A 56,035-nucleotide genomic window follows, 5' to 3' on the forward strand; every position below is an offset into this window, starting at 1 on the left:
TCGTGTAGTACGAGATGGCGGCGCCCATGCTCGGCGCCAGGTCGTCGACCCAGGCCATCACGGCCTTTCGGCAGAGATCGAAGAGATGACTGGGCTTCATGGCGAACGGGCGGAGTCGAGAGCGACACTGTCGCTCTCGCACGCACCATCGCCATGCGTCAAGCTTGCAAGTTGAAGTAGGCGCCGGCCCACTCCGGGCTCAGAACTTCCAGAGCAGGTTGGTCTTGATGCCGTAGTCGGTCCAAGTTCGCGGTGCGCGCGATTTCGGAAGGACTGCGCGCCTGCGGCGAATCAGGAGCCTCTGCGCGGCATCGTCGTACTTCCTTTATGCTGCGCGACGCTATGAAGATTCAAAAAGACTCCGTCGTCACCCTCCGCTACAAGGTGGCCGACGCCACCACCCAGAAGCTCATCGAAGAGAGCCGCGACCCCATGGTGTATTTGCATGGCGGCTACGACAACACCTTCCCGAAGATCGAGGCTGCGCTCGACGGCAAGGAAGCTGGTTTCCAGACCACGCTGAACCTGCAGCCGGAAGACGCCTTCGGCCCGCGCGACGAATCGCTGGTGCGCACCATCCCGAAGAGCGATTTCCCGCCCGGCGTGAAGGTGGGCGGACAGCTCGAAGGCCGCAACGACCAGGGCGAGCCGCAGGTCTTCAACGTGATGAAGATCAAGGGTCCGCAAGTGATCCTCGACGGCAACCATCCGCTGGCCGGCAAGGCGCTGAAGTTCAGCGTCACCGTGACGGGCGTGCGCGCCGCGACCGAGGAAGAGATTGCGCATCGCCACGTGCATGGCGAGCACGGTCATCATCACTGACGGGAAACGCGCCATCGTCATACGCCGCGGCGTAGGTCGACCAATCGCGTCGCACCTGCGCGGCGCATTCGATGGATGCATCGAGCATGCGCGCCTTCCACTTGTTGCGCTTGCCGAAATCGATGAGTTCGTCGGCGATGGCTGAACCTTCGCGGCCGGCGCTTCGCAGCTGCGCCCAGGCGACCAGCTTGCCCATCACGGCAATCACGCCTTCGAGATCGCTTGCGCCTTGCGCGGATCTGCCGCCCAGTGTCACGCGGTCCTCGGTCGGTTGCAGGGCGCGCAACACATAGGGTGATCCGCCCAGCATCACCGGCTGCAGGAAGGCCATCGAGACAGCCTGGAGGCGGCGCTGCAGTTCGACGACGCGATGCGCCTCCGACTTCCATTTCGGCTGCGCGACCTTCAGGTGCGGTACCAGCGACGATGGAAGCGCCTGCTTCAAGTCGAGCACATAGTTGCCGTCGAGCGAACCCTTGCCCTCGACCAGAACCACATAGCGCTCCACGCCCAGACTGCCGGTGCCGGCGATCCGCCGTGCCACGTCGAGCACTTCATAGAACTTCGGATTCGCCTGGAGCGCCGCGTACTGGCCGACGACCTCGATGACCTTCGCACGCTGTTCGTCGGACGCGAGAAGCGCCTTCTTGCCGTCCGTCCGCAGTACGCGACGACGGTCCTTGATGTCGGTGCGGCTCGCGAGGAACTGCGAACGCTGCCGCTCTCGCAGGCCGTCGAGCAACGCGCGCACCAGCCCCTGCGCGGTGTCGCGCTCGACCCAGTAGGCCTTGCCGACACACAGTGCCGACGCATAGCGCTCGATGAAGATCTCGCAGAGCTTGCGCGCTTCGCGCGAGCGCACCGAGATGCTTTCCGCGCCGACCCAGAGGCTTGTGAGAAACCGGACCAGGTCCCAGCTCGCCGGTGCCAATGCCGCCTCGTCGAAATCGTTGATGTCGAAATAGACGAGCCGGTTGTCGCCCTTGAAGCTGCCGAAGTTCTCGAGGTGCAGGTCGCCGCAGACCCAGGTCAGCGGCGCCGAGCGCGGCACGCCGACGCGATAGAGCCGGTCGTAGAACAGATGGCACGTACCGCGCAGGAAAACGAACGGGCTCGCGCGCATGTTGCGGTACTTGAGCAGCAGGCGATCGGGGTCGCGGCCCTCGTTGAAGGAACGGATCTCACGCACGACATCCATCTCGGATCTCCTTCTCTCATGCTTCTCGAACACGGTCGCAAACACGATACGCGATACCGTGCGAGGCGGCACTCTCGCCGTCAGGGAGCCATCAGCCTTGCAGATGCACAGTTCAGCCATGTCGCGCATGTCCATCAGAAGTAGGCGCTGGAAGGCCATCCGGCATGCGCGACCGCTGTCGGTCGCGCTGAGCGCTTTCGCGGCGCTGGCAGCACTGCTTGCCGCGGCGTATTCCATCAACATGTTGTTGCTTCACTGACGCGCATCGCGAGGGCGTCAGACACCGACTGTTGCGCTCGTGACGCCACTGCGTTGCGGGATCCGGCCTTCCATCGCGGTCGAATGGCCCCATATTTCCTGGATCGCCCCTGTCGTATCGAACAGGGCCTCACAGGAAAGCCAGCCATGACCACCGCCAGCCCCATCGTCCAGATCAAAGCCCTCGGGTTTCCGTGGGAAACGATCGACCCCTTCCTCTTCTGCGCCTATCACGATGACGCCTACCCGCGCGCCAATGCGCAGATGGGGCCCGACGTCCCGCTGGCGGGCCGCGACCTGGGCCAGGACTTCAGCCGCAAGGACGGCTGGAGCATGTACCACGGCAACACCGTGCCCGGTTTTCCGGGGCACCCGCACCGCGGCTTCGAGACGGTGACCATCGTGCGCAAGGGATTGATCGACCATTCCGACTCGCTCGGCGCGGCGGCGCGCTTCGGCGGCGGCGACGTGCAGTGGCTCACCGCCGGCAAGGGCATCGTGCATTCGGAGATGTTCCCGCTGATGAACACCGGCGCGCCCAACCCGCTGGAGCTGTTCCAGATCTGGCTCAACCTGCCGGCGCGCAGCAAGATGGCGGAGCCGCATTTCACGATGTTCTGGTCGGAAGACATCCCGCGCTTCACCGCGACGGACGCCGAGGGCCGCAAGACCGAGGTCGCCAGCGTCGCGGGTCGCATCGGGCCGCTGGACGGCGCGCCGGGCGAAGGCGGTCCGCTGGCGCCGCCGCCGGATTCGTGGGCCGCACAGGCCGATGCGGACGTTGCGATCTGGACCTTGCGGATGGAGCCCAACGCGCGCTGGACACTGCCCGCCGCAACGGGCGAAGGCACCCGGCGGACGCTTTATTTCTTCAAGGGCCGCACGGTGTGCGTGGCAGGCCAGGTCGTGGACGGCCGCGCGGCGATCGAGTTGCGAGCGGACGCGGTGGTGGAACTGATCAACGGCGACGACGTGAGCGAGTTCCTCGTGCTGCAGGGCCGCCCGGTCGGCGAGCCGGTGGTGCAGTACGGTCCCTTCGTGATGAACACGCAGGCCGAGATTGCGCAGACGATGGCTGACTACCGCCGCACCCAATTCGGCGGCTGGCCGTGGCCTGACGAAGCGCCGGTGCATGGCCGCGATCCCGCGCGCTTTGCAAGGCATCCGGGCGGGCGCGAAGAGCGCCCCGAAGGCGCGGTCGAACCAACCCAGGCCTGACCCGTCAACTGCAGCCGGCGGGCGCCTGCGCGAACCAGCGCCCGCCGGCGCCCTGGAACAGGCGCACCTGCGAGAAGTAGAAATCCCAGACCAGGCCGATGTCGCGCATGTCGCCGGTCGTCAGCGCGCGCAGATTGAAGAAGCCGCCCGGCACGGCGCGGCCCAGGCTGACATGCGAGCCCGGTGCGGCATTCACGGAGGTGCAAGCGGGCGGCGGTGGCGGTGGCGGCGGCGTTGTCGACATGTCCATCGCGTGGCGCGAGAAGAAGTCCCAGACGATGTCGGGGTAGCTGGGTCCCTGGCGTATCGCCCAGGGACCGTCGCGGCCGTCCTGGCCGCCGATCCAGTAGTGGCCGTGGTTGGTGTCGCTCGTGTTCGGCGTGTCGATCGGGCCATCGAAGAACACCGTTTCGACGAGCGAGCGGCTGCCCGGTTGCGCATCGCCCGTATAGAAGATCTGCTGGCATCCGAAGCCGTTGCTGAACACCGGCGCGCACGGTTGCTGCCGCGCTTGTGCATTGGCCGGCGTGTTGTGCGCGGCGTCGCCATTGAGCTGGAGCTGGGCATCGCGGATGTTGCGCCCCGCGGGCTGGATGACAGTGCAGTCCTTGTTGTTCTGCAAGACCATGAGCGGGATCGCATACGGGCTGTCGCGCTCGCTGCGCATGGCGGCGACGATCTGGCTCACCGGACGGAAGGTGGCGGAACCCGGGCAGCCCGAGAAGGACACCGAGGCCGCATCCTCGCCATACGGCAGGCCCGAGGCGCTCGCCGCCGCGGCGAAGTACTCGTTGTGGGTCACGGACAGCACCACCGCCATCGCCGCGCCCGATGACAACCCTGTCACATAGCGCCGCTTCGGGTCGATGCCGAAGCGCGATTCCACCTGCAGGCCGATCTGGTGCAGGTCCTCGGGTTCGCCGCGGCCCTGGTGGCGGTGCTGGTCGAGCCAGAAGCCCCAGCAGTTGGTATTGCGCAGGCCGTCGTAGCTGGTGATGAAGGGTGCGACGAGGATGAAGCGGTAGCGGTCGGCGGCGGCGACCATGCCCCAGTCGCGCAGCACGTCGTCATGGGTCTGCTGGCAGCCGTGCAGCACCATCACCATCGGCGCCGGTCCGCTGAGCCCGTCGGGGACGTAGACCTTGTAGAGGCGGTCCCGCGAGCCCGGGTAGCCCTGTACCGCGAGCGTGAAGGTGCTGGTCGTGCCCGCGGATGCCGGCAGCCACGAAAGCAACAGCAGGACGACGGCAACCCAGCGTGTCAGCAAGCGAACCATGGCGCACCGTCCTTGGGGATGGGGTGCGTCGACCTTAGCCCTGTGCCATCACGCTCGCAAGAGGTCGGTCGTCATACGGCGACCGGCCGACTCATTCGAGCTTGACGTTGGCCTGCTTGATCACCGCGCCCCACATCGCGCGATCGGCATTGATGAAGGCCGTGAATTCGGCCGGCGTGTTGCAGCGCAGTTCGCCGCCGTACTGGCGCCACTTCTCTTCCAGCTCCTTCGACTCGCAGGCCTTCTTCATCGCGGCGCTCAGCTTGTCGATGATCGGCTGCGGCGTGCCCGCCGGCGCCAGCAGGCCCTGCCAGGCGATGGGCGCGTAGTCGGGCAGGCCCGATTCGGCGAAGGTCGGCACGTCCGGGAAGCTCGAATGGCGCGCCTTGCCCGTGATGGCCAGCAGCTTGAGCTTGCCCGCACGGATGTTGCTGGCCGCGGCGGGCAGGCCGTCGAACATGAGCTGCACCTGGCCCGCGATGAGGTCGGTGTAGGGGCTGTTGCTGTTGTAGGGCACGAGGTTGGTCTTCACGCCCGCGGCGTTGTTGAACCAGACGCCCGACAGGTGCGAGTAGCTGCCGATGCCGGCGGTCGCGACGGTCACCGTATCCGGCTTGGCCTTGAGTTCGGCGATGAGGGCGCGCGCGTCCTTGGCAGGCACGGCGGGGTTGGCAATGAGCCCGGTGTTGAGCACGCCCATCAGGCTGATCGGGGCGAAGTCCTTCTCGGCGTTGAAGGGCAGCTTGGCATAGAGATGCGGCACGACCGACAGCGAGCTGGTGGTGCCGATGTAGAGCGAGTAGCCATCGGCCGGCGCCTTCGCGGCGGCCTCGGTGCCGATGATGTTCGATGCGCCCGGCCGGTTCTCGACGAAGAAGGACTGGCCGAGCACCTTGGTGAGCTCCGCCGCGATCTCGCGCGCATTGGCATCCGGTCCGCTGCCGGCCGGGAAGGGGGCAATGATCCGGACAGGTTTGGAAGGGTAGTCCTGCGCGTGGGCGGCGAACGCCGTCAGGACCAGCATGCAGGACGCCAGCAGGCGTGCGGAAGGGGAATGTCTCTCGTGCATCGATGTCTCCATGTGATAGCGCGTGCGATCCGCACACGCCGCGATCATACGAAAACCGCATTAATTGTCAAAATACGATAATCAAGATACTATTTCATCGACAACGAAGCGAAAATCCTTTTCTCGTTATCGAAAAGAGACACTGGCGATGACCACTTCCACCCCGACGGCAACCGATGGCCTGGCGCTGCAGTTCAGTCACTTTGGCTTCTACGTGCGCGATCTGGCACGGATGGCCGGCTTCTACAAGGACGCGCTGCGCTTCACGCAAACCGACGCGGGGGACTTGGGTACGGTGCAGCTCGTGTTCCTGAGCCGAGACCCTTCCGAGCATCACCAGATCGTGCTCGCGACCGGGCGGCCCAAGGACCTGCCCTTCAACGTCATCAACCAGATCTCGTTCCGCGTCCCCGACCTGGCGACGCTGCGGCGCTTTCATGAGCGCCTGCTGGCGCACGGCGCGCGCGAAGTGCAGCCGGTGACGCATGGCAACGCGATCTCCATCTATTGCCGCGACCCCGAGGGCAACCGGATCGAACTCTTCGTCGACACGCCCTGGTACTGCGAGCAGCCGCTGCGCGAGCCCATCGACCTGGGCCAGTCCGACGACGAGATCCTGGCCCGCGCCGAGGCCATTGCGAAGCGGCTGCCCCGGTTCATGAGCCGCGCCGAATGGCAGGCCGGCGTCGCGCGCCGCATGCAGGAAGACCAGCGTGGCTGAGCGGGAGGACACGCTGTTCGACGTCGCGATCGTCGGCTTCGGACCGACCGGCGCGACGCTCGCCAACCTGCTGGGCAGCGCGGGGCTCTCGGTGCTCGTGCTCGAAAAGGAAGCCGAGGTCTACCCGATGCCCCGCGCGATCCACTTCGACGGCGAAGTGATGCGCATCTTCCAGAGCATCGGCCTGCGCGACGAGGTGATCGCGATCTCGCGGCCGGGCACGCAGGGAATGCACTTCGTCAATGGCGCGGGCGAGCCCATGCTGATCCGTGGCGGCACGGCGGCGCTGGGGCCGCATGGTTGCGCCAACAACTATTACTTCCACCAACCCGAACTCGAAGCGCTGCTGCGACGGGGCGCCTCCCGCTTCGGGAGCGTGTCGGTCAGGTTGCGGCACGAGCTGGTCGGCCTCGCGCAGGACGATGGCGGCGTCACCCTTTCCGTGCGTGACCTCTGCGGCGACCGGCGCGATGACTTCAGGGCACGCTACGTCATCGGCTGCGATGGCGCGCGTTCGCCGGTTCGCACGAGCATGGGAACGCCGATGGTCGACCTGGGCCTGCGCCAGCCCTGGCTGGTGTTCGACGTCATGCTGCAACGGGAGGTCGACCTGCCCGATCACACCGTGCAGCATTGCGACCCGGCGCGGCCCATGACCTACTGCAACGTGATCGGTGCCCGCCGCCGCTGGGAGATCATGGTGCTGCCCGACGATGATCGCGCCGCCCTCGTCGAGCCCGACAACCTATGGCGCATGGTCTCGCGCTGGGTCCGGCCCGAGGACGCGCGGCTGGAGCGCGCGGTGATCTACACCTTCCATTCCGTCATCGCCAAAGGTTGGCGACAGGGCCGGCTGCTGCTCGCGGGCGATGCCTGCCACCAGACGCCGCCCTTCCTGGGGCAGGGCATGTGCGCCGGCATCCGCGACGCGGCCAACCTGGCATGGAAGCTCGAAGCCGTGCTGCGCGGCCGTGCGCCGGACAGCCTGCTCGATACCTACGAGAGTGAACGGGCTCCGCACGTGCGCTCGCTGATCGAGCTGGCCGTGCGGCTCGGCAACCTCATCCAGACCACCGATCCGGTGCTCGCGCGGGAGCGCGACGCGAAATTCCTCGCGGGCCAGCCCGAGATCTTCGAGCTGCCGGCGCAGTTGCTGGGGCAGGGCGCATTCGAATCGCAGCAGGGCTCGCCGGCCGGCCGGCCTTTTCCGCAGCCGCGGCTCGCGGACGGCCGCCTGCTGGACGAGCTGCTGGGCCGGCGGATGGCGGTGATCGGGCGCAATGGCACGATCTCCGGCGTGTCAGCCGCCACGGCCGAGCGCTGGCAACGCGCTGGCGCGATCGTGATCGACCGGCCCGATGCCGGACTCACCGAATGGCTGGACACCCACGACGCAGATGCGGTCGTGCTGCGCCCCGACCGATATATCGTCGGGGTCGCGCGTACGGCCGGAGACCTGGAACGCATTTCGCAGCACATGCCGGTCGCGCCATGAACTCACGAGGAAGGAATCGGCGTGCCGGAAAAATCAATGTCCAGCCTGGGGCGCATGCTGGGCGTGCTCGACCTGTTCGACGACACGCGGCTCACGCGCACGGCGGAGGACATCGCCGCGGCCATGGAGGTGTCGCTGCCCACGGGCTACCGCTACGTGCGCACGCTCCTCGAAGCGGGACTGCTGCAGCGGGTGGAGAACTCGCACTACACGCTCGGGCCGCGCATCATCCTGCTCGACCACTACATCCGCAAGGCGGATCCGGTGCTGCGCGAGGGCATTCCGGTGATGCGGGAGTTGGTCGAGAAGACGGGCTTCGATTGCGTCACCTCCGGCCTTTTCGGCACGCAGGTGCTCGACACGCATCGCGAGATGGGCGGGGCGCCGGCCACGCTGGCCTATGGGCGCGGTCGACCGCGGCCCTTGTTCCAGGGCGGCGCGCCGAAGGTGCTCCTGGCGACCTTCACGCCTGCGCAGTTGCGCAAGGTCTTCGATGCGCGGCACGAGGAGATCGTCCGCTGCGGCCTGCCGGCCGAATGGAGCGAATTCCGCAAGTACTTCGCGGCCATCCGCAAGGCGGGCCACTATGTCTCGGTGGGCGAACTGGAACCGCAACTGGCGGCCGTCGCCGCACCGATCCTGAAAGTCGACGGCAGCGCGTGGGGCGCGCTGTCGATCGTCCTCGACACCTCGCGGCTCGCGATCGTCGACACCCGAAAGCTGGTCCAGCTCGTCACCGAGGGCGCCGCCCGGATCGGCGCACGGCTGACCTGACGGCATTCTTTCCACCACTTCACTTCACAGGCACACCATGAAGCTCATCAGTTACCAGTACAACGGCCAGGACGGCTACGGCGCCGTGCAGGGCGACCGCGTCGTCGACTTGCGCACCGTCTTCAGCGCCCGCGCGCCCGACCTCAAGGCGCTGATCGCCGCCGGCCTGCTGGCCGAAGCCGCCAGCGCGGCCCAGTCCGCCAAGGCGACGCTGCCGCTGAGCGAGGTGACCCTGCTGCCCGTGATTCCGAATCCCGGAAAGATCGTCTGCGTAGGCCTCAACTACGGCGACCACGTACGCGAGACCGGCCGCGAGATCACCGAGAAGCCCACGCTCTTCCTGCGCGTCGCCGAATCGCAGGTGGCGCACGGCGACGACATCGTGCTGCCGCCGGAATCCTCGCGGCTGGACTACGAAGGCGAGATCGCCGTCGTCATCGGCAAGGGCGGCCGCCGCATTCCGGAGGCCAATGCGTGGGAGCACATCGCCGGCTACGCCTGCTACAACGACGGCAGCATCCGCGACTGGCAGAGCGCCACGCCGCAATGGACCGCCGGCAAGAACTTCTGGCGCACCGGCGGCTTCGGCCCGTGGATGGTGACGCGCGACGAGATCCGGGACGACCAGGTGATGACGCTCGTCACGCGCCTCAATGGCGAGGAAATGCAACGCACCACGACCGACAAGCTGATCCACAGCATCCCGCGCCAGATCGCGCACATTTCAGCCTTCATGCCGCTGTCGCCGGGCGACGTGATCGTGACCGGCACGCCGGGGGGCGTCGGCGCCAAGCGCACGCCGCCGGTGTGGATGAAGGCGGGCGACGTGGTGGAAGTCGAAGTGGACGCGATCGGCGTGCTGCGCAACGGCGTGCGGGCGGAATAGCGCTCCCTGCCGCTCAGCCCTCGCTGCGCTGGGCGGCCACATCCCGGATCAGGGCCCACACGCGCTGCGCCAGCGGCGACGGCGCGCGGTTGCGGCGATGCACCAGCATGATCGAGCGTTTCACCGTCGGCACCAGCGGACGCACGATCAGCGCCGGCAGGCCCATCGGCGGTATCGCGAACGCCGGCATGACGCTGATGCCCAAGCCCTGTTCGACCATGCGGAACGCTGTCGTCGGATGGCCGACCTGCTGACGGATCTCGCAGCGCGCGCCTTGCTGCTTCAGGGCCTCGTCGATCAGGCGACGGCTGCCCGACGAGTGGTCGAGCAGCACCAGCGCTTCGCCGTCGAGCGCCGGCCAGCGGACCGATCGCTTGTCCGCGAATCGATGGTCCCGCGGCATCACCAGGCAGAAGGGGTCGTCGAGGATGACCTCGCAATGCAGGTCGTCGGCGGAGGGCGGCTCGACCACCACGCCGAAATCGACCTCGCCGGCACGCACGCTGTCGAGCACGTCCTGCTGGAGGCGGTCGAGCAGCATGAAATCGACGTCCGGATGGCGCCGGGCGCACTCGGCAATGCAGGCCGGCATGAGGTTCGCCGACACCGTGGGGCTGCTGGCCACGCGCACCTTCCCACGCCGCGCGCCGGCCATCCCGTGGACTTCGGCCAGGGTCTGATCGAGGTCATCCAGCACCCGGTCGAGCCGGACCGCAAGCGACTGGCCGGCGTCGGTGAGCACGACTTCGCGGGTGGTGCGATCCAGCAGCTTCAGGCCCAATTGCGCTTCCAGTTCGACGATGGAACGGCTGACCGCCGGCTGCGTGAGCCCGATCTGGTCCCCCGCGCGACTGAAATTGCGGGTTTCGGCGACCGCCTGGAACACGCGCAGCTGCCGGAGAGTCACGTTCATGCGCTCGAATCATATATCTATCAGATAAATCCATTTCACTTTTGAATTGGGGGCGCGTCCAATTCGAACCCATGACACGCTCACGCTTCCTCCCCGACAACTTCACCCTGACGCTAGTCGCGGTGGTCACGTTCGCCAGCCTCTTGCCCGCCAGCGGCGGCATCGCCCACTTCTTCGAGCGGCTCACCACGGTCGCGATCGGCCTGCTGTTCTTCCTGCACGGCGCAAAGCTCTCGCGCGAGGCGATCATGGGCGGCATCACGCACTGGCGACTGCACCTGGTGGTGTTCGCGAGCACCTTCGTCATGTTTCCGGTGCTCGGCCTGCTGCTCAAGCCGGTGCTGACGCCGCTGGTCACGCCCGAGCTCTACACCGGCGTCCTCTTCCTGTGCGTGCTGCCGGCGACGGTGCAGTCGGCGATCGCCTTCACCTCGATCGCGCGCGGCAACATCCCGGCGGCGGTGTGCAGCGCCTCGGCATCGACGTTCCTTGGCGTCTTCGTGACGCCGCTGCTGGTCAACCTGCTGGTCGTGCAGCACGGCGCCGCGGGCGCATCGCTCGATGCGATCGGCCGCATCCTGCTGCAACTCATGGTGCCCTTCGTTGCCGGCCACCTGCTGCGTCCGTGGATCGGCGGCTGGATCAAGCGCCGCGCGGCGGTGCTCACGCTGGTCGACCGCGGCTCCATCCTGCTGGTGGTCTACACCGCCTTCAGCGCGGCGGTCATCGAAGGCCTGTGGAAGCAGGTGCCCCCCTCGGCACTGGCCGGCCTGCTCGTTGTCTGCGCCGTGCTCCTCGCGCTCGCACTCGCAGTCACCACCTGGGCCGCCCGCAGCCTCGGCTTCGACAAGGCCGACGAGATCACGATCGTCTTCTGCGGCTCCAAGAAGAGCTTGGCGAGCGGCATCCCGATGGCAAAGGTCCTGTTCGCCTCCCACGCAGTCGGCGCCATCGTGCTGCCCCTGATGCTGTTCCACCAGATGCAACTGATGGTCTGCGCCGTCCTCGCCCAGCGCTACGCCCGCCGTCAGCAAACCGCAAAGCCCCCCGCCGCAGCCCCCACCCCAGCCTGATCGGGAAATGCCGCGGAACCGGCTCCGCCGGGCCGCTGGCGTTGCCCCCGGTAGGGGGTGGGCGGCCACACGAAGTGCGCGCAGCCTGGGGGCGAGCCTATCTCGGTGCGTCCCCCTTGCGGTACTCCGCCGTCAGCTCGTCCAGGCGCTGCTTGAGCCCTGCATCCAGCTTGTACTCGGCAGCGGCGAGCGTGGCATCCAGCTGGTCCGGCCGGCTCGCACCGAGCAGCGGCGCGGTGATCAGGGGATTCGCCATCACCCACGCCACGGCCAGCGTCGCGAGCGGCACGCCGGCTTCGTCGGCCAGCTTGTGCAACTGCGCGACAGTCGCAAAGCTGCGCTCGTTCCAGTAGCGGTCCTGGTACATCGACCCCGCCGTGCCGAGCGTGAAGCGCGTGTTGTCCTCCGGCTTGGCGCCGGCCTTGTACTTGCCCGTCAGCAGCCCGCCCGCGAGCGGGTTGTACGGGATCACGCCCAATCCTTCTTCGCCCGCCAGCGGCAGCAATTCGCGCTCGATCTCGCGGAACAGCAGGCTGTAGCGCGGCTGCACCGACACGAGGCGCGTCAGCTTGTGCAACTCGGCGCGCCCGACGGCCCGCGCCAGCCGGTAGGCCAGGAAGTTCGACACGCCGATGTAACGTGCCCGGCCCGACCTGACGATGGTGTCGAGCGCTTCCAGGCTCTCGTCCAGCGGCGTCTCGCGGTCATCGCTGTGCAGCTGGTAGAGGTCGACATGGTCCGTCTGCAGCCGCTTGAGCGAAGCATCGATGGCGTCGAGCAGGTGCTTGCGCGACGCGCCCTGGTCCCAGGCGTTCTGGCCGACCTTGCCGACCGCCTTCGTCGCGAGGATGTAGCGGTTGCGCCCCTTCGCGCGCAGCCAGCGGCCGATGATCTCCTCGGTGCGGCCGGTGGTCTCGACGGTGCCGCCGAGCGGGTACACGTCGGCGGTGTCGAGGAAGTTGATGCCCCCGTCCGTGGCCTTGTCGAGGATGCTGTGCGACACCGCTTCATCGGTCTGCAGGCCGAAGGTCATGGTGCCGAGGGCAAGTCGCGACACGGTGAGGCCGGTGCGGCCGAGACGGGTGGTGGGGATGCTCATGGAAGGAACTCCGATCGCTGGGCGGAAGGTCATCATAGTCAGCGGCGCGATTTCCTTCACGGCGTGCATGGACTCCATTCGTTCGAGTTGCTCTCCCACCGGGTAAGCGCGACGATTCGGCGATTGCTGTCAGACATCACGATGACGAAGATGGTCGCCGCCCCCTCCGCCGATGTGTCGAGCGCCGCGTTCACCTCGCGCGCGGCGCTGGAACTCGCGGCCAACAAATGGGCGCTGCTGATCCTGCCGACGCTCAGGGACGGGCCGATACGCAACAACGAACTCCTGCGCCGTGTCGACGGGATCTCGCAGAAGATGCTCACGCAGACGCTGCGCGACCTGGAGCGCAACGGACTGGTCCTGCGCACGGATCGCCACAGCGTGCCGCCGCACGTGGAATACGCGCTGAGCGAAGTCGGTCGCTCGCTCGCCGGAGCCTTCGTCGCCATCAGCCTCTGGGCGGAGACGCATCACCGGGACCTGGCGGATGCGCGCGAGGCCTTCGACCTGCGGCACCGCTAGCGATACGTCGCGAGGTGGATGCTGGTTTCCGTATTGCGGATGCCCTTGAGCAGCCGGATGCGTTCGAGCACCTGCGACAGCTCCGTCATCGAGGCGGCGCGCAGTTCGGCCAGCAGGTCCCAGCGGCCATTGGTGTCGTAGAGCGCCGCCACGCCGGGCTCTCCCAGCAGGTTGGCGATGACCAGCCGGGTCTGGTTCCCGTCGACCAGGATGCCCATCCAGGCGCGGATTTCGTCGGTCCGCGCCTCGGGACGCAACTGCACCGCGTAGCCGACGATGACACCGCCGTCCTCCAGCTTGCGCAGCCGGTTCGTCACCGTGCCGCGCGAGACGCCGAGCTTCTGCGCGAGAGTCGCGGCGGGCAGGCGCGCGTCGTGGCGCAGCAAGGCGATCAGTCGATGGTCGATTTCGTCGAGTTGCATGCCGACACTGTCGGTCAGTCCCGGCGTTTTGCCAATGTCAGTCGGTGGCGCTGGCCATTTCCAGGAAGCGCAGCGACGGCTCGGAGGAGAGCGCGCGGGTCGCGGCCCTGGCCTCGTCGGGGCTCATCGGCACCAGCATCTCCACCTGTCCGGCGACGCTGGTCGCCAGCGGAAGGCCGTCGCGATAGAGCACGCGCGAGCCCGCGACGCGGGGCACCTTCGGGCCCGGCACGACCGTGCCGAGAAGGTTGGCCGGGTCCGTGGCGGCGAGACAGACCAGGGTTTCGTCCGGCGCCTGCCGCCGCACTTGCCGCATGAGACCGATGGCATCCGGCAGCGCGAACTGTTCGCCCGCCACGCCGGCGATGAAACGACCGCCACGGATTTCCCCCCGTGCTTCGAGCCGGCGGTAGGCGCGCACCAGATCGCGCCATGGCGGCAACCACGTCGGCTCACGCTCCAGGACGCGCCAACACACGACGCCGTAGCGGCGCAGCAGGATGCGCGCGACCTGCTCGATCGATTCCGGCGCGATGGCGGGGGCCGTGTCGGTGGCGCCCGGCGCACGCTGGCGGACGAGCGACCAGCGTCCCGCATCCTCGATGCCGAAAAGGGCTGTGCGACGGCGGCGGCGGGCGTGCGTCGATGAGCGCTTCGACGGCGGAATCAGCAATGCGCGCAGCCCAGCGTAGCTGTCGCAATGCGCCCGGCCGCGCACCACGAGTTCGCTCAGCGCGTCTTCGAGCTCGGTGCCCAGCAGGTGCGTTCCCTGGACGATCTCGTCGAAGAAGGAGGCGCCGTGTTCAGCCAGGAATGTGGCGACGCGCTGGGCCCGCGAACCCAGCCCTGCATCGGCGGCGGGCGGAGGGACCAGGCCGGTCCACTGGGACGCGGTCCGGCGCGGCAGGAGAAGGATGGGCGTCGTGCGCAGCGATGCGCCGCCGCCCGCCCTGGCATCGCCGGCAGCGGGCCGCAGGCGCGTCCACAGCGTGCGGCCGGCGGTGCAAAGGTCATCCAGCCACGCGGGTGCGTAGTCCTTGACCCGGGCTGGCAGCAGCTCGGCTTCCCAGGTGCCGGCCGGCGCCTCATAGCCTTCGAGTTGCATGAGGATGCCGGCAAGCGCGTCCGGGCCGCTGACCCGGCTCGCGGCGCCGACATGCTGCCACTCGAACAGGAAGCGGACGAAGTCGCGTGGCTCGACCGGTTCGATCTCGCGCCGCAGCCGCTTCAGGGTGTAGCGATGGATGCGGGCCAGCAGATGGCGCTCGCACCACTCGATCGATTCGGCGCCGGGCGTGAACCGTCCCTGCAACACGTAGCCTTCGGTCTGCAAGGCGGACAGGGCGGCGTCGATCGCGACGAGCGGCAGGCGCAACTGCGCAGCGAGGGTGTCCGCCGACAAGGGTCCGAGGCCCGTCAATCGCGAGCGCAGCAGTTCGCGCAAGGTGTCTTCCGCGGCACCCTGTGCCGCGTATTCCGCCGGTGGCTCGATGACGGGCTGCAGCGAAGCGAGGGGATAGAGCAGGGCGATCTGCGCAAGGCGCTCGGCCGGCACCCACAGGCCCGCTCCATGTGCATCGTTCGTTGCGGGCACCATCCGCGTCGCGCGGCCGGCCTGCGCGAGGGCCTTCAGCCACTGCAACCAGTCCGCGTTGTTCATTGCCTCCGCATCGGTGACGACGCCGAGCGCGTTCAGCGCCTCGTGCATTTCGTCAGGATTGCGCGCACGGGGCCATGCCTCCTGCCTCACGCTCTCGATCGCATCGGCATCGAGCCGGCCGAGATCGTCGGCGCTCTCCGGATCGATGTAGCGCCGGCTCTGCACGGCCTGGGTGCGGCGTTCTTCCAGCGGCGCGTCGTCGAGGAAGGCATAGGGACGCGCGTTCAGCGCTTCCGACGCGAGCGGCGAGGGCGCAGGCAGGTCGCGCGCCACAACCTCTAGTTCACCGGACTCCATGCGATGGAGCAAGCGCAGCCAGCCTTCCGCATCCATGGCGTCGTAGAGGCAGTCGTAGAGCGTCTGCGCGACGAGCGGGTGCTCCGGAATCTCACGCTCGCCCGCGAGGTTCTCGGCGCAGGCCACCTGGTCCGGGAAAACGGAGGCCAGCAAGTCCTCGGACTTCATGCGCTGGAGCTGTGGTGCGACCTTGCGCCCGCCGACGAAGCGCGGCAGCGCCAGCGCAGTGGTCGCGTTCCAGCGCCAGCGCGCGCCGAAGAGCGGCGCATCGAGCAGCGCCTGCACGAGCACATCGAGGGCGGTCGCCGAATGAAGGTAGCGCGCCACTTCGTCGAGCGGAAAGCTGTGGCTGGTCGACAGCGACAGGACGATCGCATCCTCGGTCGCGGCGGCCTGCAGCTCGAAATTGAACTGTCGGCAGAAACGCTTGCGCAACGCCAAGCCCCACGCGCGGTTCAGGCGGCTGCCGAACGGCGAATGGATCACCAGCTGCATGCCCCCCGATTCGTCGAAGAAGCGCTCCATCACGATGCGCTGCTGGGTCGGCAGCGTTCCAAGGGCTCGCATCGCGCGAGCGAGATGGTCGACGATCTGGCGGGCTGCCTCCGCCTCCATGCCGATGTCGCGGGCCAGCCAGTCGACCGTCGCTTGAATACCCCGTTCCGCGAGGCTCTCGGCGATCTCGCCGCGAAGGCGCGACACGCCGAAGGAAAGTTCATCGGTACGACCGGGCGCCTCACCCAGCCAGAACGGAATGTTGGGCGCGGCGCCATGCGCGTCCTCCACCCGCACGCGGCCGGGCTCGATACGCAGGATCCGGTAGCTGGTGTTGCCGAGCTGGAAGACGTCGCCCGCCAGGCTTTCGACCGCGAAATCCTCGTTGACCGTGCCGATCTTGTGCGCCTGCGGTTCGAGCATCACGGTGTAGTCGCCGGTCTCGGGAATCGTGCCGCCGGAAGTCAGGGCGGTCAGGCGCGCGCCCTTGCGCTCGCGCAACTTGTGATGCACGGCATCGCGATGCACGTAGCTCGCGCGCTGGCCCAGGCGCGTCGTGAACCCTTCGGCCAGCATGCGAACGACGGATGCGAAGCTCTCCCGGGTCAGCCCGGCATACGGCCAGGCACGCCGCACGAGGTCAAAGAGCGCATCCTCGTCCCATTCGCGCGATGCGGTCTCGGCGACGATCTGCTGTGCCAGCACATCGAGCGGCGCAGGCAGCACGTGCAGTGCGTCGAGTTCGCCACGGCGCACGCAATCGAGAAGCGCGGCGCATTCGACCAGTTCGTCACACGACTGCGGGAAGAGCCGCGCCTTCGGCACGCCGCCCACGGCATGGCCGGAGCGCCCCGCGCGCTGCAGGAAGGTGGCGATGGATCGTGGAGAGCCCAGCTGGCATACGAGATCGACATCGCCGATGTCCAGTCCCAGCTCCAGCGAGGCCGTGGCCACCAGCACCTTCAACTCGCCGCGCTTGAGGCGTTGCTCGGCATCCAGCCGCGTCTCCTTGGCAAGACTGCCGTGGTGGGCGGCGACGACTTCCTTGCCCAGGATCTCGCCGAGGTGCCGCGCGGCCCGTTCGGCCATGCGCCGCGTGTTCACGAAGACCAGCGTCGTGCGGTGCGCGTGGACCATCCCCGCGATACGTGCGTAGACCTGCTCCCATTGCTCGTTGGACATCACCGCGGCAAGCGGCGTCGGCGGCAGTTCCAGCGCGAGATCGCGCTGCTTGGCATAGCCGATGTCGACGATCTCGCAATCGGCGACGCCCTTCGCGACCGCGCCGGCGCCGACGAGAAAGCGCGCGATCTCGTCGATGGGCTTCTGCGTGGCCGACACGCCGATGCGGGTCAGCGGCTTCGCGCAGAGCGCCTGCAGCCGCTCGAGCGACAGCGCCAGATGGCTGCCGCGCTTGGTGGCGACGACCGCGTGGATCTCGTCGACGATGACCGTGCGAACGGTCGAGAGCATGCGGCGTCCCGACTCGGAGCCCAGCAGCACGTACAGCGACTCGGGCGTACTGACCAGGATGTGCGGCGGCTTGCGAAGGCTTTGCTGGCGCTCCCTGGCCGGTGTGTCGCCGGTGCGCACGGCCGTGCGGATTTCCACGTCGGGCAGCTTCAGCCTTGCGAGCTCGCGGCGGATGCCGGCCAGCGGCGCCTTCAGGTTCAGACCGATGTCGTTGGACAGGGCCTTCAACGGCGAGATGTAGAGCACCGAGGTCTCGTCGGGCAGGCCGCCGGATTCGAGGCCGTCGCGGACGAGGCGGTCGAGCGCGGCCAGGAAGGCCGTCAGCGTCTTGCCCGAACCGGTGGGCGCCGCGACCAGCGTGTGCCGGCCCGCGGCGATGACCGGCCAGGCGGCGGCCTGGGCCTCCGTGGGACTCGGGAAGGTGGCGTTGAACCAGTTGCCGACGGCGGGGTGAAAGTCTTGGAGCACGGCAGGTGCGGTCTTGCTGCGCAGCGTGGCGCAAGGGAATGAAATCAGGTCGGCCGTGCGGATGTCAAGGCGCAGGCCCGCCGGCGGTGTATCCATTCATGACGCGCCCACATCCACGAGCACGCGTCCGCGCACCTGCCCGGCGAGCAGTCGGGGTGCGAGATCCGCGACGGCGGCCAACCCGATGGTCTCGGTGTTGGCATCGAGCAGATCGCGCGGCAGTTCGTCGGCCAGGCGCTGCCATGCGGCGAGGCGCCGCGTCTGCGGGGCATAGACGCTGTCGATGCCCGCCAGTGTGATGCCGCGCAGGATGAAAGGCGCCACGCTGGCGGGAAAGTCCATGCCCTGCGCAAGGCCGCAGGCGGCGACGGTACCGCCGTATTTCAGGCTCGCACAGACGTTCGCCAGCGTGTGGCTGCCCACGCTGTCCACCGCTGCGGCCCAGCGTTCCTTCTGCAAGGGCTTGCCGGGCTCGCCGAGCGTGGCGCGGTCGATGATTTCCGTGGCGCCCAATCGCTGCAGGTGAGCCGTTTCGCTGGTCCGGCCGGTCGATGCGTGCACTTCGAAACCGAGCTTCGCAAGCAGCGCGATGGCGATGCTGCCCACGCCGCCGTTTGCGCCGGTGACCAGCACAGGCCCGGCGGCCGGTGTCGCGCCGTGGTGCTGCAGCGCCATCACGCACAGCATCGCGGTGTAGCCCGCGGTGCCGATCGCCATGGCTTGACGCGCGTCGATGCCCTTGGGCATCGGCACCAGCCAGTCGGCCTTCACGCGCGCCTTGCGCGCGAGGCCACCCCAGTGGGTTTCGCCGACGCCCCAGCCGTTGAGCAGCACGGCGTCGCCGGACTTGAAGCGCGCGTCGGTGCTCTGTGCCACGGTGCCCGCCAGATCGATGCCGGGCACCATGGGGAACTTGCGCACGACCGGCGACTTGCCGGTGATCGCGAGTGCATCCTTGTAGTTGACGGTGGAACAGGCGACATCGACGAGCACCTCGCCCTCGGGCAACTGGGCCTCATCGACGGAAGTGACGGCGGCCTGGGTCGTGCCGTCGTCGGCCTTGGTGAGCAGCAGGGCGTCGAACATGCGCGGGTTCCTTCTCTTGTCGGTTCAATCGTTGCGGGCGACGAAGGCGCGAACCTCGCCGGGCTTCCTCAGCATCTTGTCGACGTCGGCCGCATGAAGCTCCTCCGCCTGGATCATCTGCCGCGCGAATTCCTCCAGCGCCACCGACTGTCCTTCGACCAGACGCAGGAGGTCGCGGTACAGGTCCAGCGCCTTGCCTTCCGTCGCCAGCGACTCCTGGAGGATCGCCGACATGTCGTGCTTGTGCGAATCGAGCAGTTCGCCGATGCCCAGCGACGGATAGGCACCCAGCGTGGTGATCCATTCCCCGACCTGTTGCGCGTGCAGCAATGATTCGTCGGCCTGCTCGCGCAGCCAAGACACGATCGGGATTCGCGAGAAGCCGAACACGAGGAAGGAGTAGTGCGTGTACCGCACCACGCCGGCCAGCTCGGCCTCGAGCAGGCGGTTCAGGACATCGACGACCTGGGCCTTGTCGAGTTGGGACATGGAAGCACCTCCGCGATCGAACTTGACGCCACCAGTGGCGCCGCGCAAAGGCTCGCACGATCGCAGCGCTTGCGCAAGCGGCGAACGGCGTTTGACGCGGGCGGATGATGGGCGTACGGTTGCCGCCCGGCTGCACGGAGTGCGCCGGTGTCGACAACGAAGGAGACATGAGATGACGGATCTGTCCACTCATCCGACGCAGATCGCCAGCGCCTGGCTGGCCGATTTCACCTATGCGCTGGAACGGCAAGACATCGATGCGGCGGTCGCGCTCTTCGAGCCCGACTGTTACTGGCGCGACCTGGTCGCTTTCACCTGGAACATCCGGACACAGGAGGGCCCCGAGGCCATCCGGAAGATGCTGGAGGCGCGACTGGCCGACACGAAGCCGACTGCGTTCGCGGTCGAAGGCGAGGCGACCGAGGCCGGCGGCGTGGTCGAGGCGTGGTTCACTTTCGAGACGGCGGTCGCGCGCGGACGCGGCCACCTGCGCCTGCGCAACGGCAAGGCCTGGACGCTGCTCACGACCATGACCGAGCTCAAGGGCTTCGAGGAGCGCAAGGGCGAGCGGCGCATCAAGGGTGCGGAGCACGGCGCGAATCCCGATCGCAAGACCTGGCTGGAAAAGCGCGACGAGGAAGCGAAGACGCTGGGCTTCACCGAGCAGCCCTATGTCGTGATCGTCGGCGGCGGGCAGGGCGGCATCGTGCTCGGCGCCCGGCTGCGCAAGCTGGGCGTGCCGACGATCATCGTCGAGAAGAACGCCCGGCCCGGCGACTCCTGGCGCAGGCGCTACAAGAGCCTGTGCCTGCACGACCCGGTCTGGTATGACCATCTGCCCTACCTGCCCTTCCCGGAGGACTGGCCCGTGTTCTCGCCCAAGGACAAGATCGGCGACTGGCTGGAGATGTACACCAAGGTGATGGAGCTCAACTACTGGGGTTCCACGATTGCGAAGAAGGCGCGCTACGACGAAGCGAAGAAGGAGTGGGAACTCACCGTCGAGCGCGACGGCAGGGAGATCACGCTGCGGCCGAAGCAACTGGTGTTCGCGCTCGGCGTTTCGGGCTATCCGAACGTGCCGAAGATTCCCGGTGCCGAGACCTTCGAGGGCGAACAGCATCACTCCAGCGCGCATCCCGGGCCCGAAGCCTGGCGCGGCAAGAAGTGCGTGGTGCTCGGCTCCAACAATTCGGCGCACGACATCTGCGCGGCCCTGTGGGAGAACGGCGCCGACGTCACCATGATCCAGCGCAGCTCGACGCACATCGCGCCCTCGGATTCGCTCATGGAACTGGCGCTCGGCGGCCTGTATTCCGAGTCCGCGGTCAAGGCCGGCGTGACCACCGACAAGGCGGACCTGATCTTCGCCTCGGTGCCCTACAAGATCATGGCGCCGATGCAGGTGCCGGTGTATGACGAGATGAAGAAGCGCGACGCCGACCTGTATGCGCGCCTGGAGAAGGCTGGCTTCCTGCTGGACTTCGGTGTCGACGGTTCGGGCCTCTTCATGAAGTACCTGCGGCGCGGCTCGGGCTATTACATCGACGTGGGTGCCTCGGAGCTGGTGGCCAACGGCAGCATCAAGCTGCGCAGCGGCGTGACCATCGAACGCATCAACCCGCGCTCGGTGACGCTCAGCGACGGCAGCGAGCTGCCGGCCGACCTCATCGTCTACGCCACCGGCTACGGCTCGATGAACGGCTGGCTGGCCGACCTGGTTTCACCGGACTTGGCCGACAAGGTCGGCAAGGTGTGGGGACTGGGCTCCGACACGCCCAAGGATCCTGGGCCGTGGGAAGGCGAGCTGCGCAACATGTGGAAGCCTACGCAGGTGCCGCAGCTTTGGGTCCACGGCGGCAACCTGCACCAGTCGCGCCATTACTCGCAGTTCCTGTCGCTGCAGTTGAAGGCGCGCATGGAGGGCCTCGCGACGCCGGTGTACGAGTTGGCGCCGACGTACCACAAGCGGTGATTCAAGCGGTCGCGAGTCCTGTCGGCCAGCGCAGCTCGTGACCGGTGCGCTCCGTGAAGTGGACAAGATCCTCGGGCGTGTCGATGTCGACCCGGTAGCGGCTGTTGTCGCTGTCGAGCCAGCGCACACGCTCGGGATGGCCATCGCGCCAGCGCCGGCAGGCTGCATTCGCATCGCCGGCCAGCCATTCGTCGCGCAGGGCGGATTCGAAGATCACCGGGTTGCCAGGCTCTCCGGCCACGCGGGGTACGACCTTTGGGCTGCGAGCGTTCCGGGTGGAAGGACAGCACCATCTTCTCGAAGGGCTCCTTGTCTTGCACCGGCAGCACCCGACGCGCGAAGCTGTTCATGGCCACCACCTGCAGGTCGGGGTCGAGCTGGACCACGCCGACATCCGAGCGCTCGAGCAGATACAGGGGGCTGCGGCTTTGCATTCGTGTCTCCATCGTCCGGCCGTGGGGTCCGGAAGGACAAGTGAATCACTGTTTGCGCGGCGCTGCCCAGGGGGGCCGACCCTTGTCGTGCCGGCCCGTCTACAGTCCCTTTTCCACCATGTCGAGGACTCGCTGACCCAGCGCATCGGTCTGCGCACGCGGCAGACCGCGCAGAGGTCCGTCGATGATGAGCAGCGCCAGGCCATGCACGGCCGACCATGCGAGGAACTCGGCACCGGGGCGTCGCCCGGGCGGCATCACGCCTGCCTCGACGAGGCGGTCAAGCGCCGCACCGAGCAGCTCGAACGGATTCATGCCGCTGTGGCCACTCTTGGTCTCGGCCGGCGCATCCTGCACATCCACCGTTGTCGCAAAGGCGGTGCGGAAGAGGCCCGTCTCGGCCTGGGCGAATCGCAGGTAGCCGGTGCCGACCGCACGCACACTCGCACGCGCAAAGTCGGCCGGTTTGCGCGAAGGGCGCAGCGTGGCGAGTTCGGCCTCCATCGCGACGGCGACTGCCGACAACGCGGCGGCACGCACTGCCTGCAGCAACGCCTGCCGGCTCGCGAAATGGCGGTACGCGGCGTTGGGGACCACGCCCGCACGCCGCGTGGCCTCGCGCAGCACGACCGCATCGGGACCGCCCGCGCGGGCGAGCTCGACGCCCGCATGGAGCAGGGCACGTCGCAGGTCACCATGCCGGTAGGTGCTGCGAGCGGGCGGGCTGGCGGCGACGGAAGAAGCGTGCATCGGCTTTTTCATGTGGACAGCGTCCATTGTCTCTGCTATTGTCTTGTGGACGTTGTACACAACGCGACACAGCTTCCCTCAGCGGCATGACTCGGCAAGACTGAACCACTGCCGTCCCCTCCCATCCACAGCAAGGAGTACCCCATGGAAGTCCAGACCTATCTTTTCTTCGACGGCCGCTGCGACGAGGCGCTCGAGTTCTATCGCAAGACCATCGGCGCCGAGGTCACCATGCTGATGCGCTACAAGGAGAACCCCGAGCCTGCCCCCACCGAGGGATGCGCCGGCCCCGACGGAACGGGCGCACCGGACGGAGAAAAAGTGATGCATGCGGCCTTCACCGTCGGCGGCACGACGCTGATGGCTTCCGACGGGCGCAACACCGGCAAGCCCGTCTTCCAGGGCTTCTCGCTCTCGCTGATAGCCAAGGACGAGGCCGAAGCCCAGCGCCTCTACGCCGCACTGGGCGAGGGCGGGCAGGTGCAGATGCCGATGACCAAGACCTTCTTCTCGCCGGCCTTCGGCATGGTCGCGGATCGCTTCGGCGTGTCGTGGATGGTGATCGTCATGCATTGAGCCGGTTCATTCCCGCCGGTTCGGGCCGGCGCGGGTGATCCGGAGCACGTGGCCGATCACCTCGCTGGCCTTGTCCAGGCCCAGCGGCGCGTAGAGCCGGGTCAACAGGTTCTTGCGAATGGCTGATTCGATGCTCTGCGGATTCAGCGAGTGCTCGGCCATCGCGCGCTGCACCATCTGGCTGATGGCCAGGGCGTGATCGGCGAAGCTGCCGCGATCCGCGGCGTCGAGGGCCGAGGCGGCTTCTTCTCCCAGCGCCATCAGGATCGCGCCGAAGTACGCCCTGGCTTGCGGGTTGTTCGCCAGGACGTCCGGCATGCCCGGGGTCGCGCGCGCCTCCACGCGCCGTTCGAATTCGCGCAGCAGGGCGTACTGCCTGCGGGGATGGTCGAACATGGCCTCGGCCTCCACGATGGCGTTCGCCAACAGCCCGGAGAAGATCTTCTGCGCATAGGGATCGTCGGCCAGATCCAGTTGGATGGTCTTGCGCAGGCGTGTCGTCATGAGCGCTGCCTCGTTACGCGCCTTGTCGTCCGACCAGGCATCGTCCGTTCCGGCATGGGCCAGTTCGTGGACGAAATAGCTGCCGCCGACCTCCCGCACTTCCGTGCCGGTCACGTGTTGGTCGACCAGCCTCCGAAGCTGCTCTTCGTACGTGCTGACGTCGACAGTTTCCATGGCATCGGTGCGCACTGCCCGCCGCACCTCGCCGAGAACGCGAAGGTCCTGCTTGTAGCGCGCGATCAGGACTTCGGAAATGTCCGGATCCTCGAAGAACGTCCGGGATGACAACGCGGTCCGCAGGCACAGGCCGAACGCTGTGAGCGCCGCGGAGAAGTCATCGCGCAGTTGCTGCCGCTCGTCGTATTCGATGCCGCGACCCGCGCGGACGAGTCGAGGGCTCAAGGCCTGGCGCAGTTGCTCGGGATCGTCGCGATCCGCCACGTCCTTGAAGAAGGTCCACATTGCCCGATGCAGCGAGGGGAGCCGCTTGTACTCGGTAGCGATCTGCGCATAGAGGCCCGCGAGGTCGGCCGCATCGAAGCCGCCCTGCGTGCGTGTTCGCAGGTCCTGGTAGGCGCGAATCGCCGTGTCCAGGTCCGCGAGGATGCCGCGGTAGTCCACCAGCAAGCCATGGCGCTTGGCGGCATGCAGACGGTTCACCCGGGCCACGGCCTGGATCAGGTTGTGACCCTGGAGCGGCTTGTCGATGTAGAGCACGGCATTGCGTGGTTCGTCAAAGCCGGTGAGCAGGCGATCGACCACGATGAGCAGGTCGGGGCCGCCATCCGTGGCGAAGGCGCGCAGCGCCTGCCTCTCGTACTGCACGGCGTCATGGCCGTCGGCGAGCACGTTCTGGCGCCACCAGTTCCGGACTTCGTCCGTGATCGATTCGTCGCCGTCGTCATCCCCTTCGCGCATGTCGGGCGGCGAGATCACGACCACGCTCGTGACCAGCCCCGTGTCGTCGAGCGCCCTCTTGTAGCGGATCGCGTCGCGCTTGCACGCGGTCGCGACCTGACCCTTCAGTCCCGGCGCGATCTGCCTGAAGTTCTCGCTGAAGTGGGTGGCGATGTCCCACGCGATCAGCTCGATGCGTTGGAGCGCGCCGTAGATGGCGCCACGGCGCGCGTACTTCTTCTTGAGGTCGGCACGCTGTGCGTCGCCGAGGCCGACGGTGATCCGGTCGAACCAGCGGTCCACGGCTTGAGCATCGATCGTCAGGCCGGGCACGCGCTCCTCGTAGAGCAGCGGCGTTACAGCGCGATCTTCCACCGCGTCTTGCATCGTGTAGGCGTGGATGACGGGACCGAACTTGTTCGTCGTCTTCTCGTCCTTCAGGAGCGGCGTTCCGGTGAACGCGACACAGGCCGCGTGCGGCAGCGCCTTCTTCATCCGCTCGTGCATCTCGCCGCCATGGCTGCGATGGCCTTCGTCGACCAGCACGATCATGTCGCGCGATTCGTTGCGGCATTCCGGGAGTCGCGAGGCGGTGTTGAACTTCTGGACCAGCGCGAAGGTGATTTGCTCCGTGCCGCTGCCGATGCGCCCGGCCAGGTCCCGGCCCGTCACGGCCCTGCTGCGCTCGCCTTCCTTCTGCGTGGCGACGGAAGAGCCGAAGGCGCCGCCGGACATGAAGCTGCGGGCCAACTGGCGTTCGAGGTCCACCCGGTCGGTGACCACGACCACGCGACACGACTTCAGCGCCCCGCACAACAGCAAGGCCTTGGTGAGGAACACCATCGTGAAGCTCTTGCCCGAGCCGGTGGTGTGCCAGACCACGCCACCCTCGCGCGAACCATCGGGCCTCAGCACAACGAGGCGCTTCAGCAATGCGCGCACGCCGAAGAACTGCTGGTGTCGCGCGATGATCTTGCCTGCCCTGCGGTCGAAGAGGATGAAGCCGCGGATCAACTCGAGCAGCCTGGGCGGCGTCAGCAGGCTCTTCAACAGACGATCCTGCGCGTTGGATGGTGACGGCTGGGAGCCGAGGCCGCACTCTTCTTCCCTGTTCCACTGTGCCCAGAATCCGATCGGCGTGCGCGTGGTGCCGTAGCGCGCATCGGTCTCGCCGAGTGACAGCAGAAGCTGCGCGTACGCGTAGAGCTGTGGCACCTCGTCCTCGCGCTGGTTGCGCAAGTGGCGGGAGATGCCTTCGCGCACCATCGCATCGCCACGGCGCCTTGGCGGCGCTTCCGGCGAACTCGCCTCGATGACGACAAGCGGCAGGCCGTTGACATAGCCCACGATGTCCGGCGCACGATCGTGCGTTCCCTGACTGGAGAGCACGCGCAGTTCCCCGGTCACTTCGAAGCGATTCGCGGCAGTGTCGTCCCAGTCGATGAGGGCGATCGTCGGCTGGTGCTTCTTGCCGTCGGGCATGAACTCGGTGACGGTGATGCCGTAGGCCAGCTTGGCGTAGAGGCGTTCGTTGGCGGCAAGCAGGCCGTCGCCCAGTCCGAGAATCGTGAGTTCGCGCAGTACCTGCTCGATCGCATTGGAAGACAGCGCGCAGGGCGTGCCCTTGTAGTCGAACCGGCGCGTCCGCAGGTACTCGACGAGCCGTGGCCTGAGGATCACCTCGCGGGTCCCGCCTCGAAGCTCAAGGCAGTCGGAAGTGCCCAGACGGTGCCAGCCGAGCTTGCTGAGCACGCGCAGAACGGCTTCCAACGCAGGCGAGGGCGGAGCGTCACTCATAGCCCAGCTCTTTCAGGTAGCCCGCCATCTCCTCCTCGATCCCGATGCATTCCTTCCGGATCTCGTGGCGCTCTCGCCGGAGCTCCGCGATGTCGATGTCCTGCGCGCTCCGGGTGGTGTCGACGTAGCGGGCAATGTTGAGGTTGTGATCCTGCGCCGCGATGTCTTCGAGCGAGACGAGCCTGGCGTACTTCTCGACGGAAACTCGCGCTGCGCAGGCCGCCAGCATCCGGTCCATACCGGCCTCGCGCAGCGTGTTCTGGTTCCGGCCGGGCTGGAAGTCGCGGCTGCCGTCGATGAAGAGCACCTTGTCATCGGCCTTGCGCATGCGAAAGAGCAGCACGGCCGCCGGAATGCCAGTGCCGTAGAAAAGCTTTTCGGGGATGCCGATAACGGCATCGAGCAGGTTGTCCTCGATGAGCTTCCGGCGAATCCGCCCTTCTGCGCCGCCACGGAACAGGATGCCGTGCGGCACGACGACCGCCATTCGGCCGGTGCCGGGCTTCATCGTCTCGACCATGTGCAGGATGAAAGCGAAGTCGGCCTTGGTGCGCGGCGGCACACCGCGGCGGAAGCGATCGAACCTGTCGTTCTCCGCACTCTCGTGGCCCCAGTTCTCCAGGCTGAAGGGCGGATTCGCGACGACGACATCGAAGCGCCGCAGACTGGTGTCGTTCGCCATCAGCTTCGGGTTGCGAAGGGTGTCACCCCATTCGATGCGGTGGTTGTCCTCGCCGTGGAGGAACATGTTCATCTTGGCCAGCGCCCAGGTGCTGCCGATGGCCTCCTGCGCGTAGAGCGCGTAGCGGCGCGATCCCGTGCGCGCGCGGATCAGGCGGCCGCACTGCAGAAGCAGCGAGCCGGAGCCACAGGCCGGATCGCAGATGTCCTCGCCTTCGAGCGGGTCCATCAGGCGGGCCATGAGTGTCGACACTTCAGGCGGCGTGTAGAACTCGCCGGCTTTCTTCCCGCTGGTCGAGGCGAAGCTCTTGATCAGGTGCTCGTAGGCATTGCCGACGACATCGGGCGAGCCCACGCGGCTGGGCCTCAAGTCGAGTTCGGGCCTGGCGAAGACTTCGAGCAGGTGCCGCAGGAGCTCGTTCTTCTGCTGCCCGTCGCCGAGCTTGCTGGCGTTGAAGCTGATGTCCTGGAAGACGTCGCGCAGCTTCGCCATGTTGGCGTCCTCGATGGCGTGCAAGGCCCTGTCGATGCGCTCGCCATTGCCGGGCTCGAAGCGCGCCGCATGCAGTGCGTGGAAACCGGCGCCGGGCGGGAGGACGAAGCGCTCGGTCTTCAACAGTTCCTCGATGAGGCGCGGCTCGGCGTGGGCGTATTCCTTCGTGTAACGGTCGCACTGATCCTGCCAGACATCGGAGACGTACTTGAGGAAGAGCATCGTGAGGACGTAGTCCTTGTAGATGCCCGGGTCGACGATGCCGCGAAAGGTCTCGCAGGCGCTCAAGACAGCGGCGTTGATGCTGTCCTGGCTGATGGTGGCCTGGATCATTTTTTTCTCCCTGCTGTTTTTCTCATGTGTCGTCGCCCGCTCCGGTGAGCGATTCGGCGATCGATTCGAAGAGCCGTTCGCGATTTCGGATGAGCCGCTCGTGCAACTGTCGCTCGCGCCGCGCCAGCCGGGCCAATTGGACGATGCGGCGCTGGTCGGTCGGTGGCGGAATGCCGATCGGCAAGGCCTCCAGCACCGGTCGCCGGACGCTCAATTGGCTCGATCCTTCGGCCGCGCGTTGCAACGCGCGCTGGAAGGGCGGCTGGTTGATCTGCCATGCCAGGAAAGCAGGGATCAGATCGCTGCCCGGCTTGATGCGCAGGTGGAAGAGGTGCGGGCCGCAAACCGCAGGGCCGGGCGTTGCATCGATGCAGACCGCGTAGAACCTCGAGCCGCGCGAGACGAACAGCACGTCGTCGGGCGAAAGCCAGTCGGCCCGGCGGCGCCCGGCGAGTTCGGTGCGAATGACCGAACCCCAGCGGATGCCTTCGACAGGGTCCATGTCCTTCATCTGGATCGCGCGCACGGACCCGTCCGGCACATCATCGATCGAGCCGCGAAAGGGATAGCCGGCCCTGACGCCGACGGCCTCTGCCAGCCCGACTCGAATTGCATGAATTGACATGATGCAAATATTTGCTTGCAGCTTGGGAGTGACTTGATTAACTTCTTCTCCCACAAGTCAATGCATCAAGGCAAGTGATGCAAATTGACGATCAGGGAGTGTTGAATGGGATACGAAGTCGATTTCCTGCCGGTCAGGGCAGGCGGCGCAGCCATCTGCGCGCGCTGGGGAACGCCAGGTAACTACAAGGTTCTGGTCTACGACGGCGGCACGGCCGTTTCGGGCGAGCGCCTGGTGGCGCATGTTGAGCAGCTATACATGACCTCCCGCGTCGACTACGTGGTGAGCTCGCATCCGGCGTGCGACCACGCGGCCGGACTGGCGGTGGTCCTGCGCAAGCTGAAGGTCGGCGAACTCTGGATGCAGAGGCCGTGGGCCTATTCGGACGGGCTGCGCACGGAGTTGCCGGTGGCGCGTGCCTTGAAACAGCTTGCCGATGCGAAGCGCATTCCGGTGCGCGAACCCTTCGCGGGTGCGGAAATCGGGCCGTTCACCGTGTTGTCGCCCGAGCGCGACTGGTACATGAACTCCCTGCTCCCGGATTTCGGCCGTTCGGCCACGCGGCCGGGTCACGGGCTTGCGGCGCTCATTCGTCACTGGACTCGCAGGCGCCTGTCGAACCATGCGGCCACCACGGCGGAGAACGAATCGAGCGCCGTTCTCTATGCCGAGTTCGACGGCCGCGGCGTGCTGCTGACCGGGCGGGCGGGCGTTCGGACGCTCGACGCGGCGGCGACCTTCGCGGAGCAACTCGGTATGGACCTGCCGGCCAGACTGCGGCTTCTGCAGGCGCCCAACGGGGGGAGCGCCGACCATTTGTCGCCAACGGTCCTGAATCGCATCGTCGGCCCCTGCACGCCGCGAGACGGCCGCAGCCACACGAAATCGGCTTTCATTTCGGTCAGCCTCGAAGGCGGGCAACGCGCGAGCCGCGCCGTGACCAAGGCGCTCGACCGGCGCGGCGTCCTCAGTTTCGTGACGCAGGGCGTGAGCCTCCACCATTGGCACCGGATGCCCGACCGCGGGTGGTATCGGGCCCGGCCAGCCTGCATGGAAGCCTGACCCCCCGCTTCGGCCTCCGACGCGACAGTTCAAGACGCCCCGTTCCCCGTAAATTCGACGCTCCAATCCACAGGAGCATCCGCACATGATTCACGTCGTCGCCGTCATCACCGCCAAGCCGGGTCAACGCGACCTGATCCTCGAGGCCTACCGCGCCAACCGCCCGGCCGTGCTCGCCGAGGAAGGCTGCATCGAATACATCGCCACCATCGACGCCGCGGGCATGCCGGCCTCGCGTGGCACCTTCGGGCCGGACACCTTCGTGGTGGTCGAGAAGTGGGAAACGCTGGCCGCGCTGCAGGCCCACGCGGCGGCGCCCCATATGGCCGCCTATGGCGCGAAGGTCAAGGATTGGACCGAGAGCCGGGTGATCCATGTGCTGGAGCCGGTGTGAGATCGCTCGAGCGTTGACCGCGCTCTTCTGGTTCTTTCGATCCGTGTCATGAAAAAACGCGCCCTTGGGCGCGTTTCTCTCTTCTGGGACGAAGCCGGTTACTTCGCAATCACGCGAACCATCTCCAGGCATTTGTTCGAGTAGCCCCACTCGTTGTCGTACCAGCTCACGAGCTTGACGAAGGTGCCATCCAGCGCGATGCCGGCTTCGGCGTCGAAGATCGAGGTGCGCGGGTCGCCGCGGAAGTCGGTGGCGACGACCTTGTCTTCCGTGTAGCCGAGCACGCCCTTGAGCGCGCCTTCGCTCTGCGCCTTCATCTCGGCGCAGATTTCGGCATACGTCGCTTCCTTGACCAGTTCGACCGTGAGGTCGACCACCGACACGTCGGAGGTCGGCACACGGAAGCTCATGCCCGTCAGCTTCTTGTTCAGTTCGGGGATGACCACTCCCACCGCCTTGGCAGCACCCGTGCTCGACGGGATGATGTTTTCCAGGATGCCGCGGCCGCCGCGCCAGTCCTTGTTGCTCGGGCCGTCGACGGTCTTTTGGGTGGCGGTGGTGGCGTGCACGGTGGTCATCAGGCCGCGCTTGATGCCCCACTTGTCGTTCAGCACCTTGGCCAGGGGCGCCAGGCAATTGGTGGTGCAGCTGGCGTTGCTGATGATGGCTTCGCCGGCGTACTTCTTGTCGTTCACGCCATAGACGAACATGGGGGTGTCGTCCTTGCTGGGCGCGGACAGGATGACCTTCTTCGCGCCCGCATCGATGTGCTTCTGCGCCGTTTCCTTGGTCAGGAAGAGCCCGGTGGATTCGAGCACGATGTCGGCACCGACGTCGCTCCACTTCAGTTGCGCGGGATCGCGCTCCTGCGTGAGGCGGATCTTCTTGCCGCTGACGATGAGGGTGTTGCCTTCGACATTGACCTCGCCCTGGAAGCGGCCGTGCACCGAGTCGTACTGCAGCATGTACGCCAGGTATTCGGGTTCGAGCAGGTCGTTGATCGCGACGATCTCGATGTCGTTCTTGAAGTTCTGCACCGCCGCGCGAAGCACGTTGCGACCGATGCGACCGAAGCCGTTGATGCCGAGTTTGATAGCCATGTCATTTGCTCCTGGATGGTTGAAAACTGGGGGCGATCGACTTCAGCGCTTGAGCGCCGCTTCGACCGTGGCAGCGACGTTCTCTGCCGTGAATCCGAAATGCTTGAACAGCACGCCCGCCGGCGCCGATTCGCCATACGTGTCGATGCCGACGACGGCCGCGACGCCGTACTTCCACCAGCCGTCGGTGGCGCCCATTTCGACCGCGATGCGCGGCGTGCCCTTGGGCAGCACGCTCTTCTTGTAGGCCACGTCCTGGCGATCGAAGGTGGTGGTGGAAGGCATGGAGACGACGCGCACCGCGATCTTCTTCGCGGCCAGCAGCTCTTGTGCCTTGAGGGCCAGCTGCACTTCGGACCCGGTTGCGATGATGACGGCCTTGACGTTCTTGTTCTTCAGGCCGACCGCTTCGGGCTCGGACAGCACGTAGGCGCCCTTGCTGATGTCGCTCAGGTCCTTCTTGGGCGAGTAGGGCAGGTTCTGGCGCGACAGCAGCAGCGCCGTCGGGCGGCTGGCGTTCTGCAGCGCGACCGCCCAGGCGACGGCGGTTTCCGCGGTATCGCCCGGACGCCAGACGTCGAGGTTCGGGATCAGGCGCAACGAGGCGGCGTGCTCGATCGACTGGTGCGTGGGGCCGTCCTCGCCGAGGCCGATGGAGTCGTGCGTGAATACGTGGATCACGCGCTGCTTCATCAGCGCCGCCATGCGGATGGCATTGCGGCTGTAATCGCTGAAGGTCAGGAAGGTGCCGCCGTAGGGGATGTAGCCACCATGCAGCGCGACGCCGTTCATGACGGCCGCCATGCCGAACTCGCGCACGCCGTAGTTGATGTGCCGGCCCGGCAGGCCGTCGGGGAACTGCTCGTTACCTTCGCTGCGGACCACGTTGCCATGGCTGTCGAAGCGCAGGCTGGGCGTGCTCTTGGTGTTGGTGAGGTTGGAGCCGGTCAGGTCGGCGCTGCCGCCGAGCAGCTCGGGCAACGCCGCCGTGAAAGCTTCGAGCGCGAGCTGCGAGGCCTTGCGCGAGGCGACGGTCTCGCCCTTGGTGTGGGCTGCGACGACCGTGTCGAATGCGGTCTGGTGGAAGTTCTTCGGCAGCTCGCCCTTCATGCGGCGGGTGAACTCCTCGGCCAGGTCCGGGAAGGCTTGCGCATAAGCGGCGAATTTGTCGTTCCATGCGGCTTCGGCCTTGGCACCGGCGGCCTTGGCGTCCCACTCCTCGTACACCGCAGCCGGCAGTTCGAAGGGCGGGTGGGCCCATTGCAGCGCGCTGCGCGTGAGTCCGATCTCGTCGGCGCCCAGCGGCTCGCCGTGGGCCTTGGCGGTGTTCGCGCGGTTCGGGCTGCCCTTGCCGATCTGCGTCTTGCAGATGATGAGCGTGGGCTTGTCGCGATGGTTCTTCGCCTTTTCGATGGCCTTGGACACGTCCTTCACGTCATGCCCGTCGATGGGGCCGATCACGTGCCAGCCGTAGGCCTTGAAGCGCTCTTCGGTGTTGTCGACGAACCAGGGCTTGACCGGGCCGTCGATCGAAATGCCGTTGTCGTCGTAGAGCGCGATCAGCTTGCCGAGCTTCCAGGCGCCGGCAAGTGCCGCCGCTTCGTGGCTGATGCCTTCCATCAGGCAACCGTCGCCGAGGAAGGCGTAGGTGTGATGGTCGACGATGTCGTGGCCCTTGCGATTGAATTCGGACGCCAGCAGCTTTTCGGCGAGAGCGAAGCCGACCGCGTTCGTGATGCCCTGCCCGAGCGGACCGGTGGTGGTTTCGACGCCGGGGGTGATGCCGGTTTCGGGATGGCCCGCCGTCTTGCTGTGCAATTGACGGAAGTGCTTGAGTTCCTCGATGGGCAGCGCATAGCCCGTGAGATGCAGCACCGAGTAGATGAGCATCGACGCATGGCCGTTCGACAGCACGAAGCGGTCGCGGTCGAACCAGTGCGGATTGGCCGGGTTGTGCTTGAGATGCTCGCCCCACAGCGCGACAGCCATGTCGGCCATGCCCATCGGTGCGCCAGGATGCCCCGAGTTTGCGAGTTGAACGGCATCCATTGCCAGCGCGCGAATCGCGTTGGCCATCAAGGCTTGGTTGGCCATCTGTGGCTTCCTGGGAGCAAGTTAGGGGGAACCCGGCATTTTAGCGGTCACGTTGCCAGGCCTCTCGAACGGGGCCCAAAGGGGCTGCTAGAGTGCCGCCCATGCATGGTCTTCACCTCACCGCCGATCTTCACGATTGCCGCTGCGCGACGCAGTGGCTGGTGGACGCGCAAGCCCTGGGCGCCGCCTGCGTGAGCGTGGCGGAAGCGGTGGGGCTGCAGGTCGTGGGCAAGCTCGTTCATGCGTTTCCCCGCACTGCCCAGGGGCCAGGCGGCGTGACGGCCACGGTTCTGCTTGCAGAGTCCCATTTGTGTGTCCACACCTGGCCCGAGCAGGGCGGTGTGACGCTCGACGTCTACGTCTGCAATTTCGGCGGCGACCATTCGGCGAAGGCGAGGGCGGTGATGGATGCGCTGGAGGCGCTCTTCCTGCCGGTCTACGCGGAACGGAACGCGCTGCAGCGCGGCGAGATGAGGGCTGAGGCAGCGTGAGCATCAAGGCCATGATCCTGGCCGCGGGACGCGGCGAACGCATGCGGCCATTGACGGATGCGACTCCCAAGCCCCTGCTCGAGGTGCAGGGCAAGGCGCTGATGCAGTGGCCGATAGAAGCGCTGGCTTCGGGCGGCTTCACCGAACTCGTGGTCAACATCGCTTGGTTGGGCGAGCAGATCCCCGGGCGTTTTGGCGCCAGTTTTCAGGGCTCGACCCTCTCCTATTCGCACGAAGGGCGCGACTTCGGCGGTGCGCTCGAAACGGCAGGCGGCATCGTCCGGGCGCTACCCCTGCTGGGCGAGATGTTCTGGGTCGTGGCGGGCGATGTGTTCGCGCCGGACTTCGCGTTCACGCAGGCGTCGGTCGACCGCTTCGCGACAAGCGGGCGGCTGGCGCATCTCTGGCTGGTTCCCAATCCTGCGCACAACCTGAAAGGCGACTTCGGCATCGACGCCGATGGCTCGGCCATGAACCATGCGGCGCCGAAGTACACCTTTTCGACCATCGCCCTGTATCGCGCCGAGCTGTTTTCCGCTCCCTATTGCAGTATTCCGCCCGGCAACGCCGAGGGCGTGAAGGCGGCACTGGCGCCGGTGCTGCGTACCGCCATGGACGCGGGACGCGTCAGCGCCGAGATGTATGCGGGTCTGTGGGCCGATGTCGGCACGCCAGAACGCCTGCGCGAACTGAACGAAAAAAAACGGCCCGCATGAAGCAGGCCGTCCGTATGGTCGAGTGACGACCTGGGCTCAGGGCACGTTGGCCGTCGTGATCTGGAACGGCTTGCCAGGCAGCGCCAGGCTGCCGCCGTATTCGATCTGCACCCCGCCGGTCGGCGTCACCGGGCAACCGTTCGGCTTCGGGCAGGCGCCGCCTTCGGAGAAGCTCACCGGACCGTAGCGGAAGTTCTTGATCGACTTGTCCGCGTAGTCCGCGACGCTCAGCACATAGCCTGCGTTGGCGAAGTTGTCGGAATCCTCGATCGCCACCGGGTCCTTCAGGCGCTGGTCCTGCAGGGTCCGGACGATGCTGCCGCTGTTGCCGTCCGCAGCGAAGCGCACCCAGGAGATTTTCCGGTCGCCGCGCGACGCCACGATGACCTGCTGGTTGATGGCCTCGATGCTGGCGTTGGGCTCGCCCTTGGACGTCGCGAGCGAGGTCGGGTTGCGGCCGATGCCGCCCACGGTGCCGACTTCGGCAATGGCGCTCGCCGCCGGCGATGCGACCGCGCCGCCCGGCGCGTACCCGCCCAGGCTGTAGATGCGCAGCGTGCCGTCCTGCGTCGCGATCCACGCGCGCTGGGTGTTGCCCGACACCGTGGCCTTGACCGCCGTCGGCTTCGCCGGGAGCGCAACGGTCTTGATGACCGTCGGCGCCTGCGAAGGCTGCTGCGCGAAAGTGTACGGCCACTGGTTGTCGGCCTGGCCCAGGTTGCTGGTGTTGCCGACGTTCGAGCTGAAGTACATGCCGTTGAAGTAGCTGAAGAGCGGCTTCAGGTCGATGAAGGCGGCCTTCTGTTCCGACTTGGAAGTCACGATTGCCACGCCACCCTTGGCATAGCGGCTGTAGTTCTCGCCGCCGCTGGCGAACTTCTGCCAGTTGCTCGCGAGCGGGCTGTTGTCCAGGCCCATGAAGTTGCCGCCCACCTGGATGGTTCCGAACTGGTCCATGCCCGTCGTGACGGCGATGTCGGTCGGTGCCGCGATGCCGGGCAGGTCGACGTAGCCGAGGATCTTCATGAAAGCGATGTTGCCCATGTTCGGCAGGCCCGGGTAGGCGCCCATCCATTCATGCCACCAGTCGTAGTAGGCGCGTTTGCCGTTGGTGCCGTTGTTGTACGGATCGCAGCCATCGCACAGGCCGGCCAGCGCGATCACGGCGACCTGACCCTTCGACGCGGTGGTGTCCCAGACCGTGACCAGGGCGAATTCGCTGTCGTTCGTCATGGCGATGCCAGTCGGCACCTTGTTGGCGGGCAGTTTGACGGTCGTGTCGTTGCTTGCCGTGTTGCTGCCGACGGTGCCGATCACGCCGTTCTGGAACGCAACCAGCGCCTCTGCACAGAAGCCCGGTCGGCCGGCGCAGCGCGCCATCGCGATCGGATCGCTGCTGACCGTGCCCGCAGCCTTGTAGGCCATGGCGTTGAGGCTGTCGAGTCCGCCGCCGTTCGCCGCCGTCACCGTCCAGCTCAGCTGGGGCGATTGCGCGAAGACGTTGTACATGTAGCCGGTGACCTGGAAGTCGGTGACACCGATACCGCCCTTGCCGGCTGCCGCGGCCGGATTGTCCGGCACGAACAGCGCGTTGGCCTGGTTGGTCGAATAGGCGCCGGCGTTGCCGGAAGGTGGGCCACCGACCTGCCAGAAGAACTGGTAGTCGGGCGATGTCAGTCTCGCGTCGCCGCGCTTGTACAGCAGCGGCAACCCGGCGTCGGCGACGCCATAGGCCGCGGCGCTCGGGCCGAAGCGATAGTCGATGCCTGCATCCTTGCTCAACTGGGCGGCCATGTTCGTCACGGCGCCCGGTACGACGTTATGGGAGCCGTCGACGATGTCTGCGGTGGTTGGGGTCCCCGTACTCGGGGCGGCCGAGCCGCTGCCGGTCGACGGAGTAGTGCCGTTGCCTGTCGACGCGCCAGTGCCGTTGGCTGTAGCCGCGGCCGCAGTTGCGGCGGCAAGGGCCGCTGCCGGGTCTGCGCTCGCGGCGGCACCGAAGCCTCCTCCACCACCACCGCCGCCGCCGCAACCTGCGAGCACAGCAGCCCCGACTCCGAGCAGAATTGCGCTCTTATGAAGAACTTTCAACAAAAAACACCTCCAAAATAACAAGTTGTCGGTTTGTACGTGGGATAGGTCCTACGCGGCAAACCTTCTTGCAAATCTTTTCCTTGTGTTTTTTGTCGCCCATGGGATCAATTACAAAGGTATCGAATAGTGACGTTATGACCGCAAATCATCAAGCCCCCCGTCGATTACATCTTTCTACTTATTTAGGCGCTGATGGCATCGCCATCATCCCGACCGCTCCGGAGCGCCAGCGCAACCGGGACAGCGACTTTCTCTATCGCCACGACAGCTACTTCTATTACCTGACTGGCTTCGCCGAACCGAATGCCTGGCTGGTGTTGTCGGGTGACGGCCGTTCGACGTTGTTCTGCGCGCCCAAGGATCTGGAGCGCGAGATCTGGGACGGCTACCGGCTCGGACCCGAGGCGGCGCCGGCAGCCTTGGGCGTCGACGAGGCCTATTCGATCGACGAACTCGACACCCGCCTTCCGCGACTGCTCGAGAACAAGTCCGTCGTCTGGTACCCGTTCGCGACGCACAAGGGACTGGAGACGCGGGTGGACGGCTGGCTTTCTGCCGTGCGTGCGCGGGTGCGCTATGGCGCCCTGTGCCCCGAGGAGCAGCGCGACCTCTGCGGTCCGCTCGACGAGATGCGGCTCGTCAAGGACGCCTACGAACAAGACGTGATGCGCCGCGCCGCGCAAATCAGTGCCCGGGCCCACGTTCGTGCGATGCAGTTGTCCGCACGCATGCTGCGCGAGGGCAAGGACGTGCGCGAGTTCCACCTCGACGCCGAGCTGCTGCACGAATTTCGCCTTGGCGGCTCGCAATATCCGGCCTACGGCTCGATCGTGGCTGCAGGCGCCAATGCCTGCGTGCTGCACTACCGCGCCGACACGGCGCCTGTGCGCGACGGCGAGCTGGTCCTGATCGACGCAGGCTGCGAACTGGACGGCTACGCGAGCGACATCACGCGGACCTTTCCCGCCAACGGCAAGTTCACCGGGCCGCAGCGCGCCTTGTACGACCTCGTCCTGGCCAGCCAGGAAGCTGCGGTCGCGGCAACGCGCGCAGGGCAGCGCTTCAACGATCCGCACGAGGCGACGGTCAAGGTCCTGTCGCAGGGCATGCTGGACCTGGGATTGCTCGACGCCAACAAGGTGGGCAGCGTGGAAGACGTCATCGAGAAGCGTGCGTACTTCCCTTTCTATATGCACCGCACCGGCCACTGGCTGGGCATGGACGTGCACGACTGCGGGAGCTATGTCGAGCCCACGCAGGTCGGTGAAGTGAGCGAACGCAGGGATCCGCTTTCCAACGAGGTGATCAAGAACAGGCCCAGCCGTATCCTCCATCCCGGTATGGTGCTGACCATCGAGCCGGGCATATATGTGCGCCCTGGCGAGGGCGTGCCGGAACAGTTCCACAACATCGGTATCCGCATCGAGGACGACGCCATCGTCACCGAGGGCGGCTGCGAACTCATCTCACGCGGCGTGCCGGTCCACGGAGACGAAATCGAAGCGCTGATGCGGAACTGAGTTCGCGATCGGCGCCGGCTCAACTCACGGCGGACGCGGCCAGATGGCCGCGCGTGAAGGCTTCCTCGAAGATCGAGTAGCCGGACCAGTCGCTGTGCGCGAAGGCCAGGCGCGCCGTACCTGCCCGTCCGCCCGTCGATAGCGGGCCGAGCAGGCGCAGCAAGCCGGGTTCGGGAATCGCCATCGCATGGCCGTAGCGGGTGATGTCGATACGGGTCGCCGCGGCCGGGAGGTCCGGATGCGGCACCGACAGTTCGGCCAGCAGGTCATCTCGCCAGGCATTCCAAGGGCGATCGAGCAACCGGCGACGACCGTCCGCTTCGTCGAACGCGCTCGGCCCGAGGGGCCGATACCACGTCAGCACCGTGGCACGAGGCGTCGGGTCGAGCGTCTGGTGACGGGCATCGACATAGCCGAGGCCGCGCGTGCCGTAGAGCACGTTATCCCAGCTTGGTGGGGCACCGGGACGATCGATGAGCGGGGAGCGCACGTGGATGTTGGCGACGAGCCAGGGAGCGTGGCGCAGGTGCGTCGCAGCCTGGCGCAGCAACCCGGGCGGGTTCTCGACGACGCGTGCGGCAATGAAGACCGGCAGCGCGACGATGCAATGTGACGCCTCCCAGCGCACGCGCGACCGGGTTGCGAAGTCGTAGGCATCGACCTCGACACCGCCGCGCGTTTCGGCAATGCGCGTCACCGCCTGGCCCGACTTCAAGCGTTCACCCAAAGGATCGGCCAGTCGGCGCGTCAGCCATCCGTTTCCTTCGGGCCAGGTCAGTACGGCGTCGCGTTCGACGTTGTCATCCCCCGGCGCGTGAAAGCCGTGCCGGCTGGCGAAGTAATGAATGCCGGCCCATGCCGACACGTGCGCCATGCCGGCGCCATAGTCGTCACGGCAGCAGTAGTCGAGATACCAGCGCAGGTGCGGATCGGTGAAGCCCTCGTGGTCGAGCCAGGCGTGGAATGACGAAGCGTCCAGCGCCATGGAGAGGGGTGCAGGGCCGGCCCTGAACGCCGGAATGGAAAAACGTGCTTCGCGCAATGCTTCGACGCGCTGCGAGAACCGGCGGTATTGCGCGAGGGTCGCATCATCCACGCCCTGCACCGGCAGCAAGCCATCCTGCCAGGCGCCACGAAAGAACAGTCGCTCCTGCGGACTGTGGCAGAGATAGCGTTCGTCGTACCCCCACCGGCCCGCCACGCGCTGCCTCAGGCCCAGTTCCTCGAGCAGGTCCTGGACTTCGTGCGCATCGTCGCCAGGCACGGGCAGGTAGTGCGCACCGAGCGGACAGGCGACGCCGCCGACCATGCCGCCGCGGCTGTTGCCGCCGGCGACGTCTTCCAGTTCGATCAGCACGAAGTCTTCGATGCCCGCGAGCCGCAAGGCACGCGCAGCCGCGAGCCCTGCGACGCCGCCGCCGGCGATCACGACGCGCGCACGTCGCGTGACGTCCGGCGCGACGCCGGCGCGCAGACTGCCATCGCGCAATGCGTGGCCACGCGTCACGTCGATGCCCGTGAATCCGCCGTCGATGTCGTGTCGGGTCTCGCAACCCGCCAAGGCGGCGGTACCTGTCATGGCGGCACCCAGGAACGCGCGACGTTTCATCCTAGTGTCCGACGACCTTGCCCCATTCCTGCTCATAGGTCGTGACGAGCACCTGGTTCGACAGCCGGTTGATTTCGGCCGGCACCCGTGCCATGTCGCGCGGAAAGTCGAACAGCAAGGGCAAGCTGTCCGTCGAGAGGAAGCGCAACCCTTCAGGCAGCGCATCAGGCTGCCGGTAGGGCCGGCGGCTCGCAATGATGTAGCCCCACTCGCCGAAGCTCGGCACGTGCGCGTGGTACGGCGTGGCCAGCAGCCCTACCGACTCGATGGTCGCCGCCACAGTCCAGAAACTCTGGCGCGCAACCAGCGGCGATGTGGTCTGGATCACTGCGTAGCCGCTCGCAGCCAGTCGCTTGTCGAGCAATGCGTAAAAGGAGTTGGTGTAGAGCTTGCCGATCGCGAAGTTGGTCGGGTCGGGAAAGTCGACCACGATCACGTCGAACATGTCGCCCGGTTGCTGGAGCCACTGGAATGCATCGGTGTTGACGATCCGCACCTTCGGGGATTTCAGCGATCTGCCGTTGAGCGCCGCCAGCGTATCGTGCTCGGTGAACAGCCGCGTCATGTTCGGATCGAGTTCGACCAGCGTGATGCTCTCGACGGAGGGGTACTTGAGTATCTCCCGCACCGCCATGCCGTCACCGCCGCCGAGCACGGCCACTTTCTTCGGCGCACCGTGCGCCGCCATCACAGGGTGTACCAATGCTTCGTGGTAGCGGTATTCGTCGCGCTCGGCGAACTGCAGGTTGCCGTTGAGGAACAACCGATGACCTGCGCTGCCGCGCGTGACCACGATGCGCTGGTAGGGCGAGGTCTCGCTGAAGACGATGCGGTCCTGGTAGAACTTGTCCTCCGCCAGCGTCGTGATGTGCTCCGCGAAGACGAAGGCACCGAGCAATGCAAGAAGCGCCAGTCCGCACGCGAGCGCGTGTGCACCGAGGCGCCGCAACTCGTGTCGAAACAGCCAGAGCGCCCATACCGCGACCGCCGCGTTCATGAGCCCGAAGAGGAGTCCTGTGCGGATCATTCCGAGCTGCGGCACGAGCAGGAGCGGGAACGCGATCGACACCGCGAGCGCGCCGAGGTAATCGAAGGTCAGCACCTGCGAGACCAGGTCCTTCAGCCCGATGTTGCGCCGGAGGATGCGCATGACGAGCGGGATCTCGAGACCCACCAGCGTGCCCACGACCAGCACCATTCCATACAGCAACAGACGGAAAGCCCCCGGTACGTACGCATTGGCGATGAAGAGGGCGGCTGGCAGCATGCCGCCGATCAACGCCACCATGAGTTCGATGCGCAGGAAGTGCGCGGGCAACTGGCGCTCGAAGTAGCGCGAGAGCCAGGAACCAACACCCATCGCGAACAGGTAGGTGCCGATGATGGTGCTGAACTGCAGCACCGAATCGCCGAGCAGGTAGGAGCTCAGCGCGGCTGCGCTCAGCTCGTAGACCAGCCCGCAGGCTGCAACCACGAACACGCTCGCGAGCAGTGCGATCTCCACGGGCTGCGGGCCGCTGCGTGCGGCCGGAATCGCGGACAAGGCCGCCTCCCTCAATGGATCGCGGCCGCGACGATGATGCAGATGCCCAGGCTCATCGCGGCGACGACCACACTCAGAGCCAGGTTCTGCTTTTCGACGATCTCCTGCCACAGGTCATAGGGGGTGACCTTGTCGATGATGAGAAAGCACAACAGGAAAACCGCTACCCCGATCAGCGCGTAGACGATCGACCCGAGGATGACGGCCGGCTTCAACCATTCAATGCCCATGATGAGGACCTCCGGAAAAAAAATTACTTGTGGCCACCGCCACTGGAATAGCCACCATACGACCCGCCTGAACCGCGCGAGCCGCCCGAACTGCTGCTGCAGGTGCTGAGGATGATCAGCAGGATGATGATGATCACGACGATCAGGATGATGGTGCCGCAGCCCAGGCTCGACGCCGCGCTCACCGGCAGCGCATCGTTGCGCTTGAACATGTCCTTCTTGCCGCCGAGCTTGAAAGCCGCCGCCACCGCCGCGCTGTCGATCCTGCTGCCGGACGACCAGGTCAGCTCGTTGGCCGAACGCTCCATCGAAAGCAGCGCGGCGCCGTTGGCGAAGTCGCGGTTGAAGGTCTTCTGGCCACGTTGCACCTGCCAGTAGAACTCGCCCGCGACGTAGCTGGTCTCGGCGTTGTAGGCGTACTGCTGCTGATAGACCTTGCCCAAGTAGGTCGCCCTGGCGCCGCTCTCGGCCATCGTCGGTGCCCCAGTGGTGGGCTTCACCATGCTCCAGCCGTCTTCCGCGTCGACCAGGAAGCTGAAGCCGCGCTTCTTGTTGTAGAGCAGGTATTCGCTCCAGCCGAAATGCTCGTCGTCGCCGGGCGCGACGCCCATGCGGTGCTGGAAACCGACCACCTGCCAATCCACGCCTTGCAGTTGACCGACGGCCCCGATGGCTATCAGCGGATCGACCGGCTCGTCCTGCATCGCATGCCGAAGTTCACCGCCGATACCCTGCGAGAGATCGATGATGCTCTTGCATGCGGGGCAGGTGACGCTCTTGCTGTCGACCAGGTTGACGGTGACCGGCGAGCCGCAATTCGGGCAATTGAAGCTGCGGCCTTTTTCTTCCTTGGCCGATTCGTCGCGCAAGCCGGTGAGTTGCAGGTCTTCGAGACGAACCGAACGGCCCAGGTATGCGCCTGGCGGCTCCGTGTCGTAGTCGAGGCTGAGCACCTCCCCCTTGTCGCTGCGCAGTTCGACCACCGGAAACCGGCGTCCAAGTTCGGGCAGGCGGGGGAGTTCGCCCTGTGCGGAGACCAGCGCGACCTGCTCGTTCGAGGCCACGGTGTAGTTCTGGCCGTTGAAGGCCGAGGTGGCGCCGACGCGCAGTTCGGCAGCCGGCGGCGCCGCGCGCTGCAACTGGAACGGCAGCGCGAAGACAAAGGCACCGTTGTCTTCGCTCAGGATGCCGGTGCGATCGCCGTCGAGCGACGCGATCCATTCGGTCCAGCGACCGCCGTCGTAGCTGTACTGCAGCCGGCCGATCAGCGTGAAGGGCTTGTTCTCGATGCGCCCCGCTGCGAACAATTGCAGCGGGCTGAAGTCGTCGAACAACTCCGCCATCTTGCCGGTGCGCGCAAGCGCATCGCCCTGCCGCACCACGGTGCTCTGGCAGTACGGGCAGACGGCATGCGTCGATTGCGCCGAGCGGAATTCAACCGGCGCCCCGCAGCCGGGGCAGGGCGCCCGGTAGAAGCGCTGCTGAGGGGACTCGGTGGCCAACGGGAGCGGGTCAGACCAGCTTCTTCAGAAGCTCCGCCTTCTTGGCGTCGAATTCTTCCTGGGTAAGGATGCCCTTGGTCTTGAGTTCGCCGAGCTTTTCCAGCGTGGTCATCACATCGGCCGGATTGACGACCGCCATGACGGGCTGCTGCGCCGGCACAGCGTTACCCTGGTTCAGGCCCTGGGCCAGATTCTGCGCGAGTACCTGGCCCAGTGCGACACCCGCACCCAGCCCCATCGCATCGCCCGCGATGCCGCCGCCGCTGCCGGCGCCTTCCGCAAACTTCGGAATGGCCTGCGCCGTCTGGTACTGCATGAACTTGCCCATGTCGTTGCCGACCATGCCCATGCCGATCTTCTGGTCGAGGATCTTCTGCAACTCTTCCGGCAGGGAGACGTTCTGGACCGTGATGTTCTCGAGCTTGATGCCGATCTTTGCGAACGCGGGCACGAGCTGCGTCGCCAGCGCCTCCGCAAACTGGATCTGGTTGGCGGCCAGATCGAGAAAGGGCACGCCGCTCGAGGCGATCGCATTGCTGATGTTCTGCAGCACGAGTCCGCGCAGCTGACCGTCGAGATCGGCCACCGTGTAGATGTCCCGGGTGCCCGAGATTTCCGTGTGGAACAGCTTGGCGTCGCCGATGCGGAAGCTGTAGTTGCCGAAGGCCCGGAGCCGCACGGCGCCGAAGTCCGTGTCGCGGATGGTGATCGGCTGGGGCGTGCCCCATTTCTGGTCCACCTGCTGGCGGGTACTGAAGAAATAGACGTCGCTCTTGAAGGGTGACTCGAAGAGCTTGTCCCAGTTCTTGAGATACGTGAGGACGGGCAGCGTCTGAGTCGTCAGCTTGTACATGCCGGGGCCGAACACATCCGCCACCTGGCCTTCATTGACGAACACGGCGATCTGCGACTCGCGCACGGTGAGGGAGCCGCCGTTCTGGATCTCCATGTCGGCCATCGGGAAGCGCCAGGCCAGCGTGCCATCGCCGGTCTCGGTCCACTGAATGATGTCGATGAACTGCTTCTTGATGAAATCCATCAGCGCCATGGTCGCTCCTCGTTGCAGGTTGCTGTGGCGGGCATATTGCCACAGCGCCTCAAGGACAACCCTGGGGATAGTTCCGGCACAACGACGTACTTGTCCACAGGCCCGCCGCGTTCTCCGAAGTTGTTCGCCTCGGCGCGACAGCACGGAAGCGATGCTGCGCACAGCTGTCGGGCGACGGCAAGCCCTTGTCGGCAAACAGGAAAGTGACCCTGTCCACAGCACAGGGCGTCCCTTACTACTACTACTAATCTAAATAGGAAGACTAAGTAGAAGAGATAGGAACAGCCGCCTTTCGCCACATTTCGGAGGTCGGCGCCATGCGCCCGCGTCGCGCTGGATCGAGGTCTACAATCGGCGCCCTTCACAAGAAGCGCCCCAGGAGGCACGGCCCAATGTCCGATTCGACTTCGCAGATCCCCACGCCCGAAGACAAGCGTGCCGAACTTCGCCGCGCGGCGCTCGAGTACCACGAGCATCCGGTTCCCGGAAAGATCTCGATCGCGGCGACCAAGCAGATGGTCAACCAGCGCGATCTGGCACTTGCCTACTCGCCGGGTGTCGCGGCGCCGTGCGAGGAAATCGTCAAGGACCCGGTCAATGCCTTCAAGTACACAGCGCGCGGGAATCTCGTGGCGGTCATCACCAACGGCACGGCCGTCCTGGGCCTCGGCGACATCGGGCCGCTGGCTTCGAAGCCGGTGATGGAAGGCAAGGGCGTGCTGTTCAAGAAGTTCGCCGGCGTCGACGTGTTCGACATCGAGATCGACGAGAAGGATCCGGCGAAGCTGGTCGACGTCATCGCCGCGCTGGAGCCGACTTTCGGCGCGATCAATCTCGAGGACATCAAGGCGCCCGATTGCTTCTATGTCGAGCGCGAGCTGCGCAAGCGCATGAAGATCCCGGTCTTCCACGATGACCAGCACGGCACGGCCATCACCGTCGCTGCTGCGATGCTGAACGGCTTGAAGGTGGTGGGCAAGGACATCTCGAAGGTCAAGCTGGTCACGTCCGGCGCGGGCGCGGCGGCGCTGGCTTGTCTCAACCTGCTGCTCAAGGTCGGGTTGAAGCGCGAGAACGTCTACGTGACCGACCTGGCAGGCGTGGTCTACGAAGGCCGCACCGAGTTGATGGACGACGACAAGCGCCAGTACATGCAGAAGACCGAGGCACGCAAGCTGGCAGAGGTGATCGAAGGGGCCGATGTGTTCCTCGGACTGTCGGCCGGCGGCGTCCTCAAGCCGGCGATGGTGGCCAAGATGGCGGCCAAGCCGGTGATCTTTGCATTGGCCAATCCGAATCCGGAGATCTCGCCGGAGGACGCGCACGCGGTGCGCGACGACGTTGTGATGGCGACTGGCCGGACGGACTACCCGAACCAGGTCAACAACGTCCTCTGCTTCCCGTACATCTTCCGTGGCGCGCTGGATTGCGGCGCGACCACCATCACCGACGAGATGGAAGTCGCGGCTGTCCATGCGATCGCCGAACTCGCACAGGCCGAGCAGAGCGAGCGCGTGGCGGCCGCCTATGCGGGAGAGAAGCTGAGCTTCGGCCCCGAGTACCTGATACCGAAGCCTTTCGATCCGCGGTTGATGATGAAGATCGCGCCCGCGGTCGCCAAGGCTGCGGCCGAAAGCGGTGTCGCGCTGCGTCCGATCACCGACCTCGACGCCTATCGCGACAAGCTCCAGACCTTCGTCTACACCTCCGGCAGCATGATGAAACCCATCTTCGATGCCGCCAAGCGCGCGCCGAAAAAGCGGGTTGCCTACTGCGAGGGTGAAGAAGAACGCGTGCTGCGCGCCGCGCAGATCGTGGTGGACGAAGGCATCGCTCGCCCGACCCTGATCGGCCGTCCCGCGATCATTGCGCAGCGCATCGAGAAGTTTGGTCTTCGGCTCAAGGAAGATCTCGATTACGACATCGTCAATGTCGAGCAGGATCGCCGCTATCGGGACTTCTGGCAGACGTACCACCGGATGACCGAACGCAAGGGCACGACGGTGCAGACGGCCAAGATCGAGATGCGTCGCCGTCTCACGCTGATCGGCGCCATGCTGCTGCACAAAGGTGACGTCGACGGAATGATCTGCGGCACGTGGGGCACCACCGCCATCCATCTGCACTACATCGACCAGGTGATCGGCAAGCGCCCTGGCGGCTGCGCGAGCACCCCTCAGAACGTGCCGATCTATGCCTGCATGAACGGCCTGCTGCTGCCGGAGCGCCAGGTGTTCCTGGTCGACACCCACGTCAACTACGACCCGACGCCGGAGGAACTCGCCGAGATCACGACGATGGCGGCGGAAGAAATGATGCGCTTCGGGCTGAAGCCGAAGGCGGCTCTGCTGTCGCATTCGAACTTCGGAAGCAGCAACCTGCCCACGGCTGTGAAGATGCGGCAGACGCTCGATCTTCTTCGCGTGCAAGCGCCCTGGCTTGAGGTCGACGGGGAAATGCACGGAGACGTTGCATTGGACGGCAAGCAGCGTGCGGCCGTCATGCCTCACAGCGCACTGGCAGGCAATGCCAATCTGCTCGTGTTTCCGAATATTGATTCGGCCAATATTTCCTACAACCTGCTCAAGACGGCGGCTGGCGGAAATATTGCTATTGGCCCGGTTCTGCTCGGTGCGGCCAAACCTGTGCACATCCTCACCGCCAGCGCGACGGTGCGCCGGATCGTGAATATGACGGCTCTCACTGTTGCGGACGCCAACGCCGAGCGATAGGCGTATCAGCGACAGTGGTCGCTAACTTCACCGGCGTTCGGAAAGCCCCGCGCCTGCTCAAAGATTGGGCAGGCGCTTGCTATTTGCGTGCCTCTGGTGCACACTTGCGGGCTTGAATTTGCGGGTTAACCCCAAGGTTAAACCCCCAATTCGGTCCCCGCCCCCCTTTTCCTTTTGATGCCTCATGGCGGCTTACGCCTCGATCACGTCCCCGGTTTCCAAGTTTGCGCTCACTAGCTTATTGCTGGTCGGCCTCGTGACTGGAATCCAGGCGCGCGAATGGTTCGGCAGCAGCGCCGGACAGCCGGCAAAGGAAACGATCGCGTTGACCGAATTGCCGGTGCAGGGCCAACGTACTTATGGGGCCATATTGAGCGGTGGTCCCTTCCGATACGAAAAAGACGGTGGGGTGTTCGGCAATCGCGAACGCCTGTTGCCGCAGGAACGGCGAGGCCACTACCGAGAGTACACGGTCGAAACGCCCGGTTCGCGTGACCGTGGTGCACGGCGCATCGTCTGCGGAGGCGAGCGTACGGCGCCATCAGGCTGCTGGTACACGGCAGATCACTATGCGAGCTTCAGGCGGATCGTGCCATGAGCGATGAACTGAATTGGAGCGGCGCGCCAAAGCGCCCCGAAGTAATGATGACGACAACCATGGAAAGACCTGCGGAGATGACCTTATCCCTTCGTGCCGTACGACCCAACATCGTGCAGTCGATTCGCGCATTTCGCGTGAACGACCTGCAGGAAGCGGCGCATGCGGCCGGTCAGCACTTTCTCTATGCCAACCTGGGCAATGCCCAGACCAAGCAGGACGTGCTGGACCTGATCGCACAGCAATTCACGTTCCCGCAGCACTTCGGCAAGAACTTCGACGCACTGTACGATTGCATGACCGATCCCTTGCACAAATCGGGCCCGCAGCCGGGTTTCGTGATCGTGCTCGAGCAGATCCCGGCCAATGCCAAGTTTGACAAGGAGGCGCGCGAGCAGTTGCTCGACATCTTCCGCGACGCCGCTGACTACTGGGGAGACCGGAAGATACCGTTCAGGTGCTTCTATTCTTTTCTGTAGCCCGTTCTGCACACACCAGCCAAGCAGAACGGGCGAACGAGGCTCAGCAAAACGGTGCGGACCCGGCACCCGACGCCGAAATCCAGAACGCAGACCCGTCGGCAGAAAAGATGCCGACCGACAAGTTGGTCGATGTGTCCCCGCTCGCGCTGCGCATGAGCAGCCCGTTCAATGCGGGGTACTGGTTGGCTGCAGCTTGACTGTTGCTCGCCCCCAGGCTGCGCGCACTTCGTGTCGCTTCGCCTACCCCCCACCGGGGGCAACACCAGCGGACCGGCGGAGCCGGATCCGCGGTGTTTCACGATCTCAGCCCGTCGATGACGGGCTTTTTTCATGGGGCTACTTGTTGGGTCAGGGCTACGTATTCGTGGACCGGGACTTCCTCGGCGCGGCGCTGGGTGTCGAAGGTGCCGGCGAAGCCATGTTGATCGAGCCACTTGCCCAGGGTGTGGCGCAAAAGCTTTCGACGTTGGCTGAACGCCACCTGGACGATTTCTCCCAGCCGGGCGGGATCGACCTCCGGCGGCTCGGCGAAGGGCACCATGCGCACGACGGCGCTGTCGACGCGCGGGGGTGGATCGAAGCTCTCCGGTGGCACGAACAGCACGTTGTCCATCGCGTAGCGCCATTGCAGCATGACGCTCAGGCGGCTGTAGTCGGAGGTCGCAGGGCTGGCCACCATGCGGTCGATCACTTCCTTCTGCAGCATGAAGTGCTGGTCGGCGATCAGGTGCGCGAAGCTCAGAAGATGGAACAGGATGGGCGTGGAGATGTTGTAGGGCAGGTTGCCGACAACGCGCAGAGCCTTTCCCGGTGACGTGACCAAGGTCGAGGCCAAGTCGGCGAAATCGACTTTCAATACGTCGGACTCGATCACGTTGAGCTGGCCATGGCCGCGCAAGCGTTGCGCAAGGTCACGGTCCAGCTCGATGACCGTCAGGCGGCCCAGCCGTTCGACCAGGGGCTGCGTGAGCGCCGCGAGACCCGGACCGATCTCGACCATCGCATCGCTCGGCTGCGGAGCGATCTCGCGCACTATTGCATCGATGATCCCGCCATCGGACAGGAAGTGCTGACCGAAGCGCTTGCGAGGAATGTGCTGCATCAAACCCAGGCGTTGCCTGTCACGATTGCGGAGGCTCGCGGTACTCGACGTAAGCCCGCGCGCGCACTTCCTGAGCCCAGGTTTCGGTGCTTTCCGCAATCCTCTTCTGGCGCAGCACGGCTCTCGCGGCTTCGCGTTGCTCGGCCTGGCTCAACTTGGCGTCGCGACGCGCGGTCACCTGAATCAGGTGCACGCCAAAGCGTGACACCACCGGATCGCTGATCTGGCCCGGTGCCAGCCGGTTCATGGCTTCTTCGAACTCGGGCACGAACTGGCCAGGCCGCGCCCAGCCCAGGTCGCCGCCATCCTTGGCGCTGGCGTCCTGCGAGTTGTCGCGCGCGAGGACGGCGAAATCGGCCGTACCTTTTTGCAGCTGCTGCTTGAACTCGTTCAGTTTCGCGACGGAATCGGCTGTGGGGTGCTTCGCGTCGGCAAGCAAAATGATATGGCGAACTTGTGTCTGGGTTACCACGGCGTCGCTGGCGCCGGGCTGGGACTTGGCCAGCAACTTCAGCACGTGAAAGCCGGTACTCGAACGCACAGGCCCAATGATGCCGCCGATCGGGGTGGACTGGGTGGCCTCGACCAGCAGGGGCGGATAACGATCGGCGCTGCGCATGCCGATGGCGCCGCCGGAAGCACGGTCGGGTGAGTCGGAGAATTCCTGAACGAGCTTCGCGAAGTCTTCGCCGGCACGCGCCCTCTGGGCAAGGCCCTGCGCACGTTGCTGCAGCTTCGCCACATCGGCTTCGCTGGCGGACTCGGGCACGGCGACCAGCAGTTGGGCGATATTGATGTTCGGGGGAATTGCCGCGTTCGTGCCGCTGCGCTGTTCCCGGATGTACTGGTCGACCTCCACATCGCTGATCTTGACCTTGCCTTCGATTTCACGGTCGCGCAGGCGAATCAGCATGAGTTGCTCGCGAAGTTCGCGGCGGAACTGCTCCTGCGAGAGGCCTTCTTCCGTGACACGTCGACGCAACTCGGCCACGCTGATCTGGTTTTGCCGGGCGACGGTCTGCTCGGCCTGGTCGACCGCGACATCGTCGATCTTGATGCCTTGTTCCTTCGCCACCTGCATCTGGGCGCGCTCGCCGATGAGGCGCTCCAGCACCAGGCGCATCAGTTCCGGCCGCGGATAGCGCTCCGCTTCGGGGTTTTCTCGGAGGATGCGGACCGCACGCGCCTGGACCTCGTTGTTGGTGATGGGTTCGGAATTGACCAGCGCCACGATGTACTCGGCCGAGCGCTGGACATTCGGTGCCGGGGCGCGTGGCGCGGCCGGTGCGGGTGCGAGTCGCGGACCGGCGCGCATGATGTCAGTGATGCCGCCTTGCGCACCGGCGGCAGTTGCCAGCGTGGCGAGGCAAGCCAGGGTCAGGATGGAGCGAAAGTGATTCATGGCAGTGCTCGGTCTCAGTCGTAATTGGTGAAGCGGCTCGGTCCCGCGATCGGCTGGCGCAGGGGGGTGTACCGCTGGATGTTCTGCGTCAATGTGCGTCTCGGGCTCGATCCCACGCTGGCAAAGCCGACAAACTCAAGCTGGAACATGATCCGCGTATTCGCGGTCACCTGCCCGGTCGTGACGCGCTCCAGCACCACGCGTCCGATCCAGCAGCAACCGTCGTATTCGAAGCCGAGTACGCCATCGGTCAGCTTGCTGTCCTGCAGGCTGTAGTTGAGCCGACCCACTGCGTACCAGCGCCCGCCACCCTGACCACGGCCTGCGCCCAGCTCCTTGCCCGTGTCGCCCCACAGGTCGTTGATCGGCCACTGCCAGCTCACGTCGATCGACTTGTTTCCGTCCTCGGAAGTAGGCGTGCTGTTGGCCTGATAGCGATAAGCGGCGCTGATCGAGCGGTAGGGTCCGGGGTTGTAACGCGCGCTGATGGCCGTGCGCGTCGACGTTTGCGTATCCGGATTGTATTGGACCGTGCCGTCTACGCTCCATTTGGGGGTCCAATTGATCTGGGCGCCCAGCAGGATGTCGCTCAGGCGATCGGTCACGGGAGGAACGCCGGGCAAAGTGACGAGCTGGTCTTCGAAGCGCAGGCGCTGCGCGATGCCGAAACGGGCGGCTTCCGCGCCGGTGTCGGGGTCGATGAAGCGGGTGCTGACGCCGAGGGTCAGCAGGTTGCTGTCGGAGATGCGATCGTTGCCCGAAAAGGCGTTCTCGGTGTAGATCGTCGCGAAGTTGAAATCGTTCTGCGCCGAATCGTAGTTCGGCAAGTAGTTCTGGTTTCGAAACGGCGTGTACACGTAGTAGGCACGGGGCTCCAGCGTTTGCTGGAAGGCACGTCCGAACAAGCTGGTGTCACGCTCGAAGACCAGCCCGCTGTCGAGGCTGAACGTGGGGACCGTGCGGGTCGCGCTTCTGGTCACTTCAAAGACCTGGGTGTTGCCGATGTCGAAGGTGTTTTTCAGTATCGGAGCATCGAACTGGTAGGCCGTGGCGTTCAGCATGACCTTCGGGATGATGAAGGTGCCGGGCGTCAGGAAGGGCCGGCTCAGGCTTGCGATGCCGAAAACGCGTTCGCCATTGGGCTGGCACGCCACGGACGAATTGGACGGAATCGAGCCGAGACACTGTTCGATCGGGTTCGTCTCGAACCGTGAGTAGTCGGTATTCAGCGAAAAATCGAAGCCGTTCCAGTCGTACTTGTTGTAGTTCGCCGTGATCTGCGGCATCCGGTCGTAGGGCGGAACGATCGGCGCGGGCGCGTACTGCAGCGTCTGGTAACTCAAGGCACGCGCCATCCCGCTCCAGTCGCCCTTGCTCCAGTTGAGCGTGCCGTCGTTCGACAGGAGGCGCTGCGTGAGCGACGGCGTGCGCGTGAAGTCGCGCCAGTAGTCGTTGTCGCTCACCCGATTGATGTTGAGCGTGCCGACCAGCGAATCGAGGCCGAAATACGGGCCGTCGAATCGTTGCTCGTGGTGCGTCCAGATGCCCCAGCGATCGGTGTCGCGCAGACGGTCGTAGGGCATGTAGTCGGCCCGGATCTCGCCGCTGTAGCTGTTTTCGAGGTACCGGAACTCGGTCCCGATGTTGATGCCGCGCTTCGACATCAACTCGGGATAGATCGTCGCGTCACGATTGGGCGCGATGTTCCAGTAGTACGGCACGGTGATGTCGATGCCGTTCACGCTGTCGATACCGATGACCGGCGGCAGGAGGCCACTCTTGCGATCGTTGCTGAGCGGAAAGCTCACGGATGGGAACGGAGGTGTGCTCACGCCCATGAACGTGACTCGCGCGTTGGTGGCAACGCCGACGTTTTCCTCGGTGTCGGTGGTGAGTGTTGCGGCGCTCAGCAGCCATGCGGGCATCCAGCCTGGGTAGTCTTCGGGCCGGCACGTGGTGTACGTCGCGGTGCGGGCCACCGACACATTGCTGTCCACGAAATCGATGCGCTCAGCCGTGCCATGCGCCCCGTTGACCAGGAAGCGGTAGCGAACGTTGTTGAAGAAGCCCTCGAAAGTCTCGATACGGAGCTGAAGCTCGGGCCCTTCGTAGACGTTGCCGGCCTGGTTCACATGAACGTTGCCGGTCGCCTTGGCGAGATCCTCGGGTTGGTAGTACTCCAGCCGGTCGGCGGTGACCATGGTGTCGCCGCGACGCAGCGACGCATTGCCTTCGACCACTGTCTCGAGGTCGGGACGTCCGGAAATGCGGTCGCCATTGACGAAGGTCGGCAATTGGCCGCGCTGCTGGGGAGTGATGGTTTCGGTGAGTTGCGGCGTGCGCTTGAGAACCATCGGCGCGTCGAGACCGGCATCCTGTGCATGCGCGCCATGCGCATGCAGCAGGGCAAGAGACAGCACCGCCAGCGGCAAGGGCGGGCGGGACCGGCGCCAGGCGGCTCGGTTCAGGTCAGGCATCGGTACGGAACAAATATCGTCTGGAGGGGGATGACGGCGCCAGGAGACCGGCGGGTTGCGAAGCTCCGCGCCAGGCGGATTTGTAGAATTGATTATCCATGACAGCCTCCCCGCCACCGGCCAACGGCGCCGCGACACCTTTCGATCCACCCGCCTGGAGCGACCCGATCCGCGCCCAGGCCTTCAGCCAGTGGATGGAGCGCATCGCCGCAGCGCACCGACTCCTGCCGTCCACGGTGCGTCTTGCTTCGGCAGATGCAAGCTTCAGGCGCTATTTCCGGGTCGACGCGAGCGACGGCGGCCCGACCCGCATCGTGATGGACGCCCCGCCGGCCCAGGAGAACAGCGCGCCTTTCGTGCAGGTCGCGAAGCTGATGACCGAAGCCGGCGTGACTGCTCCCCAGGTGCTCGAATGGGACGAAGTCAACGGTTTTCTGTTGCTGGACGACCTGGGCGCGCAGACGATGCTCGATGTGATCGATCCGTCCCGTCCGGATGCGGCACGCCCGCTCTACGCGAAGGCGATCGATGCGCTGATCCTCTGGCAGAAGGCCTCCCGCCCCGGCGTCCTTCCGCCCTACGATCAGGCGCTGCTGGAGCGCGAACTCTCACTTTTTCCGCAGTGGTACATCATGCAGCACCGCGGATTGCCCGTGGAAGGCAAGCTGAAGGAGCGACTCGAACGCAGCTTCAGGCTGATCGTCGAGAGCAACCTGGCGGCACCGCGCGTCTACGTGCATCGCGATTTCATGCCACGCAACCTGATGGTCAACGGCGGCCCTTCGCTCGGGGTGCTGGACTTCCAGGACGCCGTCCATGGCCCGATCACCTATGACGTCGCCAGCCTGATGCGCGACGCCTTCCTGAGCTGGGACGAGGAATTCGTGCTGGACGTGACGGTGCGCTACTGGGAACAGGCCCGCAAGGCCGGCTTGCCGGTGGACGAGGATTTCGGCGCTTTCTATCGTGCGGTCGAGTGGATGGGTCTGCAAAGGCATCTGAAGGTCGCCGGTATCTTTGCGCGGCTCACGCTGCGCGACGGCAAGCCCAAGTACCTCGCCGACACGCCGCGCTTCATCGCCTACATCCGGGCCACGGCAAGCCGCTACACCGAACTCACGCCCTTGCTTCGCGTCATCGACGAAGTCGAAAGCACCACGGCCGTGAGCGGCTTCGCCTACGGACGGGTGTGACGGCGCGCTTTCACTGCGCGACGGCGCTGACCGCGAACAGCGCGCTGACGCTGCCGCCCGGTGCCGCGCGCCACGTGCAGGTGCTGCGGATGCAGCCAGGCGATGCGTTGACCCTGTTCGACGGCAGCGGGGGTGAATACGCGGCAACGGTCGAGCGGATGGGCCGCAGCGAAGTCTCGGTCCAGGTCGGCGCGCATACCGCGATCGAACGCGAGGCACCGCGCGCCCTGCATCTGGCGGTCGGCATGCCGGCCAACGAGCGCATGGACTGGCTGGTCGAGAAGGCCACCGAACTGGGCGTGGCGAGCATCCAGCCGCTCATGACCGCGCACGGTGTGCTGCGGCTGTCGGGCGAGCGAGCGGACAAGAAGCGCGGGCATTGGGAGGCCATCGCCATCGCGGCCTGCGAGCAATGCGGCCGCAACCGGGTGCCCCTGATTCATCCGGTCCAATCGTTGGCCGGCTGGCTGGCCAAGCCTGTCGCAGATGCCGACAGATTCATCCTGAGCCTCGCTGACGGGACGCAAGCGATATCCGCTGTCCGCGACGGTGCTTCCAGCCATCTTCGCGACGCGTGGGTTCTGAGCGGGCCGGAAGGCGGTCTCAGTGCCGTCGAGGAACAGGACGCGATTGCGCTCGGCTTTGCCCCCCTCACGCTCGGCCCCCGCGTTTTGCGCGCTGAAACCGCAGCACTGGCGGCACTGGCGTTGCTTTGCACTTAACCCTTCAATCTCATGCCATCTCGTTCCGTCCCCATGCGCCTTGCACCCATCCTGCTCGCGGCACTGTGTGCTGCGGGTGCCGCTCATGCACAGGGATCTGCCGTGGCGCCGACGCCATCGCAGGTGAAGCCAGCGGTTGATCAGGCCTATACCCAGCTTCTCGCCGCACCGTCCATCACGCAACTGCTCGACGCGGTGAAAGCCGATCACGAGCGTTCCGTCGAAGATCTGAAGACGCTCACCGAAATCGAGGCACCGCCCTTCAAGGAACAGAAGCGTGCCGAGGCTTTTCTCGCCCGCCTGAAGGCGCTGGGGTTGACCGATGCGCACATCGACGGCGAAGGCAACGTGATCGGCGTGCGCAAGGGCACCGGCAACGGTCCGAGGCTGCTGATCTCGGCGCACCTGGACACGGTCTTCCCGGCCGGCACCGACGTCAAGGTGAAGGAGCGCGACGGCAAGCTCTACGCGCCGGGAATCTCCGATGACACGCGCGGGCTCGCGGTGTTGCTGTCATGGCTCAAGGTGCTGAACGAGAACAAGATCCAGACGGTGGGCGACCTCATGTTCGTCGGCAACGTCGGCGAGGAAGAACTGGGCAACCTGCGAGGCATGAAGGCGATCTTCCGCGATCATCTCGACATCGACGGCATGGTGGGCGTCGAGCCGGCGCCCGACGGCAACGTGCTGCTGCTCGGCACCGCCAGCCATCGCTACGAGGTGAGCTTCAAGGGACCGGGCGGCCACAGCTATGCTGCCTTCGGCCAGGTGCCCAGTGCAATCCACGGCATGGGCCGTGCAATCGCCAAGATCGCCGACATCAAGACGCCGAGCTTTCCGAAGACCACGTTCACGGTCGGCACGGTGGGCGGGGGCACGTCGGTCAACACCATCGCGCCGGATGCGCGCATGGCGGTCGACATTCGCTCGGACGACATGGCTGCGCTGCTCGACACCGAGAAGAAGGTGCTGGCCGCGATCGACGAGGCCGTGGCCGAAGAAAACAAGCGCTGGAATGTCACGACGCTGAGTGCCTCCAGCAAGCTGATAGGCGACCGGCCCGGCGGACGCACCGCATCGGACTCGGTGATCGTCGAAGCGGCCGTGCGATCGAACGCCGCTTTCGGCCACAAGACGCTGCTGAC

The 56,035-nt window shown here is 65.9% G+C and carries 49 protein-coding genes (2 of these 49 only partly in view); 23 read left to right on the forward strand and 26 right to left on the reverse strand.

The features are described 5' to 3' along the window. A protein-coding gene (locus AC1D3B_RS13835; RefSeq protein WP_478191241.1) for a YihY/virulence factor BrkB family protein crosses the window boundary here: on the reverse strand, positions 1-100 show its beginning. The gene continues 854 nt to the left of window position 1, outside the view; only the first 100 of its 954 coding nucleotides appear in the window; its start codon is at positions 98-100; its stop codon lies off the left edge, out of view. Between the two features lie 242 nt (positions 101-342). On the opposite strand from AC1D3B_RS13835, the gene AC1D3B_RS13840 reads away from it, so the two are divergent. Beyond that, complete coding sequence (locus AC1D3B_RS13840; RefSeq protein WP_478191242.1) at positions 343-822, forward strand: FKBP-type peptidyl-prolyl cis-trans isomerase; 480 nt, start codon at positions 343-345, stop codon at positions 820-822. On the opposite strand, the gene AC1D3B_RS13845 is transcribed toward AC1D3B_RS13840, so the two are convergent. Then, positions 740-2,020, reverse strand: a complete 1,281-nt coding sequence (locus tag AC1D3B_RS13845) for a DUF2252 domain-containing protein (RefSeq protein ID WP_478191243.1) — start codon at positions 2,018-2,020, stop codon at positions 740-742. The genes AC1D3B_RS13840 and AC1D3B_RS13845 overlap by 83 nt on opposite strands. 127 nt (positions 2,021-2,147) lie before the next feature. On the opposite strand from AC1D3B_RS13845, the gene AC1D3B_RS13850 reads away from it, so the two are divergent. Together AC1D3B_RS13850 and AC1D3B_RS13855 are read left to right on the forward strand one after the other, a co-directional pair. After that, positions 2,148-2,279: a hypothetical protein gene (locus AC1D3B_RS13850; RefSeq protein ID WP_478191244.1), complete on the forward strand. Its 132-nt coding sequence runs from the start codon at positions 2,148-2,150 to the stop codon at positions 2,277-2,279. A gap of 146 nt (positions 2,280-2,425) precedes the next feature. Further along, on the forward strand, positions 2,426-3,496 hold the full coding sequence (locus AC1D3B_RS13855; RefSeq protein ID WP_478191245.1) for a pirin family protein: 1,071 nt from the start codon (positions 2,426-2,428) through the stop codon (positions 3,494-3,496). Between the two features lie 4 nt (positions 3,497-3,500). Here the strand turns inward: AC1D3B_RS13855 and AC1D3B_RS13860 are convergent, their stop codons facing one another. Further along, on the reverse strand, positions 3,501-4,772 hold the full coding sequence (locus AC1D3B_RS13860) for an extracellular catalytic domain type 1 short-chain-length polyhydroxyalkanoate depolymerase (protein ID WP_478191246.1): 1,272 nt from the start codon (positions 4,770-4,772) through the stop codon (positions 3,501-3,503). A 91-nt stretch (positions 4,773-4,863) separates the two neighbouring features. Further along, positions 4,864-5,841: a Bug family tripartite tricarboxylate transporter substrate binding protein gene (locus AC1D3B_RS13865; protein ID WP_478191247.1), complete on the reverse strand. Its 978-nt coding sequence runs from the start codon at positions 5,839-5,841 to the stop codon at positions 4,864-4,866. 148 nt (positions 5,842-5,989) lie between these two features. Here AC1D3B_RS13865 and AC1D3B_RS13870 point away from each other — a divergent pair, with 148 nt between their 5' ends. Genes AC1D3B_RS13870 through AC1D3B_RS13885 form a run of 4 tightly spaced genes read left to right on the forward strand, consistent with a single transcriptional unit; the run spans position 5,990 to position 9,717 of the window. Beyond that, positions 5,990-6,562 carry a VOC family protein gene (locus AC1D3B_RS13870; protein ID WP_478191248.1) on the forward strand — a complete coding sequence of 191 codons (573 nt, stop codon included), beginning with the start codon at positions 5,990-5,992 and terminating at the stop codon, positions 6,560-6,562. Then, a complete protein-coding gene (gene mhpA / locus AC1D3B_RS13875) occupies positions 6,555-8,057 on the forward strand; it encodes a bifunctional 3-(3-hydroxy-phenyl)propionate/3-hydroxycinnamic acid hydroxylase MhpA (protein ID WP_478191249.1) in 1,503 nt (500 codons plus the stop codon). Before AC1D3B_RS13870 ends, mhpA begins: the two co-directional genes overlap by 8 nt. 36 nt (positions 8,058-8,093) lie before the next feature. After that, the gene (locus tag AC1D3B_RS13880; protein WP_478191250.1) at positions 8,094-8,831 is read left to right on the forward strand and encodes an IclR family transcriptional regulator; all 738 of its coding nucleotides are present in this window, start codon (positions 8,094-8,096) and stop codon (positions 8,829-8,831) included. 37 nt (positions 8,832-8,868) lie between these two features. Then, complete coding sequence (locus AC1D3B_RS13885) at positions 8,869-9,717, forward strand: fumarylacetoacetate hydrolase family protein (RefSeq protein ID WP_478191251.1); 849 nt, start codon at positions 8,869-8,871, stop codon at positions 9,715-9,717. Positions 9,718-9,730: 13 nt separating this feature from the next. Here the strand turns inward: AC1D3B_RS13885 and AC1D3B_RS13890 are convergent, their stop codons facing one another. Continuing rightward, positions 9,731-10,630 carry a LysR family transcriptional regulator gene (locus tag AC1D3B_RS13890; protein ID WP_478191252.1) on the reverse strand — a complete coding sequence of 300 codons (900 nt, stop codon included), beginning with the start codon at positions 10,628-10,630 and terminating at the stop codon, positions 9,731-9,733. 71 nt (positions 10,631-10,701) lie between these two features. On the opposite strand from AC1D3B_RS13890, the gene AC1D3B_RS13895 reads away from it, so the two are divergent. Further along, positions 10,702-11,703: a bile acid:sodium symporter family protein gene (locus AC1D3B_RS13895; RefSeq protein WP_478191253.1), complete on the forward strand. Its 1,002-nt coding sequence runs from the start codon at positions 10,702-10,704 to the stop codon at positions 11,701-11,703. Between the two features lie 97 nt (positions 11,704-11,800). Here the strand turns inward: AC1D3B_RS13895 and AC1D3B_RS13900 are convergent, their stop codons facing one another. Further along, complete coding sequence (locus tag AC1D3B_RS13900; protein WP_478191254.1) at positions 11,801-12,802, reverse strand: aldo/keto reductase; 1,002 nt, start codon at positions 12,800-12,802, stop codon at positions 11,801-11,803. Between the two features lie 141 nt (positions 12,803-12,943). On the opposite strand from AC1D3B_RS13900, the gene AC1D3B_RS13905 reads away from it, so the two are divergent. Continuing rightward, the gene (locus AC1D3B_RS13905; protein ID WP_478191255.1) at positions 12,944-13,324 is read left to right on the forward strand and encodes a winged helix-turn-helix transcriptional regulator; all 381 of its coding nucleotides are present in this window, start codon (positions 12,944-12,946) and stop codon (positions 13,322-13,324) included. Here the strand turns inward: AC1D3B_RS13905 and AC1D3B_RS13910 are convergent. Genes AC1D3B_RS13910 through AC1D3B_RS13925 form a run of 4 tightly spaced genes read right to left on the reverse strand, consistent with a single transcriptional unit; the run spans position 13,321 to position 19,714 of the window. Next, complete coding sequence (locus AC1D3B_RS13910) at positions 13,321-13,746, reverse strand: Lrp/AsnC family transcriptional regulator (RefSeq protein ID WP_478191256.1); 426 nt, start codon at positions 13,744-13,746, stop codon at positions 13,321-13,323. The two genes, AC1D3B_RS13905 and AC1D3B_RS13910, sit on opposite strands and share 4 nt — an antisense overlap. Before the next feature lie 37 nt (positions 13,747-13,783). Continuing rightward, positions 13,784-18,235, reverse strand: a complete 4,452-nt coding sequence (locus AC1D3B_RS13915; RefSeq protein ID WP_478191257.1) for a DEAD/DEAH box helicase — start codon at positions 18,233-18,235, stop codon at positions 13,784-13,786. Further along, a complete protein-coding gene (acuI, locus tag AC1D3B_RS13920) occupies positions 18,236-19,225 on the reverse strand; it encodes an acrylyl-CoA reductase (NADPH) (RefSeq protein WP_478191258.1) in 990 nt (329 codons plus the stop codon). 24 nt (positions 19,226-19,249) lie between these two features. Continuing rightward, a complete protein-coding gene (locus AC1D3B_RS13925) occupies positions 19,250-19,714 on the reverse strand; it encodes a ferritin-like domain-containing protein (protein WP_478191259.1) in 465 nt (154 codons plus the stop codon). A gap of 172 nt (positions 19,715-19,886) precedes the next feature. Between AC1D3B_RS13925 and AC1D3B_RS13930 the strand changes: the two genes are divergently transcribed. Continuing rightward, complete coding sequence (locus AC1D3B_RS13930) at positions 19,887-21,689, forward strand: NAD(P)-binding domain-containing protein (RefSeq protein ID WP_478191260.1); 1,803 nt, start codon at positions 19,887-19,889, stop codon at positions 21,687-21,689. Between the two features lies 1 nt (position 21,690). On the opposite strand, the gene AC1D3B_RS13935 is transcribed toward AC1D3B_RS13930, so the two are convergent. Together AC1D3B_RS13935 and AC1D3B_RS13940 are read right to left on the reverse strand one after the other, a co-directional pair. Further along, a complete protein-coding gene (locus AC1D3B_RS13935) occupies positions 21,691-21,906 on the reverse strand; it encodes a hypothetical protein (RefSeq protein WP_478191261.1) in 216 nt (71 codons plus the stop codon). 316 nt (positions 21,907-22,222) lie between these two features. Then, the gene (locus AC1D3B_RS13940; protein ID WP_478191262.1) at positions 22,223-22,873 is read right to left on the reverse strand and encodes a TetR/AcrR family transcriptional regulator; all 651 of its coding nucleotides are present in this window, start codon (positions 22,871-22,873) and stop codon (positions 22,223-22,225) included. Between the two features lie 144 nt (positions 22,874-23,017). On the opposite strand from AC1D3B_RS13940, the gene AC1D3B_RS13945 reads away from it, so the two are divergent. Next, entirely contained in the window at positions 23,018-23,449 is a 432-nt protein-coding gene (locus tag AC1D3B_RS13945) for a VOC family protein (RefSeq protein ID WP_478191263.1), read from the forward strand. 6 nt (positions 23,450-23,455) lie between these two features. Here AC1D3B_RS13945 and AC1D3B_RS13950 read toward each other — a convergent pair whose 3' ends face one another. From AC1D3B_RS13950 to AC1D3B_RS13960, 3 genes are read right to left on the reverse strand one after another with little or no spacing between them, the layout of a single operon-like run. Further along, a complete protein-coding gene (locus tag AC1D3B_RS13950) occupies positions 23,456-26,647 on the reverse strand; it encodes a type I restriction endonuclease subunit R (protein ID WP_478191264.1) in 3,192 nt (1,063 codons plus the stop codon). Then, positions 26,640-28,154, reverse strand: a complete 1,515-nt coding sequence (locus AC1D3B_RS13955; RefSeq protein ID WP_478191265.1) for a type I restriction-modification system subunit M — start codon at positions 28,152-28,154, stop codon at positions 26,640-26,642. The genes AC1D3B_RS13950 and AC1D3B_RS13955 overlap by 8 nt, the downstream gene beginning before the upstream one ends. A gap of 22 nt (positions 28,155-28,176) precedes the next feature. After that, positions 28,177-28,779: a restriction endonuclease subunit S gene (locus tag AC1D3B_RS13960; protein ID WP_478191266.1), complete on the reverse strand. Its 603-nt coding sequence runs from the start codon at positions 28,777-28,779 to the stop codon at positions 28,177-28,179. Between the two features lie 105 nt (positions 28,780-28,884). On the opposite strand from AC1D3B_RS13960, the gene AC1D3B_RS13965 reads away from it, so the two are divergent. Both AC1D3B_RS13965 and AC1D3B_RS13970 read left to right on the forward strand, forming a co-directional pair. After that, complete coding sequence (locus AC1D3B_RS13965) at positions 28,885-29,841, forward strand: ComEC/Rec2 family competence protein (protein WP_478191267.1); 957 nt, start codon at positions 28,885-28,887, stop codon at positions 29,839-29,841. An 85-nt stretch (positions 29,842-29,926) separates the two neighbouring features. Continuing rightward, positions 29,927-30,235, forward strand: a complete 309-nt coding sequence (locus AC1D3B_RS13970; RefSeq protein WP_478191268.1) for a putative quinol monooxygenase — start codon at positions 29,927-29,929, stop codon at positions 30,233-30,235. Positions 30,236-30,333: 98 nt separating this feature from the next. Here AC1D3B_RS13970 and gap read toward each other — a convergent pair whose 3' ends face one another. Both gap and tkt read right to left on the reverse strand, forming a co-directional pair. After that, positions 30,334-31,335, reverse strand: coding sequence for a type I glyceraldehyde-3-phosphate dehydrogenase (gap, locus tag AC1D3B_RS13975; RefSeq protein ID WP_478191269.1), 1,002 nt, complete (start codon positions 31,333-31,335; stop codon positions 30,334-30,336). A 42-nt stretch (positions 31,336-31,377) separates the two neighbouring features. Further along, on the reverse strand, positions 31,378-33,429 hold the full coding sequence (tkt, locus tag AC1D3B_RS13980; protein WP_478191270.1) for a transketolase: 2,052 nt from the start codon (positions 33,427-33,429) through the stop codon (positions 31,378-31,380). Between the two features lie 101 nt (positions 33,430-33,530). Here tkt and AC1D3B_RS13985 point away from each other — a divergent pair, with 101 nt between their 5' ends. Together AC1D3B_RS13985 and AC1D3B_RS13990 are read left to right on the forward strand one after the other, a co-directional pair. Further along, positions 33,531-33,920, forward strand: a complete 390-nt coding sequence (locus AC1D3B_RS13985) for an S-adenosylmethionine decarboxylase family protein (protein ID WP_478191271.1) — start codon at positions 33,531-33,533, stop codon at positions 33,918-33,920. Positions 33,921-33,931: 11 nt separating this feature from the next. Continuing rightward, positions 33,932-34,636: a nucleotidyltransferase family protein gene (locus AC1D3B_RS13990; protein WP_478191593.1), complete on the forward strand. Its 705-nt coding sequence runs from the start codon at positions 33,932-33,934 to the stop codon at positions 34,634-34,636. Between the two features lie 36 nt (positions 34,637-34,672). Here the strand turns inward: AC1D3B_RS13990 and AC1D3B_RS13995 are convergent, their stop codons facing one another. Then, the gene (locus tag AC1D3B_RS13995; protein WP_478191272.1) at positions 34,673-36,727 is read right to left on the reverse strand and encodes a hypothetical protein; all 2,055 of its coding nucleotides are present in this window, start codon (positions 36,725-36,727) and stop codon (positions 34,673-34,675) included. A gap of 137 nt (positions 36,728-36,864) precedes the next feature. Here AC1D3B_RS13995 and AC1D3B_RS14000 point away from each other — a divergent pair, with 137 nt between their 5' ends. Further along, the gene (locus AC1D3B_RS14000; protein WP_478191273.1) at positions 36,865-38,250 is read left to right on the forward strand and encodes an aminopeptidase P N-terminal domain-containing protein; all 1,386 of its coding nucleotides are present in this window, start codon (positions 36,865-36,867) and stop codon (positions 38,248-38,250) included. 19 nt (positions 38,251-38,269) lie between these two features. Here the strand turns inward: AC1D3B_RS14000 and AC1D3B_RS14005 are convergent, their stop codons facing one another. Genes AC1D3B_RS14005 through AC1D3B_RS14025 form a run of 5 tightly spaced genes read right to left on the reverse strand, consistent with a single transcriptional unit; the run spans position 38,270 to position 44,182 of the window. Beyond that, complete coding sequence (locus AC1D3B_RS14005) at positions 38,270-39,859, reverse strand: FAD-dependent oxidoreductase (protein WP_478191274.1); 1,590 nt, start codon at positions 39,857-39,859, stop codon at positions 38,270-38,272. A gap of 1 nt (position 39,860) precedes the next feature. Next, a complete protein-coding gene (locus tag AC1D3B_RS14010) occupies positions 39,861-41,402 on the reverse strand; it encodes a polyamine aminopropyltransferase (RefSeq protein WP_478191275.1) in 1,542 nt (513 codons plus the stop codon). 11 nt (positions 41,403-41,413) lie between these two features. Then, a complete protein-coding gene (locus AC1D3B_RS14015) occupies positions 41,414-41,632 on the reverse strand; it encodes a DUF350 domain-containing protein (RefSeq protein WP_028249881.1) in 219 nt (72 codons plus the stop codon). A 23-nt stretch (positions 41,633-41,655) separates the two neighbouring features. Next, positions 41,656-43,134 carry a DUF4178 domain-containing protein gene (locus AC1D3B_RS14020; RefSeq protein ID WP_478191276.1) on the reverse strand — a complete coding sequence of 493 codons (1,479 nt, stop codon included), beginning with the start codon at positions 43,132-43,134 and terminating at the stop codon, positions 41,656-41,658. Between the two features lie 10 nt (positions 43,135-43,144). Beyond that, on the reverse strand, positions 43,145-44,182 hold the full coding sequence (locus tag AC1D3B_RS14025) for an SPFH domain-containing protein (protein ID WP_478191277.1): 1,038 nt from the start codon (positions 44,180-44,182) through the stop codon (positions 43,145-43,147). Positions 44,183-44,574: 392 nt separating this feature from the next. Between AC1D3B_RS14025 and AC1D3B_RS14030 the strand changes: the two genes are divergently transcribed. From AC1D3B_RS14030 to AC1D3B_RS14045, 4 genes are all read left to right on the forward strand, one after another. After that, positions 44,575-46,914, forward strand: a complete 2,340-nt coding sequence (locus AC1D3B_RS14030; RefSeq protein WP_478191278.1) for an NADP-dependent malic enzyme — start codon at positions 44,575-44,577, stop codon at positions 46,912-46,914. Positions 46,915-47,098: 184 nt separating this feature from the next. Beyond that, a complete protein-coding gene (locus tag AC1D3B_RS14035) occupies positions 47,099-47,512 on the forward strand; it encodes a guanyl-specific ribonuclease (RefSeq protein WP_478191279.1) in 414 nt (137 codons plus the stop codon). Between the two features lie 47 nt (positions 47,513-47,559). Next, on the forward strand, positions 47,560-47,991 hold the full coding sequence (locus AC1D3B_RS14040; protein ID WP_435517379.1) for a barstar family protein: 432 nt from the start codon (positions 47,560-47,562) through the stop codon (positions 47,989-47,991). Continuing rightward, positions 47,970-48,191 carry a hypothetical protein gene (locus AC1D3B_RS14045; RefSeq protein ID WP_478191280.1) on the forward strand — a complete coding sequence of 74 codons (222 nt, stop codon included), beginning with the start codon at positions 47,970-47,972 and terminating at the stop codon, positions 48,189-48,191. The genes AC1D3B_RS14040 and AC1D3B_RS14045 overlap by 22 nt, the downstream gene beginning before the upstream one ends. A gap of 131 nt (positions 48,192-48,322) precedes the next feature. Here the strand turns inward: AC1D3B_RS14045 and rsmA are convergent, their stop codons facing one another. Genes rsmA through AC1D3B_RS14060 form a run of 3 tightly spaced genes read right to left on the reverse strand, consistent with a single transcriptional unit; the run spans position 48,323 to position 52,975 of the window. Next, positions 48,323-49,096 (reverse strand): 16S rRNA (adenine(1518)-N(6)/adenine(1519)-N(6))-dimethyltransferase RsmA, encoded by a 774-nt coding sequence (gene rsmA / locus AC1D3B_RS14050; RefSeq protein WP_478191281.1) that lies wholly within the window; start codon positions 49,094-49,096, stop codon positions 48,323-48,325. 19 nt (positions 49,097-49,115) lie between these two features. Then, positions 49,116-50,498 (reverse strand): peptidylprolyl isomerase, encoded by a 1,383-nt coding sequence (locus tag AC1D3B_RS14055; protein ID WP_478191282.1) that lies wholly within the window; start codon positions 50,496-50,498, stop codon positions 49,116-49,118. Between the two features lie 14 nt (positions 50,499-50,512). Beyond that, the gene (locus AC1D3B_RS14060) at positions 50,513-52,975 is read right to left on the reverse strand and encodes an LPS-assembly protein LptD (RefSeq protein ID WP_478191283.1); all 2,463 of its coding nucleotides are present in this window, start codon (positions 52,973-52,975) and stop codon (positions 50,513-50,515) included. Positions 52,976-53,073: 98 nt separating this feature from the next. On the opposite strand from AC1D3B_RS14060, the gene AC1D3B_RS14065 reads away from it, so the two are divergent. The 3 genes in view from AC1D3B_RS14065 to AC1D3B_RS14075 are tightly spaced (at most 33 nt apart) and all read left to right on the forward strand, a layout consistent with a single transcriptional unit that may run on beyond the window. After that, a complete protein-coding gene (locus tag AC1D3B_RS14065) occupies positions 53,074-54,168 on the forward strand; it encodes an aminoglycoside phosphotransferase family protein (protein ID WP_478191284.1) in 1,095 nt (364 codons plus the stop codon). Then, positions 54,165-54,890, forward strand: a complete 726-nt coding sequence (locus AC1D3B_RS14070; protein ID WP_478191285.1) for a 16S rRNA (uracil(1498)-N(3))-methyltransferase — start codon at positions 54,165-54,167, stop codon at positions 54,888-54,890. The genes AC1D3B_RS14065 and AC1D3B_RS14070 overlap by 4 nt, the downstream gene beginning before the upstream one ends. 33 nt (positions 54,891-54,923) lie before the next feature. Next, positions 54,924-56,035, forward strand: the 5' portion of a protein-coding gene (locus tag AC1D3B_RS14075) for a M20/M25/M40 family metallo-hydrolase (RefSeq protein WP_478191286.1). It continues 223 nt past the right edge of the window; only the first 1,112 of its 1,335 coding nucleotides appear in the window; it begins with the start codon at positions 54,924-54,926; its stop codon lies off the right edge, out of view.

The organism is Variovorax sp. P5_A3, from assembly GCF_056400665.1.

Excerpts from the sequence above, each read along its gene's own strand:
- AC1D3B_RS13840 (WP_478191242.1), top strand. The coding sequence starts at position 343 with ATGAAGATTCAAAAAGACTCCGTCGTCACCCTCCGCTACAAGGTGGCC.
- AC1D3B_RS13845 (WP_478191243.1), bottom strand. The coding sequence starts at position 2,020 with ATGGATGTCGTGCGTGAGATCCGTTCCTTCAACGAGGGCCGCGACCCC.
- AC1D3B_RS13850 (WP_478191244.1), top strand. The coding sequence starts at position 2,148 with ATGTCCATCAGAAGTAGGCGCTGGAAGGCCATCCGGCATGCGCGACCG.
- AC1D3B_RS13855 (WP_478191245.1), top strand. The coding sequence starts at position 2,426 with ATGACCACCGCCAGCCCCATCGTCCAGATCAAAGCCCTCGGGTTTCCG.
- AC1D3B_RS13860 (WP_478191246.1), bottom strand. The coding sequence starts at position 4,772 with ATGGTTCGCTTGCTGACACGCTGGGTTGCCGTCGTCCTGCTGTTGCTT.
- AC1D3B_RS13865 (WP_478191247.1), bottom strand. The coding sequence starts at position 5,841 with ATGCACGAGAGACATTCCCCTTCCGCACGCCTGCTGGCGTCCTGCATG.
- AC1D3B_RS13870 (WP_478191248.1), top strand. The coding sequence starts at position 5,990 with ATGACCACTTCCACCCCGACGGCAACCGATGGCCTGGCGCTGCAGTTC.
- AC1D3B_RS13880 (WP_478191250.1), top strand. The coding sequence starts at position 8,094 with ATGTCCAGCCTGGGGCGCATGCTGGGCGTGCTCGACCTGTTCGACGAC.
- AC1D3B_RS13885 (WP_478191251.1), top strand. The coding sequence starts at position 8,869 with ATGAAGCTCATCAGTTACCAGTACAACGGCCAGGACGGCTACGGCGCC.
- AC1D3B_RS13890 (WP_478191252.1), bottom strand. The coding sequence starts at position 10,630 with ATGAACGTGACTCTCCGGCAGCTGCGCGTGTTCCAGGCGGTCGCCGAA.
- AC1D3B_RS13895 (WP_478191253.1), top strand. The coding sequence starts at position 10,702 with ATGACACGCTCACGCTTCCTCCCCGACAACTTCACCCTGACGCTAGTC.
- AC1D3B_RS13900 (WP_478191254.1), bottom strand. The coding sequence starts at position 12,802 with ATGAGCATCCCCACCACCCGTCTCGGCCGCACCGGCCTCACCGTGTCG.
- AC1D3B_RS13905 (WP_478191255.1), top strand. The coding sequence starts at position 12,944 with ATGACGAAGATGGTCGCCGCCCCCTCCGCCGATGTGTCGAGCGCCGCG.
- AC1D3B_RS13910 (WP_478191256.1), bottom strand. The coding sequence starts at position 13,746 with ATGCAACTCGACGAAATCGACCATCGACTGATCGCCTTGCTGCGCCAC.
- AC1D3B_RS13915 (WP_478191257.1), bottom strand. The coding sequence starts at position 18,235 with ATGGATACACCGCCGGCGGGCCTGCGCCTTGACATCCGCACGGCCGAC.
- acuI (WP_478191258.1), bottom strand. The coding sequence starts at position 19,225 with ATGTTCGACGCCCTGCTGCTCACCAAGGCCGACGACGGCACGACCCAG.
- AC1D3B_RS13925 (WP_478191259.1), bottom strand. The coding sequence starts at position 19,714 with ATGTCCCAACTCGACAAGGCCCAGGTCGTCGATGTCCTGAACCGCCTG.
- AC1D3B_RS13930 (WP_478191260.1), top strand. The coding sequence starts at position 19,887 with ATGACGGATCTGTCCACTCATCCGACGCAGATCGCCAGCGCCTGGCTG.
- AC1D3B_RS13940 (WP_478191262.1), bottom strand. The coding sequence starts at position 22,873 with ATGCACGCTTCTTCCGTCGCCGCCAGCCCGCCCGCTCGCAGCACCTAC.
- AC1D3B_RS13945 (WP_478191263.1), top strand. The coding sequence starts at position 23,018 with ATGGAAGTCCAGACCTATCTTTTCTTCGACGGCCGCTGCGACGAGGCG.
- AC1D3B_RS13950 (WP_478191264.1), bottom strand. The coding sequence starts at position 26,647 with ATGAGTGACGCTCCGCCCTCGCCTGCGTTGGAAGCCGTTCTGCGCGTG.
- AC1D3B_RS13955 (WP_478191265.1), bottom strand. The coding sequence starts at position 28,154 with ATGATCCAGGCCACCATCAGCCAGGACAGCATCAACGCCGCTGTCTTG.
- AC1D3B_RS13960 (WP_478191266.1), bottom strand. The coding sequence starts at position 28,779 with ATGTCAATTCATGCAATTCGAGTCGGGCTGGCAGAGGCCGTCGGCGTC.
- AC1D3B_RS13965 (WP_478191267.1), top strand. The coding sequence starts at position 28,885 with ATGGGATACGAAGTCGATTTCCTGCCGGTCAGGGCAGGCGGCGCAGCC.
- AC1D3B_RS13970 (WP_478191268.1), top strand. The coding sequence starts at position 29,927 with ATGATTCACGTCGTCGCCGTCATCACCGCCAAGCCGGGTCAACGCGAC.
- gap (WP_478191269.1), bottom strand. The coding sequence starts at position 31,335 with ATGGCTATCAAACTCGGCATCAACGGCTTCGGTCGCATCGGTCGCAAC.
- tkt (WP_478191270.1), bottom strand. The coding sequence starts at position 33,429 with ATGGCCAACCAAGCCTTGATGGCCAACGCGATTCGCGCGCTGGCAATG.
- AC1D3B_RS13985 (WP_478191271.1), top strand. The coding sequence starts at position 33,531 with ATGCATGGTCTTCACCTCACCGCCGATCTTCACGATTGCCGCTGCGCG.
- AC1D3B_RS13990 (WP_478191593.1), top strand. The coding sequence starts at position 33,932 with ATGATCCTGGCCGCGGGACGCGGCGAACGCATGCGGCCATTGACGGAT.
- AC1D3B_RS14000 (WP_478191273.1), top strand. The coding sequence starts at position 36,865 with ATGACCGCAAATCATCAAGCCCCCCGTCGATTACATCTTTCTACTTAT.
- AC1D3B_RS14005 (WP_478191274.1), bottom strand. The coding sequence starts at position 39,859 with ATGAAACGTCGCGCGTTCCTGGGTGCCGCCATGACAGGTACCGCCGCC.
- AC1D3B_RS14015 (WP_028249881.1), bottom strand. The coding sequence starts at position 41,632 with ATGGGCATTGAATGGTTGAAGCCGGCCGTCATCCTCGGGTCGATCGTC.
- AC1D3B_RS14025 (WP_478191277.1), bottom strand. The coding sequence starts at position 44,182 with ATGGCGCTGATGGATTTCATCAAGAAGCAGTTCATCGACATCATTCAG.
- AC1D3B_RS14030 (WP_478191278.1), top strand. The coding sequence starts at position 44,575 with ATGTCCGATTCGACTTCGCAGATCCCCACGCCCGAAGACAAGCGTGCC.
- AC1D3B_RS14035 (WP_478191279.1), top strand. The coding sequence starts at position 47,099 with ATGGCGGCTTACGCCTCGATCACGTCCCCGGTTTCCAAGTTTGCGCTC.
- AC1D3B_RS14040 (WP_435517379.1), top strand. The coding sequence starts at position 47,560 with ATGACGACAACCATGGAAAGACCTGCGGAGATGACCTTATCCCTTCGT.
- rsmA (WP_478191281.1), bottom strand. The coding sequence starts at position 49,096 with ATGCAGCACATTCCTCGCAAGCGCTTCGGTCAGCACTTCCTGTCCGAT.
- AC1D3B_RS14055 (WP_478191282.1), bottom strand. The coding sequence starts at position 50,498 with ATGAATCACTTTCGCTCCATCCTGACCCTGGCTTGCCTCGCCACGCTG.
- AC1D3B_RS14060 (WP_478191283.1), bottom strand. The coding sequence starts at position 52,975 with ATGCCTGACCTGAACCGAGCCGCCTGGCGCCGGTCCCGCCCGCCCTTG.
- AC1D3B_RS14065 (WP_478191284.1), top strand. The coding sequence starts at position 53,074 with ATGACAGCCTCCCCGCCACCGGCCAACGGCGCCGCGACACCTTTCGAT.